The organism is Bacillus sp. ISO11, from assembly GCF_003458115.1.
GTDB classification, from domain to species: Bacteria; Bacillota; Bacilli; order Bacillales; family Bacillaceae_G; genus Bacillus_A; species Bacillus_A cereus.
Genome location: NZ_QXCO01000033.1, coordinates 1 through 53,315, shown reverse-complemented (window position 1 = coordinate 53,315; position 53,315 = coordinate 1). Strand labels below are relative to the sequence as shown.

Genomic DNA, 53,315 nt, shown 5'->3' with positions numbered 1-53,315 from the left:
CTTTGTTTAAGAGCATTTAATTTCTCCAAGTAAGAAATTAATCTAAGATCGAACATAAGTATTTATAATTAGGCATAAGGAGCGCTCTACAAGGCGCTCTTTAACTTTAAAATAAGTTTTTGTTTAGTTTCCATTAACCATTTTGATTCATTTGCATACAGTATTATCACAAGGAATTTCACAGGTTGCTCTGGTCCAGTTACCTTGAATTTCTTGCAGACCTTGTGGGAAGAATCCGTTTGTAACGAACGGATTCTTTTATTTGGAGTTATAAAGTAACTATTTTATTAAAAATTTTCACCTTTTAACTGGACAAGCATATATTGGTGTATGGAGGCATCCACTTATAGAAATCTACCTTTCTTGTCAAAGAGCATGCTTATATGCGTGCTCTTTTACCGTTGTTATGAAATATAGAGACTTCACATACATTAGAAACGTACATACAATAACCATGATCATCTCATTATGAATCATTTTCGATAAACTCCTTAGTCGTAGAAGGCCTTCTTCCAAGGCGTTCTTTAATTTTCAAATAAGGATTTTGTTAAAGAGCTGAATAAAATTCAATATTCTGCTAATACTAATCACAATACAATCTGCTTCTTACCCAGATTGTATCGAATGGAGCAGCTAATGCAATTAACCGCTCCATTTTAATTTTCATTACATAAACCTAATATTTTTGTCCATACTATACAAAACTCACGAAATATTTATACTCCTTAAATTCGTGGATGTAATGTTCTTATAGCAGTTGGCCTTTGCTAGCTGCTTTTTTATATTGCATTAATATTAAGATTAGGTTCTTATTTCTTTTCTACATCATATAATTTCAACCTAAACATCCAGCTCAAAGTGTTACCTCCTATCTTAAAGAGCACTTATGCATGGTGCTCTTTTTTATTTTTTTTCATTTCTGAATAACATTTTTAACCCTGTTCATACTATTTTTGTAACTTAAAGTTACAAACTATTTCTGTAAGCGCAGCGTTTCTTTTGTACAACAAGCAGTTAGTTTTATTAACTAGCTGCTTTGTTGTGCAAAAGAAAGATTTTTTAAACTGCACATTTATTAAGAACACACATAAAATATCATGTGGTATTCTTTTTTCAATTTTAGTTTGGTCATGGAGCGCCTTAAAACGCGCTCTTTATATTTGTAAATAAAAATTTTCCTCAAACATACTCACGGTTTATATTAGTTAAGCATATATTTACATAGACAAGACATAGCTTTTTATTATACATGCGCAATTTTTGTGCATGTTTTTTCTTTAGTCAAATAACTATTTTATTAAAAATCTTTAATGAGCTAATCCTTACAGTTTTGTAATACTAATGTCACTAAAATCAATTTTTTCACTATAAACTCTCTACTATAATTTTCCTTATACACAAACAAGAATTGTTAAGAATTAATTAAGAGACTGTTAAGCCTCAGTTTAAAAATTTTTCACATAATAAAGTTATAGACACACAATAAGGAGCGATTTAAAAATGTCTTTTTCTCAATTAAATATTGATGCTTTTCGAGCTATCAATGATTTAGGGAAGCAATATTCATCCCTAAACTCAACTATGGTATTTTTGGCGGAATATATGGTGTATTTTTTAGGTTTAATTATTATGGCTTATTGGTTTACTCAATCTAGAAAAAATAAAATGATGATTATTCAAGCAATGGCTGCTTTCTTAACTGCTGAAATTATTGGAAAGTTAGCAGGAAAATTGCACTTGAATTATCAGCCATTTGCAGTTTTACCTAATGTTAATAAACTTGTCGATCATGCAGTAGATAATTCATTTCCTAGCGACCATACGATTCTATTTTTTTCAATTTGTTTTTCATTCTGGCTTGTTCGTAAAAAGGCTAGATGGTTATGGCTTGTGCTTGCATTCTGCGTAGCTATTTCTCGTATTTGGGTAGGAGTTCATTATCCTTTCGATGTCATAACAGGAGCTTTAATAGGAATTATTTCAGCACTATTTTCATATTGGTTAACACCGAAAATTACATTCATCAAACAATTACTTAATCTTTATGAAAAAATAGAACAAAATGTAATACCATCCAAAAACAAGTCGAAAAACTTTTGATTAATCTCACAAAGCTAAAAAGATTACATATATTACCGAGTATTTTTCAATATTGTCTTGATCGAAGAGCGCTCCCTTGGGCGCTCTTTAATTTTAAAATAACGCTTTTGTTCAGTTTTCAATAGTTAGGTTAATAGCTCCAGCTTGATCCAAATTTATTAATAAATTTTCTGTAACCACTTTTCCAATCTCGTCAGATACATTCCCAATAACAGTTCCATCTACAAAAATACGTAAACTTCCACAAATGATTTCTATCTTTACATCTTTCACTTTGATTCCCCATTTCTTAATAAAATTCAAATTTGGTCTTACTTTACACCTACACGTGTTTGACTTGCTTCTCGACTAAAACCATCAGGATATCTTTTAGCTAATTTTGCAATATTCATTTCAGCAATATCTTGTAACGTATATCCCAGTTCGTGCGCCATAATTGATAAATAATACAGAATATCTCCAAGCTCTAAGGCTAATTTATAAGTGTTTCCGTCCTCTTCTCCTGGACAATGCGATGGTTGGAAACCATGTCCATGATAAATTGCTTTTTTTACAATATCGGCAACTTCACCAGCTTCGCCTGTAAGTCCTAAAGCTGCATTCGAAACTCGTCCTCCAAAATCAGTTTTGTTATTCCAAGTTCGTAAAGTTGCTTCCTGATAATCATTTAATTCATCAATCGATAAGATACTTGCAATCTGTAAAACTGTAGCTTCATTTATAACTTGTTCCTCATTTTTTGCTTCACTCATTAATTTAGTTGCTTCTAATACACCATTTTCCATAATGTTCATTTTGATTTCCCCTTCCTATTTAGCAAATCCCTAATCCTATCGGACGATTTTCAATTAAATACTTATCAGCTTGATCTATTACAAGAAGCGCAACTTCCGCTTGGTGTCTCCTTAACGTTTTTGCCATCTTCGGCAAGCTCATACCTTGACTCCACATTTCACGAAAACGTACTACATCTCTTTCATCCCAAATGAAGTTAGCTTCTTCTAAAGCGATGTATATTTTTAACCGTGATTCCTTCATCGCTTCATGATTTCTTGCTACACTCATAAGCGAACCTACTTTCTAAAAACGATTATTTTATCTTTTCAGTAAACTTAGTATCCACACGATCAACCTTACCGTTTATCCAAACCGCCACTTGCTCACCAAACCCACTTCCCGGTGGATTGAATGCTGTAACATTTCCATCCTTAACTATTAAAAGTTTGTTGCTGCTAACATCAATTTCTATTTTTCTCATATGTTCCTCTCCCTTTTACTACCGCATGTATTCGACAACATCAGGCTTAAATCCACTTCCTAAGTAAATCCGTACCGGAATTATTTCTTTTTTATCCCTTGCTGCCTTACACAATTCTTCAGCTGTATCCCAATTAAAAAATTTATCTAAAGCTCGTTGGAATCTCCATATTGCTATTACATATTGTTCAAAGATGTCATAGCGATCATCTTGTTTAGTTGTGCGTGGTAATTCATCCGTACCCTTTGCATTTCTTGGAACTTGGACACGTACATCTGCATATGTAACGCGTCCCATTCCTCTTTTTACATTTGCCTTCATTACATCGAACTCACAAATTGCTGGCTCTACATCGAAAATGTTTAGTTGCTTAGGCATGTGCCATCCCACTCTTCTGAATAAGATCCAGTAATTCAATTACCCCTTCCTTGCTTAAAAACATTCTGCCACCTAGCAACTCTATGTTGGTTTCAGAAACTTCCCCCGTGACAAAGCATGACTTTTCATGTTTTCTTAAAACAATGTTTTTACCATCGACATGAAAATCTAGTGCGATTCCTTCGGTAATACCTAAAGTTCTGCGTAACTCTACTGGAATTACTACACGACCTAGCTCGTCCACTTTTCTTGCAACACCTGTGTATTTCATATCTTACTCCCCTTTAGTATTTTTATATTTATTTAGAATCTCATCCAAACGTTTCTTATTATCCTCGAGATCCTCAATTGAAGCTTGCTGTGGTTGTTGTTGCACTGGTTTAAGTTCTTTCTGTTGATGTAACCAATCTGGTACAACTTCAGTTCGATTAGCATAACCTTTACCAGTACGTTTTTTGCTTTGTTGTTGTCTTCGAAATGATGCTTGTGCTACTTCTACATCTTGAATTGTTTTAAAGCCTTGTTGATGCCAATCTTTTAGAATTCCTTTTGTATAAGACCAATTACGTTTATTGTTTTCTAAAGTGATTTTCATTGCTTCAACTACTAACGATTGATTAAGCTCATCTATCCATTGATTAATTTCTTCTCCCATGAATGGAGAGATATGTCCGAAATTTTTCATATAAAAATCGATTGCGAGATTTTCTACTACTAAAGGTCCTTCTTTTTCTTCTTTTTCTTCTTTTTCTTTTTTTTCTTCTTTTTCTATTTCTATTTCTTTTTCTTTTTCTTGTTCTTGTTCTTCTTCTTGTCCCCAAATCGTGCCACGATTCGTTAACGTATCGTTATACGAGTCGTGAATAAATGTTTCAATTAGCTTTTTTATGGACTTTTGCTCTATATGTTTGCAGATTGGAATCAACAAAGATATATTTTTCACTTCTTTTAATTCTTTCTTTATTAAATCTTCAACTGGTTTTCCAGCTTTTTTTAGGTTATATTTCCCCCAATTAAAAATGACTAATTCTCTGGTTTCATTATCATATTTTATTATCTTGTGATAGTCTTCGAAACGTTGCATCAAAGCCTTTATAGTTTCATGTGAATAACCTGTTTCAAAAGCCATTTGTTTTTTTGTTATTTGATACACACCAATTTGTTTAGTTTGTGGGTTAGTTAATAAATATAAGAAAAAGTACTTATCTTCTGGTGTGAAATCTTCTTGCACTTTCACATCATTCCAAAATGAAGTGTGTACTTGTCTAAATATCGCCATCTTTTTCCCTCCTAGTACAAATTGCAATATATGCTTGTCCGCTTTTGATAATTCGTTGAATTCTATAATGCGGATAACAAATACTGAAATATTGCTGTATCATCTGTTTTAATTCATCTTTGCTTTTTGCTAAGTCCCAAAACTTATTAGGTAATAGCACTTGATATTCGATTAAATCCATGTACTATTTCCCTACTTTCCGTGGTATACTTAGAACAACTTATTTTTTAGAAAAGGACCCATTGCCGTGGGTCTTTTTATTTTGTTCTACGTCACTCCAAGCCCATTGTTTTATTGGTTCGTAAGTAATGTAAAGCAACCATGTACTACATGCGATAAACATTGCAAATATAACTAATGATGTTGTATCTTCCACTAAATCACCTCCTTTTGTGCCTCAAGCCAAGCTTCTAAATCCTTTTGCAGAAAAAGTAGTTTACGCCCTTCTCTTATTACTGGAAACCTCGGGTGATTTGCTAATTCATACACTCTGCAAACCGCAATGTTGAGATAAGCTGCGGCTTCTTTCACTCGCATAACCTTATTTGGTTGTGATTGTTGTTGTAAGTCAGCTATTGCTGATCTGATTTCCTCTCTTACAATTTCACGAATAGATTCTTTAATAAATTGTTCTAAGCCCATTTTCTTTCACTCCTTTTAAATTAGTTTCATACAGTGAAACTTATTGTTTAAAATTTTTTTCTTGTTCCTTAAATAATATAGTTGTTTCCTTTCCCAATACTTTAGATATATTAACTGCTACATCATAGTAAACCCTTAAATTCCAATTGATTATTTTATAACAGTATGACTTCGATATCCCTACCCTTTTAGCTAGTTCATGATATTTAAGTCCAGATTCTTCAAATGCTTTTTGAAGTTCTGTTTTAGGTGTATCGGTTTGCATCTGATCACTCCCTTCTGATGCTTACAAGTCCATTATATGTTTCATTGTATGAAACTTCAAGTGTTTTTTATAAAAAATTTCAGAATAGGAAACTTTTTTATTCTTTACGTTTCTTGTCAGGAAACTTTATAATAAACTTAATAGGATTTAGGATTACCGAAAAGTCTTAATAAGGGGAGTTTTTTTATGGATATGAAAGATAGAATAAAACAAATTCGTTTAGAACATAAAATGAACCAAGAACAATTTGGTAAAGAAGTAGACCTTACTAAGGGTACCGTTTCAAAATTCGAAAATGGAAAAGCCTTCCCGAGCCGTGAGACAATAGAAAAAATAGCGAAAAGATTTTCCGTTCCTGTGAACTACTTATATGGGGAAAATAACGAAGCAAACCAGGATGATAATAAATACGAGAAATTTAAAGAAATTATGGCATGGCTAGAACCTCTTCCAAAAGATAAAGAAGATATGGCATTAGACCAGATGTTAGCTATCGCTCAAGCCCTGAATAAACATCATAAGAAAATGGAAAAATAGCCCCTCGAATTAGGATAGGCTATTTTTTTTAATCTCTGCAATATATTCCTCTAATTTTTCAGGAGCGAATTCCTTTACTGTATCTAAGAATAGCATTACAATTTCTTCTTTTGTCACTACTAGTTCCCCCTTGCATCCTGTTATTTATACGTGGACTTTCTAAAAGTGGAAAGTTTTTGTCGTTCCAGTTAAAATGTTTCCATTCCCTTTAAAGCAGAAATGACACTATCTAATAGATAGTGTCATTTCTTGTATTTATATAATTATCCGCCTCCGGGACCTGGATCAATCATGTATAAAATTGTTTTTTGTTCTTTAGCGCTTTGTACTTTATCTTTTTCTGTCACTTGAAAAGCTGTGATAGAAAGACAAGTTACAACTACAATAGATAACACTACTTTTACAAACTTATTTTTCAAGTGCCTCACCACCTTTTATGTATAGTTTAATTATAACATTTCAATGCTTCTTTTGGTAGAAACATATAGAAGAAATCACCTGATTTAGAAAAACTTTCAAGGGATAGTTCTAAGTATCTCTTCCCTTCTTTGCCTCCAACCGCGAGCCCCATATAATACAATTGAAAACTACTAAGATACCCGTTGTTACTTTTTAAGGTCTGTAAAATTCTAATTGCTTTTTCATTCTCACCTAACCTTACATATAAAAAAGCTCTCTCGGCTTCATCTAAATCATCAAAGTTAATAGTATGTAAGTCTCTCTTATGGTATATCCTTAAAAACAAAAGTGTATTAAATACTTTTTCTCTCCTTAATTCTAGTTTCTTATTAGGTGGATCACCAATAACTTTTAGTGACTTTTCCATGTACTCTTTAGCTTTCTGATAATCGGAGAAAACATAACTTTCTCCAATTTTACAATACGCTACCGCCTTAGTACTGACATAACAATTTGTCTCGTCGTTTATTATATCAAAACATTGTTGACGAGATTCTCTTAACTTATTTTCATGAAGATTCACAAAAATCTCCATTTCTTTTATTCTTAACAAAAATGAATCTCTTAAAGAGCGACATTTAATTTTTATAATATCAGGTAATAATTGTTGAATATATTCATTCACCATCTTGTAATTACCTAAATCAAAAAAAGAATATATTGTGTTTAGAATCAACATTATTACAAGTTCATTATCAATATATTTTTGATTTTTTCTCATTTTATCAACTTTCTCAAAGAACACCTTAGATGTAATTGTATTTTCACTTCTTTCTCGCAATGTTTGGTATAAAGGAACCAAGTTTAAGTTTATTCGTACTGTTTTCGAAATACCTTTTTTCATTTCTTTTTTGGTCTCTGTTTCGTTGCTCTTAAATTTATTTATCCGTTGCATAATCATATCTTGAAGTTCATATTCTCCAAACATATCTAACACTTCTAATGCCAATTTTAAATTTTTGTGTGAAAGCGTTGGTATGCACTCTTTAATGCAGTTTCTTCTAAACTTAATATCTTTAGGCTTATATAACCTAAGTGCATCCACAAAGTGCATAAAATCAAATTTACCCTTTTTATTAAAATAACTATTTACAGTTGTGTGTGTTACTTTAAAACGCATCGCTAACTTCCTATTTGTATAACCGGTTGATTTTAGACTTTCTTGCATATCGTTAAAATCTAATAAAACTTGCACAATCTTTGTCCTCCTTATGGACAAAAGACACGTCATCCCTAGTTTTTACATTTACAGAGAAACGTGTCATTATATCTAAGTTGTGTGTTATACTAATGTACGAAGACTTATGACAGTTGTTTTCCCTACTGTGGTTAGGGAGACGGTGTAGGGGTGTTGCAGCACCACTTACACAGTCATGGGTCTTTTTTTATGTCCATTTTTTAGTTATTTTCATAATATCACAAAAATTAGGAATTTTATTTATTTGCTAATCTGAAAATTATTGAGAAAGTTTAATAATTAATATAACAAAGTATTCTTTTATATTGGATAATAATACCTCTTCCACTCATTAAACTTAATATATATATTATGGTTAGTTAGTGTTTTAACAACCACACCACATGTACTATTGCAGCTATTTATCAAACAATTTTAATTTTATTTCCATGTATACAGTAAAAAAAGAGGCCCTATGGCTCTTTTTTTATTCCTTAATAACAATCTAAATATGGTAAAATATACCCATCGCTGATATGTCCAAACATGTAATTTTCATAGCAGCAAAATTACAACTAGACTTATACAACATGATTCAAAACAAATGAAGGAGTGTTTTAAGTGAAAGGACATATTCGAAAAAGAGGAAATAAGTATTGTATTGTTATTGATATCGGGCCTGATCCAGAGACAGGAAAAAGAAGACAGAAGTGGTTTTCTGGGTATAAGACAAAAAAAGAAGCACAGGCTGATGTGGCGAAGAAAATTACAGAGTTGAATGAAGGAACTTTTATAGAGCCATCTAAAGTTACGCTAAAAGATTACCTAAATCATTGGCTAGAAATTAAAAGTATGAGTATACAAAAGAGTACCTTTGCTGGCTATAGGGCATTTATCAACCAACATGTTATACCTAGTATAGGAATGGTCGCACTCCATAAATTAAATGTTATGCACATTCAAAAATGCTATAAGACTGCGATAGATAAAGGTATTACAAATAATTCCATTCTGCTTATGCATAGAATTTTAAAGAGTGCTTTAAACCTAGCTGTAAAACAAAATATTATTTCTCGAAATCCAGCAGATTTTGCTGAGATACCTAAAAAAGAAAAAACCCCTATCCAGACTTGGACAGAGGAAGAAGTAAAAAAGTTTTTAGCTCATTCACAAGAATCACGATATCACATTGGGTATCTACTTGCAATAACTACAGGTATGCGTCTGGGAGAAGTTCTAGGATTACGATGGCAGGACATTGATTTTGAAAAACATACCGTTACAATAAATCAAACATCTGGTCATGACAATAAAATCAAAAAAACTGCAAAAACAAATTCGTCAAAACGCACCATTCCTGTACCTAATGAAACAATAGCAGCCTTAAAAAAACATAAAATTTTAATCAATAAAGAGAAATTAAAGTTTGGTTCTGCTTATCTAGATCAAGATTTAATAAATTGTAATGAGTTTGGAAGAATAATAAAAAGAGCACATTTCAGAAAAAGTTTTATTAGGACAACACACAAAGTAGGTATAAAAGAAATTAAATTCCATGATTTAAGACATACACACGCAACTCTACTATTAAAACAAGGAGTTAACCCTAAAATCATCAGTGAGCGATTAGGTCATACAGATATTTCAATGACATTAAGTGTCTATTCTCATGTTTTACCGAATATGCAGGAAGAAGCAGTTAAAAACTTCGGTAAAAGTATCTTTGGATAACCTATGTTTGCAAAATGTTTGTATTTCATCAAAAAAAGTCAAACAAACGTTGTCATATCAAGGTTTGTTTGACCTATCATCTTATATTCTTGATAAAATCTCCGAATCCCTATTGAAATATTTAATAATGGAGCGTTCTCACCACCACGGGTTATGCATTGGAATCGATATACATAGGAGAAAAAATCTTGTGTTTTTTCATCTTTTATCGGCTCTGACATCGCCTCACAAATATTTTGTGATCTAAGAGGAGAAAAATAGATTTCTTCTTCATTTGTATTTTCTAAATATATAGGACGCTCACAAAAAATATGTGAGATTAAAGCGGGTACCCACTTAGAATACGTTTCATTATCTTGTAGTACTGGCAAATTAGAAATCAAATCGGATTGCCATTCATATTTTGGTGGTTCTACTAATCTATTTGGCTTCCAATCATGAATAATCTCATACCAACTTTGAAAAATATAATCGAGTTGCTCTTGTTTAATAGGTTCTTTTGATACAATCCATGGTATATTTTCATTTAATACATACGGATTATGCTGAATAAACAATATATCCGAAAACATATCATATAATCTTTCATTCAAACGTTTCAACTTACTCGTTAATAAAAACGTCTTATAATGTATCTCTACGATGTCCAGCCATTCAATAGGAAAGTATATAAATGATACCTCTTCATTTAAAAGGGGTTCTACTATATTTTCAAATGTTAGCAGCCTTAATTTTTTCATAAAATGATTCCTTTCTTCGATTGTCTTGATTATCAAAAAGCTAGAACAATAGTTACTTAATCTAATCCATTTAAACGAAGTATTTAAAAGAAAAGTAAAAACTATTTATCTAAACAAAATATTATCAAAATGACTCTTTTAAAAATTAAAAGTAATTATCATATACAGCACCCCCCTTACATTTATATTTCAATACATTTGAATTATACAATTTACTTGGTATATTGTACTTATAATTTACAATAAATTTACAAAAAACTAAAAAAACACCTTAAATCGGTGCTCTCTTTACAAATATTAAGCGTTATGTGACTGAACATATAGATAACAGTAATCCTCCAAATGAAATTGCTCCTAGTAAACCTACTACAAATCCTGTTAAACAAATACAATCAGCGAGACAAATAGAGGACTGCGATAATGGAACGAATGACCTACTTGTACCCGACCCATATTGTTTTATTTTTTCATAATTCATATCTAACATTAAATGTAGACATGTTACACCATCCTCAATAGTATGTACAGATTCTTTTTCTAATCGCTCCAATAATTTACTATCAAAAGAAACTGATAGAGGATACTGCTTATCTAATTTCATATTTTCATAAATTAGTTGCAAACGAGATAACATATTGTTTTTCTTCTTTTCAGATGTTACTGTACATTTCATATTATTAAATTCATTTAATAACAGTGATAATTCATCTCTTTTTCCGTATAAATCTTTAGCTATTTTTCTCTTTAGTTTATACGAATGGAAAATAGATTTTAGTTCAACCATATTCATACACTTCCTAATTACATATTATTTACCCAATTATTTTATAGATAAACAGTACTTTTTAATCTTATTTAAAATACACTCAAGCAACTTATTTTACTATCGATTAACATTACATTAACCTTACACGGTTGTAATAAAATCATTAGCTAGAAGGAAGCAATGCCCAAACTAGACAGATATTTAATGATAAAACCATAAGAAAAAAACAATGATTAGATTTTAAATCTAGTCATTGCTTTATCCATCACATCTTGATTACATCTATATATCTTATTGTTACTCTTTTACTTGAATGATTGAATATATCCATGAATAATGGCTATATTCTTTGTCGGCACGTACATATATAACTAATGTTTTTTAATTGATAAAGTGAAAATTTAATCAGCTCTCACCAATCGGGATTTTATGGGCAGTCCGCCACCTAACTTCTCTTTGCTCTCGCTGAATTTTTTTTGGGATGTTACTACCCGCAACTAGCAAGATAGATGTTATCAATATTCATACGTTACAATAGTACCGGTAGTATCAGTAAAACCATCAAAACAGTTAGAGCAACCACCACAGCCGGCACAACCTCCGCAACCTCCACAACCTCCACAACCAAAACAACCGAAGCAACCAATACAACGGAAGCCACCACAACGGAAGCCGCCACAACGACCTCCACCACAACCGCCACAACGACCACAACCGCCACAGCGACGAGCAGCATCTTCAATATAGTAATACGGATATTGGTTTTGCTGGTCCCAATAGACAATATTTCCAGACCGGTAATCATTAAGGCTTAACGCTTGTAGTTCTTGTTGAAACTGATTCATTTTCATAACCTCCGTTTATAAAATACAACCTCATCAATACTTCCCTATATTCCTGTTCGTTACATCTAAGTAGAAATAGCGCTATAAACTAAGTTCAATACGTACACCAACAAAGTATGACTTATCACTAGATGATGCACCTTGTTCATATACCTATTTTTACTATGGGCTCATTTTTATAAAGTGAAAATTTAATCAGTAGGGTTTTGTTCATCCCCTACCTAACTTCTTTGCTTCCGCTGAATTTTGAGGTGAGGGGCTTACTGTCCGGCAAATAGCGAGATAAATAAAAATTAAAAAATATGAATTCTAGCGTCATATCTTCATACTTACTAAGTTCAATTAATTTCTCAATAATTATGATCCATATCCTATATATTTCCGTCTGCTGCTTAGATTTTTCTGTACTGTAAATGGCTTTCGCTATAACACCTCCAAGTGACCAGTTTTTATGACGGTTAAGAAATTCCAACAAAAAAAGCCCTTATTAGGGCTTTTCATTCTATTTCTCCAGCAAATCTCTATATGAAATTGCTAATTGAAAAAAGACACATTTAGATTGATGCGTCTTTTTTGGATGCCTCTTTTGTGAAATCATATAAAGCAATTGCGCCTAAAAGAACAAGTATCCCTTGAGGAACATCTAGCAAAATAGTTTTCCAAATTTCTGGAATTACCCATTTAATATCTGCTGCTGTTTCAAGATATGTTTGGAAATAGCTGATTGTAAAATTAATTATCCCTAAAAATACAAACAACGATAAACCAAATCGAATTAATTTCTTATTTGTAAACATATAACACCTCTCAAAATTCATTGGCTATTCCTGCTTTTGGTTCTTTATATTTCCATATCCCTATATTTGATTTTAACACATAAAGAACTCAAAAAGATACAATATGCATATTTGTATATTGTATGAACAGCATTCCATGATGATTTAGAAATTCCCGTAAAGAAAAAGCAAATCCGTTACAATTAACAGAGCCGGTTTCTTTTCTTATTTAACTTCATACCACCAATCTTTACGTTCTTTGATTGTAAAATAAATGTGACAGAAATTTATCCAGTTAATTCGTAGACAAGTAAATTAGCTAACTTATCGATATTCTATTTCGCCATATCAGTAGCACTAATGACTTTACGCAAATTTGACAAGAAAAAACATATAGCTAGGTATGATCCATACCTAGCTATAACATTACTTCTATTCTTTATCCAATTACGTCTTTTACGTCTGTATCCACTGGCCACTTTTCTAATGTATAAGCCATTTCCCAAAATGAATATTCATATTGACTGCTAATAATAAAATACTGTTTCATACGCTTGCGGTCTGTCTCTGTTACTTTTTCAGCGATAGTATCTAAACGTGTAATTTGCTCTTCAACTAGCGTACGGAACCAATTAGATCCATAAGCAGAAATCCATTCGTTATAAATTTGCTCTTCCGGCTGGCACTCTTTTAAGCGTTCGCCAATTTCATAATACAACCAATAGCAAGGTAAAATTGCTGCAATGATATCGCCTAAATGTCCTTCGTACGCAGCACGATACATATGTGAAGTATATGCGTATGCAGTTGGAGCAGGGATAAAATTATCTTTTTCTTCTTTTGTTATCCCTAATTTCTTCGCAAAATTCTCATGTAATGATAATTCCGCCTCATATGTATTTTGGGCATGGTGTGCCATACGAGCTGTCGTTTCTAATTCAAGAGCTTTTGCAGCTCCTAATGTTTGTACTCTAGCAAAATGACTCAAATAATATGAATCTTGAAGAACATAATAGCGAAAACTAGCTAAATCTAACGTTCCTTCACCAAGTTTTTTTACAAAAGGATGGTTAAAACTCGCTTCCCAAATTGAATCTACTTCTTTACGTAATGATTGTGAAAAAGTCATTTAAATCCCTCCAATAATGTATAAAATATAAGTATTTATCCACAATTATTAAAGCTGTAAAATAAAAAAACTTTCTTTACAGGCGTAAAGAAAGTGAAATCGACAGTATTTATTTACTCATTAAATAGCAACGTCTTTCCCACTTCCCTACGCTGGCATTAACCAGATCAGGTACTAAGAGTCTCAAAATCACATTTGATCTCAGCCTATAAAAGGCCCCCCTAGTGGATAAATATTTTGTTTTTATAATGTATTCATCATAGCATACTTCGTGAAACTGTCAAAAAATTAGTTATATAATTCCCTTAAAACCCTTCTTCTTTTCTAACTTTTAATGATGTTTCAATAATCATATCTAATAGTTCGCTATAACTAATTCCCGCCGCTTCTGCACTTTTTGGCAATAAACTTGATTGTGTCATCCCTGGTAATGTATTAATTTCCATTACATATGGAATTCCGTCCTTCACCATCATATCAACTCTTGCATAAACACTACATTTTAATGCTTTATAACAAGCAAGTGACGCTTTATTTACACGTTCATTAATTTCTGCTGGAAGTTCGATAACTTCCTCAACTGTACTAGTATCATCATATTTTGCATTGTAGTCAAAGAACTCGGCTGCATGTCGAATTGAAACTATAGGTAACTGTTTTCCATCCAGAATTGAACATGTAATTTCATCACCTTTTATATACTTCTCAATTACTACTTCAGAATCCCATTCGAATACAGTTTCTAGCATTGAGATCAATTCATTTTTATTATAAACGATTTTCACTCCGACACTCGATCCGCCAGAGTTTGGTTTTACTACTAATGGAAATCCTAACTTATCTAACTCATCAAGATTTAGATCCTCCATTTTTGTAAGTTCAATCCAATCTGGTGTTTCTACACCTTCATAACGTAAAATCTTTTTCGAAATATTTTTATCCATACATATACTGCTAGATAACATATTACTTCCGCTATAAGGAATCCCTAAACTCTCCAGTGTTCCTTGAACTGTCCCATCTTCTCCGTATTTTCCGTGTAACGCGAGCAACGCAAAGTCAATGTCTTTCGCTTTTTCAATTAAATCCACTTTTTCATTTAATGTAATTGGAACTATTTCATACTTATTTTTATCTAAATGAGCAATCATTTCATTCCCCGTCATAATTGAAACTTGTTTTTCAGACGATACCCCGCCCATAATAACACCGATTTTCATTTTCTCAACTCCAAATTTCATTTTTTAATGTATCACCAATTATTTTAATTCCCCGAACTATTTCTTCTTCTTTCAAGCGCGAAAACCCTAATCGGAAAGTGTTCGCTCCTTCTCCATCAGAGTAAAAAACATCTCCAGGTGAAAACGTAACGCCTTTCTCATAACACTTTTGTAAAAGTGTGCGGGCATTCATATGCTCTTCTAGTTCTATAAATAAATGAAGTCCACCATCTCCAGTCATTCTTTTGAAATGAATGTACTGGTTACATGCCCCGACAGCTAACTCATATTTTTTCTTATAAACAGATCTTGCCTTTTTTAAATATTTCTCAAAATATCCCTCATGTAAATATTGAAACAGAACAGCTTGATCTAGCGTAGATGTGTGAATCGTTCTTGCTCTTTTTACGCTTTCTAAATAATGAATCAGCTCTTTATCTGCAATAATCCAGCCTACACGTAAACCAGGGAAAAGTACCTTTGAAAAGCTACTAATATAAATCACATTATTGCCAGCTCCCGCAAAAGTTAATAATGGAGCTAAATGTGAACCTGAATAACGTAATTCTTCATTAAATCCGTCCTCTATAATAGGAACGTTGTATTTTGAGAATAACCTCATCAATTCCGTTCTTTTCTCTGAACTCGTAACAATACCGGTTGGATTATGATAAGAAGGAATTAAATAAGCAAAATCAAAATCTTTTTCACGCAAACTTTTTTCAACTTCATTCGTATCAATACCATCCTCATGCATATCAATCCCATGAACTTCAAGTCCATGTAAACGGAAAAGCTTAAGTGCAGCGTGGTGAGTTGGATTTTCACAAATGACACGACCGGATTTTTTTGATAAAGAAGAGAGTACAATATCCAATCCTTCTGTAAATCCATTTGTAATTAGAATATCTTTATTCGAAATGTCTACACCTTTCATTTCCATGTAATGAAGTAAATAATTCATTAACGGTCTATATCCCTTTGCATATCCGTAGTTCAATACGATGTCTCCTTCAATGGACATACGAGTAAGAAAAGCTCTTTTGAAATTTTCAACATCAAATAGCTTCTCATCTGGGGCTATACTATTAAAAACAATCATTCCCTTTTCCCAACGAACACCATGTTTCATTAAATCTAATTCATCCGCTAATGCGGTCACTGTATTAAGTTTATTTTTCCAATCTATTTCAACAGATGAAGTGTTAGATATATCCACCTTCGCAACAAAGTTCCCTTTTCCTTTAACTGCATAAATGAGTCCTTCTTGCTCTAAATCTGCATAAGCAGCGAGTACAGTGTTTCTACTCACACTTAGTAATTCACTTAGTTCCCTTGTTGATGGGATTTTTTGATCCCCGAGCAAATGCCCTTTCATAATCATCTTCTTCAAATAATCTTTCAATTGAATATAAACAGGACGATCTTTAACAACTTTAAAATCCTTAAACAATTCCTTACCCCCTGCAATCATTTTTGCATATTTATTTCATTCTCAAAAGGTCCACGACATATGTATTTTTTATAAAGGGCGGTACGGTCTTACAAATCTTTTCGATATAAGTTAATTACATCTTTTAAAGCTGCAGCTGCAGCGCCTCGTGGATTAGAAGCCCCACCAATTGTAGTAACTTGTCCCATCGTATCTGTAAAGAACGTAATTCCTTTTTCGGTCCCATTTACTTTTGCTAACGGATGATCTTTCTCTATTTCGCACGGTTCAACATTTAAATTGACATTGCCACCCTCATCCTTATATGTTGATGCTATTAATTTAATAATTTTATGTTGTTCCTTAGCATTTCTAATTTGCTGTTTTGTAACGTGCTCGATTCCTTTTATATGTATATCAGTAAGTGTTTTCTCTGTTTCCATTAAGCTGTTTGTCAAAAGTAACAATTTACACGCACTATCTGAACCACTTATATCTAATATAGGGTTTGTCTCAGCAATTCCTTTATCTTGTGCTTCTTTCAGTACTTCTTCAAATGTCATATCTTCCTCATACATTTTCGTAAGAATATAATTAGTTGTTCCATTTAATATTCCTTCTATTTTTTCAATACTGCAACCGGCTAAACTAAATTGTCCGATATCTAGGGTCGGTAGTGCAGCGGCTGTTGCACCGCTATATCGAATTCGTACATTTGCGCCTCTTGCTGCTTCATTTATTTCTCTCCAGTTTGTAACGAGCGCCCCTTTAGAAATTGCTACTATATCCATCTGTTTCTCCATCGCTTGTTTCATATATTGTTTCCCTGGATTTCCATCTTTAAGATTTGTAACTGTTGATTCTACCAATACAGTACCACTTATGCTAGTTGTTGCACGTTCCTCCGGATGATACTCTAAATATTTTTCAATTGCAGCGGTACCGCCACCATACATCAATAAATGATGAAGTGATAAGCCGTCTTCATTATGTATTGCAATATTTCTCCCTAATACGCCACTTACAACTAATTGAATCCCATATGTTTCATATATATATGAATATTTTTCATTTATTAATTTTATAAACTCTCTGCCTACTGTTCCGTATCCTGATAATACAACTTGAATTTTCATAATATCCCCCCATATTTTTCTACCAAATCCCTCTTTCAATATAATATAAAGCGCTCTCGAATTCCATCGAGAGCGCTTTATTATTACCTATTTCGGTAAACGTAATAGCTTTTCAGCAATTGTTCTATAAAACTCTTGAATGCTAGAAAAACCTAACGAGTCTGAAACACTTAACCCTACCATGTCCAGATGGTCCCAATTCGCTTTCGTTTCGATATGATTCCATTTTCCAATCTGTAATGACTCATTATTATTTACAGCAACATTAGAAGTTGGTGCAATCATAGAATTCGTATTTACTACACCATCATTTTGCCACCAAGAAGTATCGATTAATGGACGGTTTTCTTCGTATCTCGCATAGGAACCTAAGAAAAATGCATTCCCCATCAACACTTTATTCATCGTTATATGCGGCAAATGTAAACCTGTTATAGGTGCTGCTTGTGATGCATGTCCACTATACGATAAGTAATACACATCCGGTTGCGTCTTTACCCAATTATTTAACTCCTTTGCACCATCTGTACTTAAATCCCATTGACTTATATCTTTTGTATTTTTCCAAAGTGAACTATTTAGAATACGATTACTATATTGGAAAAAGGACTCTCCAGCATTCTTCTTTATCCCCCATTGATCCAATTTGAAATCATATAACGATAAATTATTGTTTTCTCCAAAGCTCGCAGCTGTAATGAGTAAATCTTTAACGAACGGTAGCAGAAGACTACCATCCGCCAGTGTTGTACCGTTGTGAGGGGTTGCTAATGTTGTAACACTATGAACATACGATTTTCCGCCTTCAAATAGTGGTGATATTTTGGTGTTTGGGTGATTTTTCACATAATTCTTTTCTTCAAAACTACCTTCTTTTAATAGCTGTACTAATGTTCTAATCGTTTGTCCACCCATGCTATGTCCAACTAAATGAACTTTATTTGTTTCACTCCAATTCGGCGCAAAACCACTATAAGTTCTGCCAAAACGATTATGTCCATGTTTCTCAGCATGTACGGCACCATAGTCTACTGTCCCACCGCTAATTTGTGCATACAATTCACATGCACGATCCCAGTTACTAGAAACAGGTCCAACAGCTGCGGTATGTACCGTATAACCATTGCGTTTCAAATCTTCCTGTATATCATGAACACCACCCCAATATTTTACGCCAAGCATTTCTTCTCTACCCCATCCAGCAAATCCATTCACCAATATGATTGGATAATTATTTTGTTGCCTCTCTTCAGCGTATGATATTTTCGCTGCGAATGAACATACGGTCACTAATGCGAAAAAACATATTTTTAAAAATAACTTCCCCATACTTTCTCCCCCTAATAAAGCGTTTACATTTTTCTTTTTTTAAAAAAATTAACAGAATAATTTAATAACTTAAACATAATGTAAAGTATTTTATATACGTTGTATATATAGGAAACATATACAAATGTTGATAAATATTAATTCAAGTAAATATTTACTTTTTACAATACAACTTGTAAATCAGTTTATTTGAATTTATAATTAGATATAGTTTCCTCATGTTAAAAAGATTTAAAAACCATAAGAAAACTAATCTCATTGCTTGAAAAGGAGGAAAAAGCATGCAAATCGGATCAAATATTCATACATTATCTCAACCTACTAAAATAACTCCATCTACTCTTGAGCATAATACTATCTCTTCTACTAAACTTGAAAGTACGAAAGTAAATGATCCTATCAAGTTTGATATTCGTTCATCTGAAAAAGAAATGAAACAGCCTGAGCATAAATTTAATGAATTAGATTTATGGAAGATGTTAAAGGATAAAGGTGTTCCCTTATGGATCATCCTTGAAATGCTACAAAAGGCTCGTAAAGAAAAAGAAGCCCAAAATAATTCAGTTCAAAATTCAAATGGGATTGAGGAAACAAGCGAGACTCGATTAAATGAAGTAATGTAAAGCATAATAATTGATTTGTCTATAAACTAAAAAGAGTTCGAAGCTGATGAAATTTTTATCAACTTCGAACTCTTTTTTAAGGTTTTTCGCCAATCGTTACAAAGTGAAAAGATACTTCTCCTTCCAAACCTTTAATTAACTTTTTTACTTTGACATTTTCATTAACCAATGTATTATCTGTCGACATTTTAGGTTTTTCGTCACCTAGTGATTTTTTCAAATGAAGAAGATGCATTTTCATTTCATTTGCCTTTATTTCATTATAAACACTATTTTTTGCTACAATCATATACCATTCCGTTGAATATTTACGATTGTTACCTATCCAAGCATCACTATCGTATGTAACAGGAATCTCTACCTCTCCTATTTTAATACTTTTCATAGTCTTATTGTCTTCACTTGTAAATAATAGCGCCCCTTCTTTTGGGAATTTCGGTAACGTATCTATAATATAATTGGAGCCATTATCTTGTTTTCGAAAAAGTTTTTCTTTAATCAATGCTTGTGCTGTAGATTCATTTAAAATTAAGACATTTCCATTTCCAACTTCCCCTTTTTTCACAGAAAACACTTCATTTTCTTCCGTAATTTCCTGATAACGATTAATAATTGGTGAAATATTATTTTCATCTCCAATAATTAATACACCGTTTGCAGGAAATGGATTTTCCTTTTTAGAACATGCACTAAAACTTATTAATAGTAGTATCGTTAACATAAAAATAGTTAAAGTTCTTTTCATCTCGTTTCCTTTCATCATACAGTTCATTTTTCTACATACTTTATTGTAGTCTTACAAGCTAATAAATTCTATTGCTCCATAACCTTATAAAGCTTTTGCAGATAACGCCAACGGGTTATAAAGAAATATAAAACTTGTATACATATAAATGAAATTAAAATAACGATAGAGCTATTTATGATAGAAAAATCGACTAATTGCTGTAATGCTATATAAGCGACTACAGTATGAATCACTGCAACGACAATTGGTAAAAAGAACATTAATAATAACTGTCTCGTTACAACTTTTTTTAACTCACCTTTACTTAATCCCATTTTCGAAATCATTTTATATTGCTGCTGATCGCGATCCAAATCTGTATATAATCGGAAATAAATAAAACTAGCAGCGAATGTAAAGAAGACGATTCCGACTAAAATACTTACCATAAGTAATAAACCATTCTTTTGCTTTGCTTCCAACAAGTTTAATGTTAAAGCTTCAAAGTAGAAATCTCTGTCCCTAAGATCTTTATCGAATATACTCTTTAATTGATTGGAAATCTCTTTCGTTTTTATCCAATCATCTACAACAAATCCGTAAGTACGATATGGAATTTCTTTATTAACTGGGTCACTAGTAAGAGGCATTCCATCATATACCTGATCTTGAACAGCGATATAAATAGTTCTAGAATCGTGTGGTAAAACTAAATTTTCTACAGCTTTTTTCACATGAAATGTCTTTGTCCAGTCACCTTGAATGACTTCTATATTCTTTTTATACTCGCCATTTTTAAATTCTTGTTTTTGTGATACGACTCCAGGAATTAATAAAATTTCATCTTCTTTTTCAATTGTTTCTTGTTGATAGCCTAGTGCTTTAGCAAGATCGTTGTATTCACTTAACTTCATTACATTTACGCCATTTTCTGTGTATATATATGAAGATGAAGCCATTCGATACGGAATATTAGCATCAGAAAGGTGCTTTTTTATAATAGAAAGATTTTTATTCAATACTTTGTCATTTTCAAGACTTCCATACAAAAATGTATACGGATTTGTCATCCTTACCAAATCCCTATTTCCAATTGCGGCTGTTGTACCAATTGCTGTAAATGCAACTGCTGAAACAATAGATACTATAAAAAACATCGTTGCATTATCTTTCATACGGTAAATTAATTCAGAAAATGTTAATATATTTGTTCTCTTTAAAAAGAAAGAGTCCCTCCTTTTAGCAAGGCGCAATATATACACGCTACACTGTGTATATAAAAAGTACGTTCCTATAATTACTAGGAGCACACCTATTCCAAGCGTAATAAAATTGGTACTTGGTATGAAGCGAAATACTGAAAAATATCCATACCCTATACTAATTAAAGAAAGTAGCGATAATAAAACTGAAGATTTCGGTTCAGGTTTTGGCTTTTCCTCTGCTCGAATAAGTTCCACAAGTTCCGTTACTTTTATCATTTTAAATGTAAATAATGAAACAATTAAAAACAAGAAAAGAAATGTGATAACAGTTAATAATACAGCCCGCACTGGTATATAAAAAGGTAAACCATTATTAATCATTAATACACTTGCACTTATCAATAAGACTAGTTTAGAAAATATGAGTCCAATGAAAATCCCTATACAAATTGAACCAAGTCCAATCAACATATTTTCAATTAATAATAATTTCTTAAGCTGTCTCATTGACATACCTTGCATCATTAAAATGCCAAATTCTTTCTTACGCGTTTTTAAAAACGAACTAACTGAATATAAAATGAAGAAAAATGAAAATACAAAAATCAATCCTTGCGAAACTGAAAATCCCAATGTACCAAATGCACTTATTGTTGCACTTGTCGATTTCAACTCACCTTGTAAATCAGGATGAAATAATAAAAGAGCATACGTAAAGAAAATCATAATAGAAAATGCACTACTTAAAAAATGGGCAGCATATGTACGCTTATTGCGAAAAATATTATTAAATGCGAACTGACGAAAAGTCATGCCTTTTCCCTCCTAACAAAGAAAGGACATCCATAATCTTTTGATAAAAAGTTTGCCTACTTTCACCACAATAAATTTCGTTATATAGTTGACCATCTTTAATAAAGATTACTCGGCTGCAAAAGCTCGCTGCATACGGATCATGTGTAACTAACATCATCGTTGCTTTTTCTTCTTTATTTAGAGTATCCAGCATCTCCATTACATCATTTGAAGATTTAGAGTCCAAGTTCCCTGTTGGTTCATCTGCAAGTAATAATTGCGGCTTATGAACAATTGCACGAGCGATTGCTGTTCTTTGAGCTTGTCCCCCTGATATTTCAAACGTTCTTTTATTCAATATATCTGTAATATTTAACTTCTCTGCAATCTCTTCCAATCGCTTGTTCATTTCTTGCACGGAAACACCATCTAAAGTCATCGGCAATACGATGTTTTCTTTTACAGTAAGTGTGCTAAGAAGATTAAATGATTGAAAAACAAATCCTAATTGTTTTCTGCGGAATAACGCTAATTCTTCTGATGATAATTGAAAAGGATTTGTGCCATTAATAAATATTTCTCCCGATGATGGAGAATCAATAGTAGATACCATATTTAATAACGTTGTTTTTCCGCTACCTGATGGACCCATAATTCCTACAAATTCACCTTCTTGAATTGATAAATCAATATCTACTAATGCTTTATAAGGTACTTTCCCTTTATATACTTTACTAATACTTTTTGCATGTAAAATTTCCATGTATATTCTCCCTTCATTTCCACTGCTCACTATAGAGTGTAAATGAATTATCTTACAGCTCATATTGATTCATCTTTCATTTACCTTACACGCTTGTAAGATTTCTAAAAAAACTGACAACATAATTATTTCAAACTAAAATTAACGCATAACTATCTTATAATAATTGTATAGTAGTAGGAAATATAATGTATAATAAATCTTTATTATATAAATGAGAAAAGACCGATTGCTATCGGTCTTTTACTACCAAACGTTATATTTTTATCCACTCAGATTTTCTCAATATATAATGATTATATATTTGATTTTCTATCCTCTGTTGGCTCTTATAAATAAACCCGCATTTTTCAATAACTTTATTTGATGCTACATTGTTAATTAAAGCAATTGCGTTAAGGACATTTAAATTTGTTTCTTTAAACAAATAGTCAATTAAACCTTTAGTCGCTTTTGTAGCATAGCCATGATTTTGATATTCATTTGAGATAGCATACATTATCTCTCTGTTTGGTGAAGGGAGTTCTTCTTTCATACCTGTGCAGCACCATCCAATGAGTTCATTTGTAGCTTTCTTAAATATTCCTAGCTTTAACGTATGATTATCTATGTTATTCGTAGTTTTCACTGCATCAAGAAATGCTTTGTTTGCTGGTATTTCATAATCTGCAATCCAATCCACCCTTTGTTCTTTCGTTGATTTCCAGTCTGGTAAAAATTTTGCTATTTCCGGTTGATTTGCTATTTTATAAATACTCTCTGCATCTTTGACCGTAAATTCTTGCAAGTATATATCTCCACAATCTATTTTAAATAACTTAGTGAATCTCTCTTCTCCCATGTTAATCCCCCTTACTTACGTTATAGCTCTTTAATCTGCTTCGTAAGTTCCATAAACCGTTCATCCAGTGCTTTATATTCTTTGTCTTTAGAAGTTAAAAAGCTTAATTTCCCTAATACTTCTTGTCTCTCTGTTTCTAACGTTAAACGTAGCTCTTCAATATCATCTCTTGTTTTAGTAGGTTCTTCTAGCTGCTTTTGTATCGTATTGTTTGAAAACACGAGTTTTGTGTTAGTTGTTTTCTCCAGAAAATATCGATCGTGAGATACAATTACTAATGTTCCGTTATACTCAGCTAATGTATTTTCAAGTTGTTCACGTGAAGGTAGATCCAAGTGATTCGTCGGTTCGTCTAAAATGAGTACATCTTTTTCATCTAAAATATAAGCCATTAGCTTACATTTTACTCTTTCTCCCATACTCATATGCTCAATCGGCTCTTTCCATTGAAAAGCTTGGAACCCTAAATGTTTCATTAAATTTTGGACTTTTCCTCTTTCTTCAAACGTCTTTTTAAAAAATAAATTTTCTGGTGTTTTATCAAGCGGTAAATCAAAAACTTCTTGTGTTAAATAGCCGATGTTTGCAGATGGTGAAATCCATATTTCTCCTTCAGCAGTTTCCGTTCCCATAATCATCTTCAGTAATGTTGTTTTCCCACTACCGTTTGGTCCAACAATCGCAACTTTCTCACCGTGCTGAATTGTAAAATTAACGTTTTCAAATAATACTTTCCCATGAAAGTCTTTTTTTAATTGCTTCACTTCTAAAAAACGTTTTCCTACTTTTTTGTTCGCTTGAATAGAAAACTCAACTGAATACTCTTCTTTCACACGTTCTACTTTCACTTTCTCCAGCTCTTTTTCAAGTCGTTTTCGTTTTGACTTCACTTGTGCATCCATTCGCTTCGCTTTTACACGATAGAATTCTTTCACACCTTCTTGTTTTGTAGACTGCGCGTGTGCCTTTTGTGACCATGAACTCAATTCTTTTATATGTGTTTCTACTTGTTCTATCTTTTTTTGCTGCTTTTCATATTCACGCTGCTGCGACTTTCTTTTTTGCTCACGTGCTTTCATGTAGCTCGTATAATTACCACTATGCTCAATTAATTTTTTGTCCTCAATTGACCATATTTTTGTTGCGACAACATCTAAAAAATATCGATCATGTGATACAACGATAACTGTACCTTTCATGTTTTTTATTTGTTTAATGAGAAATCCCGTACTGATCTCATCTAAATGATTTGTCGGTTCGTCTAATATTAAGACATTAGGATTTTCAGCAAATCCTTTTGCTAATCGAATTTTCAGCTTTTCACCACCACTTAAAGTATTAAAATCGTTCGTTGGCACGCCCCATTTCGCAAGAAGTTCTGCTTCTTTTGCAATTACATCATTACTAATAAAAGATTCTATTTCTTGCTCAACATATGCGGTTGTCATATTCATTTGCTGCCATTCAACAATCCCTTTTGAAGGCTCAATCTTTCCATTTATTAATTGAAGTAACGTTGATTTACCAGCACCGTTTTTACCAATTAATCCGATAACATCCCCTTGTTTTACTGTCACATTCATTTTCTCTAACAACATATTTTCTTTTATTTCAACATAAACATCATTTAATTTTAATAGTTCTTTCATAATACCGATCCCTTTCATTAAGGGAGAATAAAAAATCCTCCCAAATAAATTTGGCAGGATTAGTCGTTAAAATATTTACACCCAAATAAGCTATTACGTAACATAAATAGCAATACCGTTCTATGGAAATTGGGCAGACTAATCCTATTTTTTAGAAATTGAAATTTATTGAATTTCAACATTTAAAAATAAGATTAGTTAATCATCGTCCACCCATCATTCCTTTCTGTCATTAATAACCATATTGTACCATGATAATACTGTATGCGTAAATATTATTATTTGTACTTCAAAAGCAATTATTTTTCTTCAAGTTTATTTTTACAATTTCATGTGCTCATATCTTTAATTTTTACTAATTTGTATCATTTATTCATATGAAAACTTTTTAAAAAATACAAAACAAGGCTAAAAAACTTATCTCCAACGTTCTTTAGCCTTGATCACTTTTTACACATTAAAAAATATTACTCGTACTACCGTACCTTTATCAACTTCTGAATGGATTTCTACACTATGTCCTAATTGCTTCGTAATTTCATATACGAGATATAGCCCCATTCCTGTTGATTCTTTAAAATCTCTACCGTTTTCTCCTGTAAAGAAAGGTTTGAAGACTCTTGGTAAATCTTGCTTCGGTATACCTACGCCATTATCAGCAATTTCAAGTATAACGGTATTACCTTCCTTACAAGCTTTCACTTTAATCTTTTCTCTACTACCTGATGAATATTTAATCGCATTCGATAGTATTTGCCCAATTAAAAATTGTAACCATTTCGCATCACTTTCTACAGTAATGTCCTTATCAATTTCAAGCTCTGGATATACAAAATTCCGGATAAAGAACCGTTTATGCTCATGTACCGAATCATTCACTATTTTATGTAGTTGTACTCTTTCTACATAAAAATCTTGTGTAAATGCTTCTAAACGTGCGACATACAGAGCCATTTCTAATCCCTTTTTTAATCGATCAGTTTCCTCATTTATACTTTCAAAACGTGAATCTACTTCATCCTGTGTAATTAATTCTATTACAGATAAAGGTGTTTTCATTTGATGAATCCACTGATTCATAAAGGTTAAATGGTCATTATTTTTTCTCTCTTGCATTTGCAGCTGATTTTGATAATGTCGATATTGCACCTCAAGTAGTTCTTGAAGAGCAGCCGATACAGCTGCAAAATCAGATTTTTGAACAGATTCATCCAAAGATTGCATCGGGTTTGCTAAGCGCTCATAAAAAGAACGATGTGTAAAATAACGAAACACTAAATAACTTCCCATAAAGAAAGCCCCTAGAAACATTGCATATAACGCCGTTGTAATATGATTATGCCCATCAAACCAATATACGAGAAATATAGCTAGTAGTTGAATTATAGTAAAGCAAATAAGTGGTATATGATCACGTATAAACAACCTTATCATTTTTCTATACCAGTATCCCAAGTAATATGCAATCTATATCCAACACTACGAATCGTTTCAATCGCACCTTCTATATGTAACGTTTGTAACTTTTTACGCACACGTGTTGTATTTACACTTAATGTATTATCATCAACATAAGATTCGCTATCCCATAATTTATTTAACAACACTTCTCTACTCACAACACGCGGATAATTTTTCATTAATGTCTCTAATAAAATAGCTTCGTTTCTCGTTATATCAATCTCTTCGTTTCTAAGTTTCAATACAAGTCTTTCAGGATATAAACAAAGGCCTTGTTGCTCAATCATTCGCTCTTCTAGTTTCGGTGCATAATCTCCATATGCACGTCTTAAATGACTACGAATTTTCGCCACTACAACTTCATAATGAAAAGGCTTCGGAATAAAATCATCGCCACCATTTTCTAACGCCATAACTTGATCCATCGTGCCTTCACGGGCCGAAATGAATAGTATCGGACATGTAGAAACTCCGCGAATTTGACGACACCAAAAGTACCCATCAAAACTCGGTAAATTAATATCTAATAAAACTAACTCTGGTTGTTCTTCTAAAAAAATGTTTAATACATTTTGAAAGTCCGATACAATAACTCCTTGATAACCATATTTCCCAACATGTGTCGATAATAGTTCTGCAATTTTCATATCGTCTTCTACAATCATAATTTTGACCATTATTGAACTCCTTTTTAATCCACAATCTCAAATATACTTATATAAAATAAATACTACCTCTTTTCACAAAATCCGTAAATTAAAAAAAGATGCTTTTATACAAAAGTATCCTTTTTCGTCCCTTATCTATTTAATATGAAATTTACTAAAAGTAAATCCTAGTTTCTCCACATAATCCATTCCTAGTTCCATACGCGCTGTTTTCAGCGGATCCACAACTTGGCAAACTTTTAAATTACCTGCTGCCGATAATAAAAGCGTTGCATCAGCTTTAGACATTGCTAATTCTTCATGTAAAAATGTCACCATATTACGTACAGCACGACTTGCTGCATCATCTAACAATTTCTCTGAAGCAATCGTCATCATTTTTTCTTTTTGAATAGCCATTGGTAACGGCCATTTCTTTTCTTTTATAATTTGAACTGTTACCGTTACCTCACCAGCAACCTCTACACCACTAACACCAATTTCACCATCACCCATTGCTGCGTGTAAATCACCTAACGCTAATAGTGCTCCTGGGACATTAACTGGTAGTAGTAATGTTGTTCCTTCTTTAATTTCTTTACAGTCCATATTCCCGCCGTGATCATGCGGTGTGCCACATGAAATGCTCTCTTCTTTCGGTGCAGTACCAATTACCCCAATCATTGGATTAATCGGGATTTGTAGTTCACTTGAAAACAAAACATGTTCATTATGTATTGGGACAATTTTCACTGTATTTTCATTTAACTCATTCCCTATTACACCAAGGTTTGCACCTGTAGTTAAAACGCCCTGCTCTGCAATTTTAATCTTTTCAATCGTTACGGCTAATATATCGCCAGGTTCTGCTCCTTTAACATATACAGGTCCAGTCGCTGGATTAATTCGGTTCCAATCTAATTCTTGAAACACAACATCTTCAGAATCGATTTGATTTTCAAAGCAATCATATGTTTCAAATACAAGACTGCTCCCAATTTCCACTTCCATACAAGGCTTATTTTCTGGTGACATTGAGTAAATGATATGGTCTTTATGAATTCGATACATAATACCTCTCCCTTTTATATTTATCTACTATTACTAATTAGCTCTTTTTATACAAGCTCCTCTTAAAATTAAATGTTATTTTTATGTAAAAAAGCACGCAGATTGTTTTATAACATACACTCTTTACTATAACAGAAAGGTGGTATCACTATGCCCCTTATTCCATACAACGAAAGTGATGTTGATTTACTAGCTCGTTTAATTCGTGCTGAAGCTGAAGGTGAAGGTCGCCAAGGTGAGGAGTTAGTTGGATGCGTTGTAGTAAACCGTGTATTTTGTGATTGCTTAGATTTTAAACAACTCCGTACCGTACGCGACGCTGTATATCAAAGCCCCGGCGGATTTGAAGCAGTACAATATGGATATTTTTATCAACGCGCTCGTGAATCAGAAAAAGAAATTGCACGAAAAGTTTTACAAGGTGAATGGCGCTGGCCTGCACGATGGGCTCTTTGGTATTTCCGTCCAGTTGGAGCTTGTCCACCTGAATGGTATAATCAGCCATTTGTAGGACAGTTTAAAAGCCATTGTTTTTATGAACCAAGTGGTGATGAATGTCCAAAAATGTATTCACGCTAGCAAAATTTGAAACGCAAGTACTTAGATGTCTAAGTACTTGCGTTTCTTTTAGCTTTATTTTAGAAATCTAGTAATGAGATGAATTTTTCGATGCCCACCACATGTATTAATAACGATATACGTGGGCCACTAGACTGATTCATAATGAGCTTATAAATAATAATAAATAATTGTTTTTGATTTTCTTTCATTATTTTTTTATTGTCATGATGGCAAATCGAATACAATTGCTCCATTAAGTTAGAGTAATCTTTGTTAGAACGAAGTATATTGCAAACTTTTACTAACCATTCTTTCTGTCTTTCATCTAATGTGTTGTAAAACTCTGTATTTCTCTCTCGATTTACCGCAATTAATTTTTCAGATTGAAAGTTTTTTATCCAATACTCTGCGCGGTTACATATCGCTATCATAGCATCTAATGTATAACTTCTATCTATTTTTTCTAATGTATCTTGTAAAATAGATGAATCAAAATTTAATAGCGGTAACGTTCCTGCTACTTGATTAAATCTCGGATATTCTTTAAACTGCCTATCAACTTTAGAGAGTTTAATTGCATCAAATAAATCTTCATTTTTGAGCGTTTTATTTTCATAGCTATCTTTCAATCGTTCATACTCTGTATAATTACGAATCACATCTTCATCCAACCCAATATGAAAAGCAGCGCCTGGTTTGTATTTGGCAAACATAAAGAGAATTACTTCTGGTATATACACTTTCAATAAATCGCTTGGTGTAATGCTATTCCCTGAAGAACTAGACATTTTTTCATGATTCCCTTTAATACCAATGAAATCGTAAGCAACGTAATGAGGCGCTTCACGATTGAATATTTTCCTTGCAATTTCTTTTGATACATTATAACTACCCGTTTCTGATGAATGATCTCTTCCACCCGGTTCAAAAATAACATCCTCTATCATCCATCTCATCGGCCAATCGATTTTCCAGTTTAGTTTCATTTTATTTGTATTTAATACGGATAATTCTTTTTCATTTCCGCATTCACATTCATACCGGACTGTTTTTAATACTTCATCAAAATGTGTAATAGTTGTTGTATCTTTTCCACACCTCTCACAATATAATGTAGCTGGATAAAAATTGTTTCGCTCTTCTTCACTACACTCTCCAGTTTTAAAATCCATTAAAATATCATATATTTCTTTTCGTTTATACAAAGCCTCTAAAATATTTTTGTTATACCTTCCACTTCTATATTCATCATGTTGATAAATAAATTCTACTTCAATTCCAAATGCTTGAAGCGATGTTTCAAACTCTTTTTCAAAATGCTCCGCATACGAGTTATGACATCCATACGGATCTGGAATATCACAGTATGGCATACCAATATACTTTGCAAAAGATGGATCAATATTTTTTGGAACTTTTCTAAATCGATCATAATCATCCCACGAAAATATAAAACGAGTCTTTTTCCCTAAACCTTGAAGTGCTCTTACTACGAAATAAGTCGTTACGATTTCACGAAAGTTCCCAATATGAACAGAACCTGAAGGACTAATTCCAGATGCACAAACAAACGTTTCTTTATTTGGATGTTTCCTAATTAATTCATGTGCTACTTCATACGCCCAATGCATTTATTGCTCACCTCAATTATTTTTTGTTTTCGTATTCTCAGTTTTATGCAATAAAAAAACTCCCACCCCCAAGATTATTCATCTTGAGGACGAGAGTTGTTAGCTTCGCGGTACCACCTCAGTTTGTTAATATGTCACCATATTAACCTCTTCAGGTACGGCAAAATATGCTTATACCCAATCTCTATAACGGGAGAACCCGTCGCACCATCCCTAAATAAATTAGTTCCTTGCGCAGCTCCAAGTCTTTTTTCGTTAAGATGTATACCGCTCTTTCTCAGCTACCAGAGCTCTCTGTACGTATTCTTTCTTAACTACTCTTCTCTTCCATGCCATTTTAAATATTAGTTTTTTAATATGATAATTTATAACACTTTTATTGTCAAACTTTTCCGAATCAAAAACATATAATTACCTAAAAAAATTCTTTATCGCTTCTAATTGAATTTTATGACTACACTCATCACAACAATATGCCCCGTTTGGTTTTTCTTTAAATCGCTTATATTCTTCACTGCCTTCGTAAACACGAAATATATTCTTACAAGAAAAGCAAACAATCTCATAAAACATCATATGCATTTTCCTCTCCTTGTTTATACACTTTTTTAATCACTTGTGAGAAGGTCATTTTTCTACAGCATAAATTTTAATATCCTTTGACTAAAAGGTTTACCTCTATTCTTATCGAATTATATTAATATCTTATAACGCGAGGTGAACATCTTGTTCAGTAATATAGAATTAGTTTTAGATGCTAAAGCAAGTTTAGCTGAAGGACCATGTTGGAATGAAAAAAAGCAACTTTTATATTGGGTTGATATTATGGAGAGAAAATTATGCATATACAATCCTACTGCTAATACGAACCGAGTAATTGCACTCAATCAACAAATCGGCTGTGTTGTTCCATATTTAGAGGATGTACTACTCTTAGCTATGGAAAAAGGCTTTTATTCTATTAATATAAATACCGAAAAACTGACACATATTTTTGACCCTGAACCACATTTAATAGAAAATCGTTTCAATGATGGAAAATGTGATCCAGCTGGTCGTTTCTGGGCAGGTTCTACAGATACATACGGTATGAATGCTGCAGGTTCCTTGTATTGTTTACATCATAATTTAAGTGTAGAGAAAAAAGTTTCACATGTAAATACATCAAATGGAATTGCTTGGTCACCTGATCATACATACTTTTACTTTATAGATACACCTACTAAAAAAGTGGTTCGCTATCAATATAATATACGTACTGGAGACATTCATAATCCAATTGATGTAATCATTTTCTCTGAAAATGATGGTCTACCTGATGGTATGACAATTGACGAAGACGGCTGTTTATGGATTGCACATTGGGGAGGTTCAAAAATAACTAGATGGAATCCATCTACTGGAGAACAAATATTAAATATTCCAATTCCAGCTTTATATGTAACATCATGTACATTTGGAGGACCTAATTTAACAGATTTATATGTTACAACAGCCAGAACAAGAATGACTGATGACGAATTAAAAGAGTATCCACATGCTGGTGGTATTTTTCGAATTCAAACAAATGTTAAAGGCTGTCCCACCTATTCATTTTGCAATAAAAATATTGGAGCTGAAACAATGTGAACCGTATCGATTACATAAGACAAGAAGAAAAGAAATATCACGGCCTTTGCTATGAACAATATAAACTATTTGAAATTGGCTCTTGGCTGTACAAACCGGTTAAAACAGTTATGGACTTGATGGATCACTTTGAACTTGCAAGGACTTGATCTTGGCTCTGGCATCGGTAGAAATAGCATTCCAATTGCACAAATAATAAAAAATTATAATGGCACTGTTACATGTGTTGATTTACTTGATTCCGCTTTAACAAAGCTAAAAATTTATAGTAAAGAACATGATGTATTCGAGGTTATAAAAACAGAACAAGCAGAAATTGAAAACTATCATATTGACTCTAACGCTTATGATTATATCGTTGCAGTATCAAGTTTAGAGCATGTTAAATCAAAAGAAGATTTTAAAAAAGTGCTCCATTCTATGAAACAAGGGACAAAAAACGGCGGTATTAATTGTTTAATTATTAACTCTAACATACAAGAAATTGTTTTAAAAACGAATGAAGAATTAGAAGCTTTAATTGAAATTAATCTCCCAACTGATGAAATGATACATCTATTAAAAAGTATTTATAAAGGATGGAAAGAAGTAAAAGTTGAAATAAAAGAATTAGCTTATAATATAGTTCGTAATGAAAGACACATTCAATTAAAAACAAATGCTATTACTTTTGCCTTTCAGAAATAATACTATAAAAGGTAAGGATATTTTCTCATATATTCATAGGAACACCCTTACCTTTTATCTTCATAATATTATTTCGTTATTAGTTTTCGTATCATCTAAAATATAATTTTCATTCGAAATACTAATCAGCTATTAATTGAATTCATTAACTGGAAGAAATATTCCGCTTCATGAGTCTCATTCAATTTATACCATGAATGAAGTGTATCCGGCGCAAATACATCTAATTTTCTCAATACCTCCATGGCAAATTCTAGAGGAGCTACACCCGATGCGGTAATAAAGTTTTCACTGGATGATACAGGTCCCTCTTTATAAAAATTTTCTCCTTTATAAGTAGGACAAACCATTTTCATATACTCTAAACTATTACTTGTGTGATTTATAGAATCCAAGTAACCGTAATTTGCAAGACCTATAGTTGCACCGCAAATGGCAGCCACAATTGTACCAAGTTTTAAAGCCTCATCAACTTTTTGCAAAATAGGTTTATGTATTTCTTCACTCCAAGTATTCCCTCCAGGTAAAATTAATAGATCGTTACTCTCAAGGATACATTCATCTAGGGAAATATCCGGCTTTATATTCAAGCCCCCCATTGAAATAACCATTTCTTTATTTATTCCAACTGTGACTACTTTAAAAGGCGCTACATCTTTTTTAAAATATCTCCCTGTATTAAGTTCAGCAATTAAATGTCCGTACTCCCAATCCGACATCGTGTCAAATACATATAGATAGGCTTTTCTTGTTTGCATTCAATAACACTCCATTCATATACTACAGTTTTAATTACAAAAATTGCTCTTTTCAGTTTAACATTTTATTCAATATTTATGGTTTAAAATTCCAAATAAAAGAGCACTTGTTTCCGCAAGTGCTCTTTTGGGGATTTTGAGATACCCTATTAACGAAAGTTAAGGTTACTTAAAGTTAATAGGTACTTCTATTATATGCTTGTCCTTTTTATTTGTGCATAATCAATATATAAACATCTTTAATAATTCTTAATAACTTTTAATTATAGTTCTCTCTTACATTTTATCGTTAAAAAATTTGCTTTTTCTCACGAGAAATTATCTTTTTATATTGTACCGATCTAATACTTTTTCTAACATTTCTAAAGTTATTGGTTCTGCTTCTTTTATTAATCGATAACCAATACGCCCATTCGGTTCCGCTGTAACTTGCTGTAAACTCGTTACATCATGGATCCCTTTTTCTCTTAATTGCATATATAGTTGTTGCTCCGACATTTTTGCCTGAATCAAATTCTCTTTTACAATCTCTCCGTTTTCAACAATTATAATGCTACTTCCATTTAGAAATTGTTCCACCTTCCTTGATTTCAATTCAAAGAAATGAATGATAAGTAGTATGCTTGCAAATATGATGGCCGCGAATATAGATGGGACTACTTTTCTACTTAATACAGGTTCTACAATAATACGGCCAATTGATACAACTATAATGATTTCAGCTCTTGTCATTTGGCTGACAGATGCACTACCTGTCATTTTCAAAACAATTATTCCAGTAAAAGTTAATATAATACTTTCCCAAATTATATTCATAATAATCCAATCCTTTAATGGTGTATTTTACTATCATTCCCATTAAAGTTGTGTTTTACTTACCTATTAAGTTGTTAAATCCTTCAGACCATGCTGGAAATAAAGGTATCCAACTATACTCTTTACGTGCCTTATTATTGGAAGCTCCTCTTTCCCAACTATTTTTCCCATCTTGAACTTTAGGCTTAGGTGCTCCTATCGCTGCTGCATATATTGGTAACCATTCTTTACTAGTTGCTGGATAACTATCTACAATATTTACGATTCCTGAAGGCCAATTAAGGGCTAGCATAGTAGCTCTTGCAGCATCTTCGACATGTATAAACGAGCTTGATTTGCTATTAATCCGTTTTCCGCATACCATGTTCCTGGTCCATATAATGTGCCATAACGAAGTATAACCGATTCAGGTAACTCAGTAACAGCTTCTTCTAATTTTAATATGCCATTAACAGTGACTTGCCGAGGCGCGGAAGCAGTAATATGTAGTGAATCTTTTTCAGTCGCAAATGTATCCCCTGGTTCATACGCCCATGAAATACTTTGAGCGATTATTTTCTGTACCCCTACATTTTTAGCTGCATCGACAAGGTTACGAGTGCCTTTTGTTCTAATTTTTGCATTATCCTCAAAATTCCATGATGACAATGACGTTAATTGATGAATAACTATATCGGGATTTGTTTCTTCTAATACAGAAAATACAGACTCTCTATTAAATACATCAGCTATTACTGGTATGGCACCAACCTTTTTCATTGCTTCTACTTGCGAAGTAGTACGGATCATCGCAAACACCGTGTGCCCATTTTTTATTAACAGTGGTAATAAAGAACGTCCTATTACACCAGTTGCACCTGCTACAAATATTTTCATATATGTTCCTCCTCATTTAGTAATCATAAATGTGACGAAACATTTGTAAGGTATGTGACAAATATTTACTCATTTTTTTCGTTATTCATATGAAACATATACTTTTAATGGTTTAATTATCCCTAAACTCAATTCATCAAAGCATTCTATGAGTGAAGTATAATGTATTTCATGTTGAAAGATCTCTTCTATAAATGGTGTTTTTCCTATTTCTTCAAAAAACCAATCTGCATGCTTTTGATAATCGGATCCATCACTTGATCCAATGATTTGCAATTCTTTCTGATAAAAGTTAGCAGTTAATGTTAGTTCTTCTATATTACCATCAGACAGTATACATATTTCACCATTAGTTTTAAGAGTTTTTTGCAAAGTATGGAACCCACTATTTGTAGCAGAACATTCAAAACCATAATTATATGTTTCTATTATTTTCTCTTCTGAATCATATATGTTTTTCGCACCAAACTTCTTTGCAAAATCTCTTCTATTTTTATTAGGCTCAACAACATCCACGTGCTCAATGCCTACATAGTATTTTAAGAAATTACAAGCGAGTAAACCAATAACTCCCATTCCAGTTATAAGTACTTTTTCATCCTGTCGCGGGTTTAGTTTCAATACTCCTTTAGCGGCATCACATGAAAGAATAGATAATAAAGCAACTTTAGGTTGTATAGAACTAGGCACTCGGATTACTTTATGCCCCTTAACTATCCCTATCGTTTCATGTCCATAAAAAGAAACTACTTTATCACCTACGTTTACATGTGTTACTTTATTACCAACTTCAATCACTTCACCATAACTTTCATATCCAGTTTTTTTAGATAAAAAGGATTCGTTTCCGTAACATCGGATCCATTATACTGTGGTAACTCGGCCCCAATGCTTATCGCTCCTGCAATTGTTTTAACGATAATTTCATCGTCCTGTATGTCCTTAATTTCATTTATTTCCCACTTGAGTTGTTTAGGCCCTTTTAAAATTAATTTATATTGTTCCATTTATATCCTCTCTTTTTATAAAGATGTTATAAGTAATATTGTTATCCATCTAGTTATCGACTATATTTATTTACCCACTAGAGAAATTACCCTTGCCCACGTTTATACCGTTACTGCTCCTGTACATTACTGTTCAGCATCTAACACTTTAAGATTACTATTCTGATAACATTTTAAGAAAAGTTGTTGCCGCCCAAATGAAATACGCAAGTTGCGTAACGATATACATCGTAATTTCAAAACCTGTAAGCTTTCTTTCCTTTTTTATTTTCTTTAAATATCTATAAAAACAAAATGAACATAAAATCAGTAAAACAATAGACATTTGATATAGATTTTCCACTAAAAGAACTGCCATTTATTTCATCACCTTTCCAATAAAGTGAAACTTTAATCAGTGGGGGGTTTGTTCATCCTCCACTGATTATCAGCCCTCACCAGTCGGGATTTAACGGGATAAAAAATATATAGTTCAAGCATATCATTTTAACGGAACTAATTACCGCAATTTTCAAATTAAATGAACTTCCTAAGTAAAAGAAGTAACTTTTTGGAAATGTTTCAATACAATATTATGTAATTCAATACGCTCTATATAATATTAGATTAGGTTTTCTTTTACTGTACATGCTTAGGAGGAAGTTTTACATGCAAATTGATTCATAACATACAAAAAACGTTTAATAACCTATGTAACTACGATACGGTCAATTTAATACACGCTATTCAATCATTAAATATTTCACTTCATAAAATATCTCCTTTTATTACTTCACCAGTTAATCTTGAATACGGACGGAACGTTATCTATCAGTCTGAATTTGTAGAGATTTTAGTATTAAATTTCCCCAGCAAAGCAAAGACTTTTGTGCACGATCACGGAATATCTGTAGGATGTATACTAATAGTCAATGGTACGCTACAAAATATAACGTACGAAAATAATAGCGAGCGGATTGAAGAGTTTACAGAGGGAAATATTTTCACAGTAAAAAAAGATACTGTGCATAAAATGTATAATGCTACAGATTCGGCAGTAATAACTTTCCACGTATATTCCCCCCCATTAAAAGATGTCCAAATATATGAATAGTCTTTAGAAGGAGGAAATATGCAAAATTTGAAAGATTACTATATAAAGAGCTTACAAGATGGTCGTAACGTTTGGCTCTATGGACAAAAAGTAGATGTAACTACAGACAAACATTTTGCAGGAACATTAAGTACCATTTCTAATTTATTTTCATTGTTTGATGATCCAATACGAAGAGATTCTATTGGATATGTTAGCCCAAAAACGAAAGAATTTGTCCATACAGCCTTTTTAATTCCGAATTCCTATAACGAATTATTAATGAGGAGAACCGCTTTTGAAACGTGGAGTTATGCTACAGACGGTGTAATGAGTAGACTATCTGATTACGCAAGATCGAGACTTACCGGCTGGTACGTATCAAAATATTTTTATAAAAAATTCGATGTACAGTTTCCAGATAAAATTACATCTTATTATGAAGAAGCGAGAGATAATCACTTGTTCTTAAGCGTAGTTCAACGTGATCCACAAATAAATCGATCTACAGAATCAATGTTGAATACAAATGACTTAGGATTACTAAGAGTTACGAAGAAAACTTCTGACGGAATTTATTTAAGTGGTGCTAAAATGATCGGTACTGCTTCTCCTTATTCAAATGATTTATTAATCTATCCATTAGCAAAACTGACTGATACTCAAAAAGATTTAGCTCACTTTCTCATTGTGGCAGCCAATTCTCCTGGATTACATATGGTTTGTAGAGAACCATTTGCGAATACACATTCAATTACAGTTGATTCCCCTCTTAGCTCACAGTACGATGAAACGGATGCACTATTAATCTTTGATAATGTATTTGTACCATGGGAACGTGTCTTACTATATAACAACCCTGAAGCGTTATGGGCAATAAAGTCAGATATAGCTTCTAGTAGTTTAGCTTATCACCAAGCAATTGTACGATTAGTAGTAAAGCTAGAATTTATAACTGCAATTGCTTGTGAAATTGCTGAAGCAATCGGTGCTACTACTTATTTGCATGTTCAAGAGAAGCTTGGGGAATTAATTATGCAAATCGAAACAATTCGCGCACTTTTAATTGCTGCAGAAGTTGAAGGTACTACAAATGAAACAAAAACTTATTTGCCGAAATTTAAATATATCGAAACTGCAAGGAATCTTGGTTCCAAATATTATCCCCGTGCAATAGAAATTTTACAATTAATTGGAGCAGGTGGTTTCATTCAACTTCCTTCGAGCTCGAATGACTTCCAGAGTCCAATAGATGATTTATTGAAAAAGCACTTTAAAGGAACAAATATAGATGCCGAACAACGCACAAAATTATTTAAGTTAGCCTGGGATATTATTGGAAGCCCATTAGGATCAAGACACGAATTATACGAAAGATTTTACGCGGGAGATTCAATACGAAATACAGCTACGCAATATGTAAATTATGATAAAAATCATTTTAAAAAGATGCTAAGTAAATATTTACATTAATGAAAAAGAGCACTTTTTGCTAAGAGTGCTCTTAAAAAACATATAGTTATTCAGTTACATATATAGTTGCTCCGGCCACAACTGCTACTTTTCTCCGTAATCGTTTCATTTTATTCAGCTTTATAACCTCTGGTATATGCTTCCTATCATATTTCCTCATATAGGCTTCTCCATCTGGAGTAACTAATTGTAAAACAATCTCACAACAAACCTCCTAATTCAAATTATTCCTTTCTAAACTGAAAATCCAACTGTCTTGATTGCTTGATTTCCTCAATTACTTTACGAATACCTTCTTCAATCTTATCTTCTTTTACATTCGAAACATTTAATTTTAATAGTTTTTCTTTAGGAAAATCCCTCATATAATTCTTATCAATAGTATCGACACTTATTTGAATGTCACCTAATTTTTGTATAAGTGTTTCTGTAACTATGTTTTTCTGCATTTCTAAACAAGTGTGTATTCCAAGTGTGTTTTGTCTATTATATGTAAATAATGATGAATTTTCATTTTGCACTTTTTCTAATGTTTCTGCTAGTTTTATTGATCTATTGTAGTAGGAAGAATTAATTTTACTTTTATGACGTTCAAACATACCACTCTTTATATAAATTTCTAAAGCCGCTTGAGAAATCATCGGACTATCAATATCTAGTATTTTTTTGTATGTATAGAAAGCATTTGCAATGGATCGTGGGATGACCGCAACTCCAACCCGTAAACCTGGAAAAATAATCTTCGAATAACTTTTCAAATATATGACATGACTACAATTATCCAAGCTATATAACGGATCTGCTTTTGAATCAGTTTCTAAATCTGCTAAATAATCATCTTCCACTATAAATACATTGTATTTCTTAGCCAATAGTGTGATTTTTTCTTTCTCATCTTTAGAATAAGACGTTCCAAGCGGATGATGATATCTCGGTATCGTATAGAAGAATTTTATTTTTCCGGTTTGAAATATTTGCTCCAATTCATTCAAATCGATACCTTCATTCGTACGTTTAATACCGATTACAGGAACTTTATTTATTTCTAGATAATCAATATATAGATGATATGTTGGCTGTTCAATTAATACAGTTTCATTTCCATTCGGAAATGGTATGGAAGTTAATATAGCAAGTGCCTGCTGAACACCTGACGTTATAAAAATATTTTCTTCTTTTGTAAAGACTTGATAATTTGCTAGTTGTTTTTGAATAACTGGTATTAAAGATGGTAACCCTTTCGGCGTTCCATATACAAACAAATCATTTTTATACGTATCAATAGCCTTATTAATACAATGTTGAAAATCTAAATATGGGAAAACATCTGGATCTGGTGCTGAAGAAGCGAAATCAATTATCACGTTATTTTCTATGGTATTTCCAGATTTTTTAACAACGTAGTACCCACTTTGAGGCACGGAATAAATAATATGACGCTTTTCTAATTCGTGAAGTGCTCGTATAACTGTTGCTTTATTACATTCATATTGTGTAACGAGTGACCGTATAGACGGTAATTTCTTTCCTTCTTTTATCACTCCATGTTGAATCATGTTTTCTATATCATTTAAAACATGTAAATACTTATACATTATGACACCTCTTACGTTTATTTTGTACCGGTACAGTTTGTATTTGTTCACATTGTAGCACTAGATCAAAAAGATTACTATGTACGTATACTGGCCAGTAAGAAATTAACTACTATGAGGTGAAATTATGAAAAATACAACAAAAGCATATATATCAGCATTACTCTATTCATTTATTATTGGATTTTCCTTTTTATTCGTGAAACTAACACTAACCATTACAAGCCCTCTTGATACTCTGGCTCATCGTTTTACAGTTGCTTTCATAGCAGCAAATATTCCGGTTATTTTTGGATTCGTAAAGTTAAATATATCATTAAAAAACATACTTTCCCTTTTACCAATTGCGATATTTTATCCAGCACTTTTTTTTGCTTTTCAAGCTTTTGGCTTAGTGTATACAAGTTCATCTGAGGCGGGAATTATACAAGCGGCGATCCCTTAGCTTCCTATTTTTTGAAAGAGTATACGAATACATCACAAAAAATCTCTGTACTCATCTCCGTCATCGGTGTCATTTATATATTTATAATGAATGGTCTAGGGGCTTATGAAACTAGCGTCATCGGCGTTATTCTTATTTTGTTATCGGCATTATCATCTGCTTTCTATAATGTATTAGCACGAAAAATGGCGAATAATTTCAAGCTAATGGATTTAACCTACACAATGACAGCGATTGGCTTTATTAGTTTTAATTTAATTGCTATCGTCAGCCATATAAACAAAGGGACATTAACTATATACTTTAAACCATTTATGAACGGAACATTTCTTATTTCCATTTTATATTTAGGTTTGCTATCTTCTTTACTAACCGCATTGTTATTAAACTATTCGTTATCTTATATTGAAGCAGCTAAAATAAGTGTTTTCAGCAACTTATCTACACTTATTACAATTATCGCGGGTGTTGTATTCTTACATGAACAAATCGCATACTATCACATCATCGGAACAATCTTGATTGTTCTTGGAGTAGTGGGCACAAACTTCTTAGGAAAAAAAGGGATTGTAGTAAAGAAGAAGAATACTTCCTTAAGTAAATAAAAAGTGAGGGATATATATTGCAACGTGTAAATACGATTGATATTAGTAATGTACTAGAATTAGAAAATACTCTTTCTACTTTATTAAATGAAGTGATTTCTTCCAAGCTAGAACTTGAAAACTGGTTAAAAAAACAATCTACTTTCATTTGGGAAATTGAAGAACAATTAAAATCGCACTATATCGCTTTCCAATGTAATACAGATAATAAAAAAATTAAAGATACTTACGAATATGATCAACAATATGTACGACCTCTTTTGAAACGTTATCAAAATTCATTTGATAATAAATATTTAGAGTCACCTTTTCGAATGGAACTTGATCTAAATACGAATAGCTTACTAAATAAAAAAATAAAGAATGCGCAAACATTATTTTGTGAAAAGAACATTGATTTAGAGATAACTGAAGACAAACTAGTAACAGAGTACTTCGAAATTACAGGTGGTTTAACTGCACTATGGGACGGTGAAGAAAAAACAATTACTGAACTACAGTCTTACTTACAAGATTCAGATCGTGATATACGAAAAAAAGCAAAAACGCTTATTTCCGAAAAGTTCTTATCTGTTGAAGATAAATTACAACATATATTAAATGAATTAATCGTAATTCGTCACCAAAAAGCAAAAAACATTCAGTTAGATAATTATCGTGATTATATGTTTAAAAAACATGAACGTTTTGATTATACGCCTGATGACTGCTATGAGCTTGCTGAATCTATTCGTAAATACGTAGTACCACTTATTGATAAAATATTTAATGAGAAAAAATGTGAACTTCAAGTAGATACCCTTCGTCCATGGGATTTAAAAGCAACCGCACCAAATCAAAAAGCATTAAAACCTATCGAAGACGCGAGTGATTTAATCGAAAAAAGTTCTCTTATTTTACACAAAGTAGATCCTGAATTTTCTACATTACTGGACCGTATGCATAAAAATAATTGCTTAGATTTAGAAAGTCGTAAAGGAAAAGGACCAGGAGGATTTTGCGAATATTTGCCTGCTTCTCAATTATCTTTTATTTTTATGAATCTCAATCATACACATGATGATGTTACTACTTTCCTCCATGAAATGGGTCATAGTATTCATAATGATTGTATGAAGCAGTTAGAGCTTCATAAATATTTAGAAATCCCTTCAGAATCAGCAGAACTTGCTAGCATGACAATGGAATTGTTTTCGATGGAGTATTGGGATATTTTTTATGAAAATAAAGAAGAATTTATAGAAGCAAAATTAGATTTCTTTAAAGATATTGTTAAGTATTTACCACAAATGCTTATCGTTGATCAATTTCAGCATTGGATGTATGAAAACCCTAATCATACCGCTAAAGAAAGAAATGAAAAATATTTAGAATTACATAACGCTTACCAATCGAACATCGTAAATATTGAGGGTTATGAAAATTGGATCGCAACTGGCTGGTTACCTGTACTACACATATTCGAGATACCATTCTATTACATTGAATATGCAATTGCACAACTTGGTGCGCTACAAATGTATAAGCAATATAAAGAAAATCCTAAACAAGCACTAGAAAATTATAAAAAAGCCTTATCATTAGGTAGCTCTAAATCTTTACCGGAAGTATATGAAGCAGCTGGAATTCGTTTTGATTTTTCTGGCGAAACAATTAAAGAACTAATGTTATTTGTAGAGGGCGAATTAGCGTTACTTGAACAATTGTAAGAAGGTAGCTGTTCCTATATTTTAGGTTCAGCTTTCTTCTTTATTTTATTTATTAATTCTATGTACTGAGAATCACCATATCCGATTTTTGGAAAAAGTTGAAACAACTTTATTAATAATTCTTGATTTGATAAACCTTGATTTTTAGAGATAAATTTCATTACGATATTATCTTCTTTTAGCATTTCTAAAAATAAGTCTATAGCCTGATACATTACAGGTGGTACCTTATGAGAAGTCTTTTTATGGTTTACTAATACTTCATTGTATATAGTAGAATAATTACCCAATTCAAGTTCAATTTGATTTACTTTAAATTCATCCTCCCTGAAACTATTTAAGTATACTTTCCCTTCATAACAAGACTGTTCAAGGTATGAAAGTAAAGCAAGTAGATTCATTTGGCAAAACATATCTTCACCAAACCATAAAACAATACATTTATACTTTTTCGCAAAAAGTTTTTCTAACGGATCTATAACCTTTTTTTTATAACTTTCTACTGAACTGTTATGACCTTCTGCTCTTGTTTTAATAAACTCTTCATTAAAAACATGTTTAGTAGCGGGATTCACACACATCGCTTCGTTAAATGGAGCATAATAAGACTCACCCATTAGCTTCTCAGTTTTAAATTCTTCATACATCATTTGGCCACTCAATATGTTAAGTACATCTTTATCAAACAACTCACTATTTTCATTTCGTAACTGTTCAACTTCTATTTTTCTAGAAATATTCATTTTAAACTCTCCTTCTATTTTTAGTTTAATAAATGATTGAATAGGCATTTTGTTAAGCTGGAATTCTCTTGGATTCATTCCAAAAACATTCTTAAAAGCTCTACTGTAAGCCTCTTGCGAAGAATAATCGTAATCCAATGCAATATCTATAATCTTTCTATCATTCGTCAAATCCTCCGTAGATAAATACAATCTGCTCAAAAGAATATAGCGTCTAATACTAATGCCTGTTACTTGGTGAAATTTAAAAGAACAGTAATACGGAGAATACCCCATATAACGGGATAAATTATCTAATGAAAATCCCTTTTTCAAATTGCCCTCAATCCAATCGATCATCTGCTGTATATGTTCATTCATTTCCTTCACTCCCTATTTAAAAGTATAGGAGAAATTCGTTTCCTTCTTTTGATATTTCTTGTGTATTATAACGTGAGCCATTCACTAAAACCTTTAGACTCTATATGTAAGTGTTAATTTTATATTTTTTCAGCTATCTTATTTTGTCATCCTTCTATTAAATTTTCAATTTCCGTAAACTAATATTTGGGCAAAACCTTACTAATTATTAACAAATAAATTACATGATATTTCATTTTAAAGGATTTCAAAAGTTAAACACGAATTTTGTAAATTATGATTCTTTAATCCTCTCGTTAAAAAATTCAAATTTGGAAAGGACGTTACAATGAACAAGCTAGAAACAGAAATACTTCACTTTATAAATGAACAATATCCGTTACATTTTATTACCATTAAACCCATAACAAATGAAATGTATCAATGTCTTACAGAACAAGGTACTTACTTCATTAGAATTACAAACTATAAAACATATGAAAAACAATTAGAAGAAGTTACATATACGAATTTTTTATACCAAAACGGCTTAGATGTTCCACCAATACTCCCTTCTTTACAAGGGAATCTTGTAGAAAAATTAACATTAGACAAGGAGCTTTTTACAGTATTATATAAATCTGCTCCTGGTATACATTTACCAAGGTGCGAATGGAATTCTACTATATTTAAAAAGCTTGGTCAACAAATCGGAAAATTACACCGTATTTCTAAAAGCTTTGAAAAGACTACACAGGTTAAACATATAAACGATTGGTATGAAAATGAAGAATATAATTTTCTTAAGTATATCCCTAAAGAAGAAACTATTATTAGGGATATTGCATCTGACGTTTTAAATTCTATAAAAGAGCTACAAAAATCCACTTCAAATTATGGATTAATTCACGGGGATCTATGGTTAGAAAACATTTTAGTTGAAAACAATACAAACTTAACAATGATTGATTTTCAAGACTGTGAAAAACATTTTTACATATTCGATTTAGCAGTTCCAATCTATAGCGCGATAGAATACTCATTTGTTGGAAATGGGAATATTGTTGACTATAAAAATTCTATTACAAAAGCGATACTTGATGGATATCAAGAAGAAAATGAAATATCTACAGAAATGATAAAAAAACTTCCTTTGTTTATAAAATTAAAGGAGATTTTTGAATATAGTTTAATGCATATGTATTGGGATAAAGAGGAATTAACTGAGGAACAAATACGGATAATGAACCTTTATAGGATGAAGATTGAAAATAATCGTTCTCTCATTAATATTTAACATAAGTGTTGTTCAACTACATGGTAATGATAGTTGAACAACATCCTATAATTACTAATTTATTTTAAATGGTATTCTACATTTCATCTTTTATAAATTGATGTTCCTTCTTATGTTTTTTCTTAATTACAATTGCTTTATACAAAGATACTATACCTAATATAGCAAATAAGATGATTATAGGAATACGAACAATATGTGGAACATAGCGCGGTAGAAAGAAAAGACGAACTTTATCATCTACACTAAATATCTCAAAAATTAACGGGACTACACTTTGATGAATCAAAAAAAAGATACCCATAAATACTAAAAGAACAACAATAGCTAGTTTTTTCTTAGGTAATTCAACTGCTTTTCCGTTATCTTTCTTTTTGTTATCATCACGCAATATTTTCATGCCATTCTTCATTTCAAATAGCAATTCAGATCCACTTTTTTCAAGTTTTAAGTAAGCAATTCGCCCAAACCACCAAGCAAAAAACATTCCTGTACAAATGCCAGTCAACACACCTAGCCATTGTAAGAGCTGTACATGTAGTAATGTCCCAAGCCATACAACTAACAAAGCGGGTATAGTTGTTGCTAGTACCATCACCATCATTAACCACGTTGTTATAAACATTTTACTCGCATTCATATCATCACCTGAGATAACACTCCCTCTCCCGCGGCGATGAGGATCAGTTATTGGTACTAAGTTAAATACAGAAAATAACATAATAAGACCTGCAGCTCCACCAAGTAATGCTGGTATTACTGTAAATACCCAAGGATAAATGAAAGTAAGTCCGCTAGAAATCGTGAAAATAATTGTTGTTAAAATTGTAATTGGACCAACTGCTAGCAACCATGCAAATTGACGGCCACGCACATCAATTCGTTCTGCGTCAGGTGTCGTCAAAGTTAACCATAATGCACTCCCCTCGAAACCATATATATTACAGGAAAACATACTTGTGAATACAATCATAATTATCCCTGCCCAAGGCATTAAGTACGATATATTAGCGCTTGTAACTAAAATACCATAAAATACCCCTATCCAAATACCCATCCGGAGGAAACGGCCTCGTTGTGGATCTCTTCCCCAACTTTTTAATTCTTTCGTAATTGTTGCTCCCATTTTCGTTTCTGAAAAGAAACGTAAAGATTTTCTATGTTTATTAGTAATAATCCTTCCTTTGATTTTCTTAGTCACTGTACTTTTCATCAATAATGTTGTCCATATAAAAAAGAGAAATCCACATAATATTGTTAAAAGCATTAAAAAAACAAAAGCTAATAGCCAATTGGATTGAATCGCATACTCTACAGCGAGTATCGCCCAACTAGACGGAAACATGTAATGTAAAGTTGAATCACTAAGTGTCATCTTATTAATAGCAGGAAGTACATACCATCCCACATTTAGAAACGCTATAATGAAACCAAAGAGCATTGCTCCCACTTCCATGCCAATCCTTGATTTCAACGTCTCACCAATAATACTAACTACTACTTTTGATAACAATACTACAAATATTAATTGTAAAATAATTGCTGGAACTGCAACTATAGTTGCATATATGCTAACCCTAGCTGCGTAAATGAATAGTCCTATGAAGGCTATTAAACTAACGATTGGTCCTAATCCTATAAAAGCTACAACAAGTAACGCCCTAGCAAATTTATAAGGAGTAAATGGAAGCAACACGAAATATTCAGGACGTAATATTCCATCTCCCCCAGCGATAATTGGACCCAAAACCCACCCTACTGTCCACAGAGCAAATGCAATGTAAAGAATACTATGTGAAACGTTATGTTCCGTAGGATAAAAAGAAAAAAGTAGCATGGTTCCAATTGCAATCAATAAACCAACTATTCCTGTAATAATGAAAAGAACTGCTTTACCACTATTCATTGAATTTTTAAGGATAGACAACTTCATTCGAATCAAAACACTAACCAAGACAGTTCCTCTCCTTTAACTGCAGGAATCCCTATTAACTGAACGAAAATGTCTTCGAGAGTTTCTTCACCGCAAACATCTCCCATTGTTCCTGAAGAAACCACTCTTCCTTTTGATATAATTGCAACGTGATCACAAAGTTGTTGAACTAACGCCATGACGTGACTTGAAAATACTACTGAACCACCCGAACTAACAAATTTCTGTAAAATCTTTTTGATAGTAGCTGCAGAAATAGGGTCAACCGCCTCAAACGGTTCATCGAGAACAAGTAATTTCGGCGCATGAAGAAGTGCAAGTGCAAGACCGATTTTCTTACGCATACCAGTAGAGTAATTAATAACTAGAGTCCCTTCAGTATTATTTAACTCTAAAATTGTAAGTAATTCTTCTGTTCGCTGAGCAACTTCCTTGGCATTCATTCCTCTTAACAATCCCATATATGTTAATAATTCGCGACCAGTAAGTCTTTCCGGTAAAGATAACCCATCTGGTAATACTCCAATCAGCGTTTTAGCTTGTTTTGGATTACTCCAAACATCAATTCCAAAAACTTTTGCGCTCCCACTATCTGGTCGTAACAAACCAACGGTCATTGATAAAGATGTAGTTTTCCCTGCTCCATTAGGCCCAACAACTCCGTAAAAAGATCCTCTTGGCACAATTAAATCAATATGATTAACTGCAATAAATTCTCCGAAACGCTTATGTAGTTTCGAAAGCTGTAGTGCCGGAGCAACTTGCTCAAATTCAGTATGCATTGAAATTGCTTCACCAGTTTTCATAAAATGGACTCCTTCTTTACAAATGTAATATCCGATTACAAATCTCAATAACCTTACTCATCCAATTGCATTGTTAGAACGGATATAATAAAAAATGAATTTAGGAAGAGCTTTTCTTTACTTACAATGCTGCGCTACCAAATCATTTAAATATTCAATGTTTGTAGCCGTTACATTTTCAGATATTCTAGCCGCAATAATAATAGGTGCCCATTGAAAAATTTCATCTCTCGTTAATCCAGTATTTCTGCAATAAATATGTAAATACATTTCAGCTAATTCTACCGAAGATTGTGAGTACAACAAGTATGTTCGAAACACATCTGCGCGAATGTCACCTGAACTAGCATCAACCCAATCTATAATATTTACGCTCTTATTACTCAAAATTAGATTAAACGGATGGAAATCCCCATGACATAATCTAGGTCCAAATTTGATTGAATGTAACTTATTCAATATATTTCTCTTTTGTTTTTCATCCAATTTATAAACAGATTTAATTTGTCGCTCTAACCTTTCTCTCATTGATTCTATTTCATCTGTGTTCACACGAATAGAATGAATCTTCTTTTGTTCATTCACACAAATATTTATGTAATGCTCTGCCTCATTTAAATTATTTAGCAGGAGATTACCAATACTATCTCCTTTTACGTATTCCATAATAATTGCCTGTCTATTTTTTATCTTTGTCACTTCAAATACGTTTGGAACTGGTAGCCCGCATGAATAAGCATATTTTTGTTTTTTTGCTTCATTTATAGACTCTGTATCTGGAAGATATTCTTTAAATAATTTTACAACCTTACTATCATAGAGATAGATTTCTGCTGTATTCCCATTAGCTATCGGATTTCCTAAATTCAATTCATTTCCCTCCTTACTATAAATTAAGCTGACACCTTATACTCCTATATAAATTCAGTGTAATTATGCGGAAACCCTTCTCTACGAAAATATAAAAACTTACCACTTTCTATCCTTAAATAGAAAGTGGTAAGTTTAATTTACTAGGAATATCGGAAGGAAAATGTGGTGTATGCACAATTGAAAATGTATATCCTTGCTCAATAAATGATACTTCATTACGTTTACATTCAAATGATACACTATTTTTCTTAAAGTTATTTTGGATTCGCTGTAAAAATGCGCCGTCTGGTGTTCCGAAAGAAACGTGTACTTTCGGTGGCAAAGCTTTCATCGCAATCGGAATCCATGGTCGCTGCCACCACGTTGCAACAATGTATGCAGTGCCGCCTATTACAAAGCTAAAAATATCCCCATCTTCCATCGTTTTCATATTTAGATTTGATTTCAGCCATTCCCTAAAAATAGGTACACTTTTAACAGGAAGACCAATTTCCCTTACATATAAAATATTTAAAGGTGACTGCGGTACTAATACATCTTCTTTAACATATCTATGTGCGATAATTTCGAGTAGATTTCCATCTCCGTCTTTAAAGTATAAATTGAATCGACCATCCTCTTCATCAATTATATGACCATCTTTCCATTTCGCAATGAGTAATCCAGACTCCTCAAGCCATCTTGCTGTTTCATGAAATTTTGAATATGAGATTTCAAAAGCAAAATGTGCAGGTGCAATTGGTTCATACACTTCTTGAAAACTAATTGTTGTATAAGGTGTTACTTCAAATTGAATAAATGATGCTGTTTCTATTTTTATTGGAAAAGATAATATGTCCTTATAAACTTGTTTTACCCCTTCTATGGAAACCGTTTGTAGTTTTATATCAGAAATATGTGTAATCATTTTACATCCCCCTATTTCATACTATCTATTTGTATTGTATTACACTTATAAATAGATAAAATCAAACGGAAGGATGGATTTTTCATATAGAAACTACAACTTTAGTATGAATATGTTAGCCCCAATTATTTTTTATTTCTGCTATAACAATTTCTGGTTTATCCCAGTGCAACATGTGGGTAGTATCAGGAATTACTTTTACTATACTGTCAGTTTTCTCTTTGAAAACATTTACTGTCTTATCTCTATAATCCGCCCAAACTTGTGGAACTGTAGCTCGAAGTAATACAATATTAGCCGGCAGCTTCTCATATATATCTATCGTTTCATCTTTATGCATACCTCTTATTATATTACTAGCTGTATTCCCCCTGGCATGCCACCATACTTTATTATCCATTTCGACCCCTAGGTCCTTTACAGCAACTTCTAACAATGAAGACCACCTAGTATAAGCTTCTTTTTCACTTTTGAAAAATTCGTCCCAATTATTAAAAACGTATTCATCAAAGTCCTTTTTATAATAAGCAATTTCTTCTTCCAATGTTTCTTCTTGAAGCCTTTTTGTTTGATATCCACCATCAATAAGAATACTTCCTTGTACTTTTTCTGGATGATTTAACAAATAAAATAACGCTACAAAACTTCCCCATGAATGTGATAGAAAATAAAAGTGTTCGATTCTCAATCCATTTATTAATTCATTTAACCAATTTGCTAAATTGTGCATCTCATAATCTTCCGTTCTTTCAAAGGGCGGTGTTTTACCATGTCCAGGTGCATCAACGGAGATAAATCTATACTCTTCTTTTAATTCCTCAGCAATTTCTATAAAACTTAAACTCGTACTTCCTAATCCATGTAAACAAAAAATAACAGGTTTATCCTTATTCCCCCATTCAGTAATATGTACGTTTAATTTTTCATTGTTAATATAGTAACGTTTCAAAACACTCATCCTCTATATTTCGATTTTTCAATTTACACTTTATTTATTTCTATTATTTTCAAGTATTTCCTGCATTCTTTTCCACACAAAAAGCTGCTTTTCTTTAAATGAAAAGCAGCTTTTACACTAAAATATATTATAATTTAACAGCGATAATCATAAATCTTTTTGAATTCGTACGAATCCCTTTTTCAGAACTATTCGTTTCAATGAACTTTTGTAAAATAGTAAAATCCTCTTCCTCTTCTCCAAATCTAGGAATAATAGGCGTATGTTTTAATACGAAAATGAGATCTTCAGGCGTACTGTAATAATCAGTAACATCATATTCACGTACTTGCACGAAATCAAATCCTGCACTAATAAGTTCATCCATATACTTTTCTTTTAATGTGCCATCTCGTTCACCTAAGCATTGTCCTCTGCCAAATGCTTCTTTCAGGTTTAATTTATCATTCTCACTTACTTGTTGTGTTAAGAAAAAGGCACCCTTTTTCATTACTTTTGCTAACTCAGATGCTAGAAACGGAGCATGACAACTTGAAGCAATATCAAAATGGGCATTCGGAAATGTTAAAGCTTCAGAACCCATTTGAAGAAACTCAACATTTTGTACACCTGATTTTTTCAAGTTAGAATGTGCCGTTTCAATCATGCCGTTAGAATTATCAATTCCAATTAACAATTTAGCTGATGATGCTATGTTAAGTACATTTTCTCCTCCGCCTGTACCAACATCAAGTAAAATATGTGATGGTTTACACCTTTCTTTTACCTCACTATAAAAGTCCCATGTATCTCCTACAGTTTCACATTTTATTTTGCTAAAATCCCATCCATTTAATCTTCCTACTTTATCATAGAAGCTTTTATACTCTAATTCGTTCATCTTATTACTTCCCCTTTGTAAAAATAAATTAAATATGTATAATAACCTACGACACTCCTTAATTATATATTATAAAATACAAATTATTAAAACAATATTTCCCTTCACACTACAATAAGTTTACATAACATTTTTATGGTTTATCTTTATCTATATATTCTAAATGCCCTCTTCCCCAACTACACATACTATCCAAAACAGTACTGACTGTTTTTCCATGTTCAGTTAAGCTATATTCTACTTTAGGTGGTATTTCTTGATAATGCTTATGAATCTTATAAATCTCTTTCTCTTGTAAAAAGGCCTGGCCATAATAATGAAATTGCACATACTGTTCTATATTTAATGCAAAATAGTTTTACTACGGGTAATGTATTATTTCCAGATGGAGGGTACACATATCATTAAATTATTAGCAACAAAAGCCCCTTATTACAGTGGCTTTTGTTGCTAATTTAAACATCGCTGAAGTAATATAGGATTCTCTTTTATTAGTTCTGCTAACAACACTAATTGCGGAAAAGGTCATAAGATTAACTCTTTATCCAGCAACCCCTTTTGTTCTCGAATCATTCCGCCTCATCCAATAAAAGCCGCCCTAATTTCTTGAAGTGCACCCCAATTGTTAGACACAGTCTAACAATTGGAGGTGCATTTTTTATGGCTAAATTTTCTTCAAAAGAAAAAATCCAAGCGGTGAAACGATATTTAGATGGTACAGAAAGTGGAAAAAC

The 53,315-nt window shown here is 32.3% G+C and carries 55 protein-coding genes, 6 pseudogenes, 1 riboswitch and 1 other annotated feature; of the genes and pseudogenes, 14 read left to right on the top strand and 47 right to left on the bottom strand.

The features are described 5' to 3' along the window. Positions 1-1,500 precede the first annotated feature (1,500 nt). Positions 1,501-2,100: an undecaprenyl-diphosphatase gene (locus tag D1166_RS25665; RefSeq protein WP_098318742.1), complete on the top strand. Its 600-nt coding sequence runs from the start codon at positions 1,501-1,503 to the stop codon at positions 2,098-2,100. Between the two features lie 111 nt (positions 2,101-2,211). Here the strand turns inward: D1166_RS25665 and D1166_RS31390 are convergent, their stop codons facing one another. The 11 genes from D1166_RS31390 to D1166_RS25620 are packed head-to-tail and all read right to left on the bottom strand — an operon-like array spanning position 2,212 to position 5,922. Beyond that, positions 2,212-2,373 carry a hypothetical protein gene (locus D1166_RS31390; RefSeq protein WP_165851676.1) on the bottom strand — a complete coding sequence of 54 codons (162 nt, stop codon included), beginning with the start codon at positions 2,371-2,373 and terminating at the stop codon, positions 2,212-2,214. Positions 2,374-2,411: 38 nt separating this feature from the next. Beyond that, a complete protein-coding gene (locus tag D1166_RS25660; protein ID WP_097861958.1) occupies positions 2,412-2,894 on the bottom strand; it encodes a nucleoside triphosphate pyrophosphohydrolase family protein in 483 nt (160 codons plus the stop codon). Positions 2,895-2,913: 19 nt separating this feature from the next. Continuing rightward, the gene (locus D1166_RS25655) at positions 2,914-3,165 is read right to left on the bottom strand and encodes a hypothetical protein (protein ID WP_061113076.1); all 252 of its coding nucleotides are present in this window, start codon (positions 3,163-3,165) and stop codon (positions 2,914-2,916) included. Positions 3,166-3,190: 25 nt separating this feature from the next. Then, positions 3,191-3,358 carry a DUF3954 domain-containing protein gene (locus tag D1166_RS25650; protein ID WP_064774789.1) on the bottom strand — a complete coding sequence of 56 codons (168 nt, stop codon included), beginning with the start codon at positions 3,356-3,358 and terminating at the stop codon, positions 3,191-3,193. A gap of 18 nt (positions 3,359-3,376) precedes the next feature. Continuing rightward, complete coding sequence (locus tag D1166_RS25645) at positions 3,377-3,736, bottom strand: cell division protein SepF (protein ID WP_098318741.1); 360 nt, start codon at positions 3,734-3,736, stop codon at positions 3,377-3,379. After that, on the bottom strand, positions 3,729-4,007 hold the full coding sequence (locus D1166_RS25640) for an AbrB/MazE/SpoVT family DNA-binding domain-containing protein (RefSeq protein WP_061113074.1): 279 nt from the start codon (positions 4,005-4,007) through the stop codon (positions 3,729-3,731). The genes D1166_RS25645 and D1166_RS25640 overlap by 8 nt, the downstream gene beginning before the upstream one ends. A 3-nt stretch (positions 4,008-4,010) precedes the next feature. Then, positions 4,011-5,015: a DnaD domain-containing protein gene (locus D1166_RS25635; RefSeq protein ID WP_098318740.1), complete on the bottom strand. Its 1,005-nt coding sequence runs from the start codon at positions 5,013-5,015 to the stop codon at positions 4,011-4,013. Further along, positions 5,002-5,196, bottom strand: a complete 195-nt coding sequence (locus D1166_RS25630) for a hypothetical protein (protein WP_098673271.1) — start codon at positions 5,194-5,196, stop codon at positions 5,002-5,004. Before D1166_RS25630 ends, D1166_RS25635 begins: the two co-directional genes overlap by 14 nt. Before the next feature lie 39 nt (positions 5,197-5,235). Continuing rightward, the gene (locus tag D1166_RS31385; RefSeq protein WP_097952064.1) at positions 5,236-5,391 is read right to left on the bottom strand and encodes a hypothetical protein; all 156 of its coding nucleotides are present in this window, start codon (positions 5,389-5,391) and stop codon (positions 5,236-5,238) included. Next, positions 5,391-5,657, bottom strand: coding sequence for a helix-turn-helix domain-containing protein (locus D1166_RS25625; RefSeq protein WP_097952063.1), 267 nt, complete (start codon positions 5,655-5,657; stop codon positions 5,391-5,393). The genes D1166_RS31385 and D1166_RS25625 overlap by 1 nt, the downstream gene beginning before the upstream one ends. Before the next feature lie 40 nt (positions 5,658-5,697). Then, on the bottom strand, positions 5,698-5,922 hold the full coding sequence (locus D1166_RS25620; protein ID WP_001192731.1) for a helix-turn-helix domain-containing protein: 225 nt from the start codon (positions 5,920-5,922) through the stop codon (positions 5,698-5,700). A gap of 186 nt (positions 5,923-6,108) precedes the next feature. On the opposite strand from D1166_RS25620, the gene D1166_RS25615 reads away from it, so the two are divergent. Next, a complete protein-coding gene (locus D1166_RS25615; protein WP_086396617.1) occupies positions 6,109-6,459 on the top strand; it encodes a helix-turn-helix domain-containing protein in 351 nt (116 codons plus the stop codon). Between the two features lie 263 nt (positions 6,460-6,722). On the opposite strand, the gene D1166_RS31380 is transcribed toward D1166_RS25615, so the two are convergent. Both D1166_RS31380 and D1166_RS25610 read right to left on the bottom strand, forming a co-directional pair. Then, positions 6,723-6,878, bottom strand: coding sequence for a hypothetical protein (locus tag D1166_RS31380; protein ID WP_165851675.1), 156 nt, complete (start codon positions 6,876-6,878; stop codon positions 6,723-6,725). A gap of 26 nt (positions 6,879-6,904) precedes the next feature. After that, positions 6,905-8,113 carry an AimR family lysis-lysogeny pheromone receptor gene (locus D1166_RS25610; protein WP_098318738.1) on the bottom strand — a complete coding sequence of 403 codons (1,209 nt, stop codon included), beginning with the start codon at positions 8,111-8,113 and terminating at the stop codon, positions 6,905-6,907. 603 nt (positions 8,114-8,716) lie between these two features. Here D1166_RS25610 and D1166_RS25605 point away from each other — a divergent pair. Further along, positions 8,717-9,826, top strand: coding sequence for a site-specific integrase (locus D1166_RS25605; RefSeq protein ID WP_098318737.1), 1,110 nt, complete (start codon positions 8,717-8,719; stop codon positions 9,824-9,826). A gap of 38 nt (positions 9,827-9,864) precedes the next feature. Here the strand turns inward: D1166_RS25605 and D1166_RS25600 are convergent, their stop codons facing one another. The 9 genes from D1166_RS25600 to D1166_RS25550 form a co-directional block, all read right to left on the bottom strand. Then, on the bottom strand, positions 9,865-10,566 hold the full coding sequence (locus D1166_RS25600) for a pPIWI_RE module domain-containing protein (RefSeq protein ID WP_098318736.1): 702 nt from the start codon (positions 10,564-10,566) through the stop codon (positions 9,865-9,867). 304 nt (positions 10,567-10,870) lie between these two features. Further along, positions 10,871-11,356 (bottom strand): homoserine dehydrogenase, encoded by a 486-nt coding sequence (locus D1166_RS25595; RefSeq protein ID WP_098318735.1) that lies wholly within the window; start codon positions 11,354-11,356, stop codon positions 10,871-10,873. A gap of 491 nt (positions 11,357-11,847) precedes the next feature. Continuing rightward, entirely contained in the window at positions 11,848-12,177 is a 330-nt protein-coding gene (locus D1166_RS25590) for a heterocycloanthracin/sonorensin family bacteriocin (RefSeq protein WP_118043479.1), read from the bottom strand. 554 nt (positions 12,178-12,731) lie between these two features. Beyond that, entirely contained in the window at positions 12,732-12,995 is a 264-nt protein-coding gene (locus tag D1166_RS25580; RefSeq protein ID WP_002101034.1) for a DUF3937 family protein, read from the bottom strand. A 397-nt stretch (positions 12,996-13,392) separates the two neighbouring features. Continuing rightward, positions 13,393-14,082 (bottom strand): thiaminase II, encoded by a 690-nt coding sequence (gene tenA, locus D1166_RS25570; protein WP_098318732.1) that lies wholly within the window; start codon positions 14,080-14,082, stop codon positions 13,393-13,395. 127 nt (positions 14,083-14,209) lie between these two features. After that, positions 14,210-14,315, bottom strand: a riboswitch (TPP riboswitch). 72 nt (positions 14,316-14,387) lie between these two features. After that, positions 14,388-15,302 carry a D-alanine--D-alanine ligase gene (locus D1166_RS25565; protein ID WP_002063153.1) on the bottom strand — a complete coding sequence of 305 codons (915 nt, stop codon included), beginning with the start codon at positions 15,300-15,302 and terminating at the stop codon, positions 14,388-14,390. A gap of 4 nt (positions 15,303-15,306) precedes the next feature. Then, a complete protein-coding gene (gene pdxR / locus D1166_RS25560) occupies positions 15,307-16,755 on the bottom strand; it encodes a MocR-like pyridoxine biosynthesis transcription factor PdxR (RefSeq protein WP_000471610.1) in 1,449 nt (482 codons plus the stop codon). 89 nt (positions 16,756-16,844) lie between these two features. Further along, on the bottom strand, positions 16,845-17,870 hold the full coding sequence (locus tag D1166_RS25555) for a homoserine dehydrogenase (protein WP_098318731.1): 1,026 nt from the start codon (positions 17,868-17,870) through the stop codon (positions 16,845-16,847). Positions 17,871-17,957: 87 nt separating this feature from the next. Continuing rightward, positions 17,958-19,199, bottom strand: coding sequence for an esterase/lipase family protein (locus D1166_RS25550; RefSeq protein ID WP_097856481.1), 1,242 nt, complete (start codon positions 19,197-19,199; stop codon positions 17,958-17,960). Between the two features lie 281 nt (positions 19,200-19,480). On the opposite strand from D1166_RS25550, the gene D1166_RS25545 reads away from it, so the two are divergent. Continuing rightward, positions 19,481-19,822, top strand: a complete 342-nt coding sequence (locus D1166_RS25545) for a DUF3914 domain-containing protein (RefSeq protein ID WP_097856480.1) — start codon at positions 19,481-19,483, stop codon at positions 19,820-19,822. Positions 19,823-19,898: 76 nt separating this feature from the next. Here D1166_RS25545 and D1166_RS25540 read toward each other — a convergent pair whose 3' ends face one another. The 8 genes from D1166_RS25540 to D1166_RS25505 form a co-directional block, all read right to left on the bottom strand. After that, complete coding sequence (locus D1166_RS25540; protein ID WP_118043478.1) at positions 19,899-20,585, bottom strand: lipoprotein BA_5634 family protein; 687 nt, start codon at positions 20,583-20,585, stop codon at positions 19,899-19,901. Positions 20,586-20,635: 50 nt separating this feature from the next. Next, the gene (locus D1166_RS25535) at positions 20,636-22,567 is read right to left on the bottom strand and encodes an ABC transporter permease (RefSeq protein WP_098318730.1); all 1,932 of its coding nucleotides are present in this window, start codon (positions 22,565-22,567) and stop codon (positions 20,636-20,638) included. Further along, the gene (locus D1166_RS25530) at positions 22,542-23,312 is read right to left on the bottom strand and encodes an ABC transporter ATP-binding protein (protein WP_000404276.1); all 771 of its coding nucleotides are present in this window, start codon (positions 23,310-23,312) and stop codon (positions 22,542-22,544) included. Before D1166_RS25530 ends, D1166_RS25535 begins: the two co-directional genes overlap by 26 nt. A 256-nt stretch (positions 23,313-23,568) precedes the next feature. Next, positions 23,569-24,153, bottom strand: coding sequence for a GNAT family N-acetyltransferase (locus tag D1166_RS25525; protein WP_000503529.1), 585 nt, complete (start codon positions 24,151-24,153; stop codon positions 23,569-23,571). 20 nt (positions 24,154-24,173) lie between these two features. Next, positions 24,174-25,802, bottom strand: a complete 1,629-nt coding sequence (gene abc-f / locus D1166_RS25520) for a ribosomal protection-like ABC-F family protein (RefSeq protein WP_098318743.1) — start codon at positions 25,800-25,802, stop codon at positions 24,174-24,176. A gap of 450 nt (positions 25,803-26,252) precedes the next feature. Continuing rightward, positions 26,253-27,236 (bottom strand): sensor histidine kinase, encoded by a 984-nt coding sequence (locus D1166_RS25515; protein WP_002103134.1) that lies wholly within the window; start codon positions 27,234-27,236, stop codon positions 26,253-26,255. Further along, positions 27,233-27,940 (bottom strand): response regulator transcription factor, encoded by a 708-nt coding sequence (locus D1166_RS25510; RefSeq protein ID WP_000239000.1) that lies wholly within the window; start codon positions 27,938-27,940, stop codon positions 27,233-27,235. Before D1166_RS25510 ends, D1166_RS25515 begins: the two co-directional genes overlap by 4 nt. A gap of 126 nt (positions 27,941-28,066) precedes the next feature. Next, positions 28,067-28,981 (bottom strand): acetamidase/formamidase family protein, encoded by a 915-nt coding sequence (locus D1166_RS25505; protein WP_098318729.1) that lies wholly within the window; start codon positions 28,979-28,981, stop codon positions 28,067-28,069. A 150-nt stretch (positions 28,982-29,131) separates the two neighbouring features. On the opposite strand from D1166_RS25505, the gene D1166_RS25500 reads away from it, so the two are divergent. Beyond that, positions 29,132-29,560 (top strand): cell wall hydrolase, encoded by a 429-nt coding sequence (locus D1166_RS25500; protein ID WP_001128398.1) that lies wholly within the window; start codon positions 29,132-29,134, stop codon positions 29,558-29,560. Between the two features lie 59 nt (positions 29,561-29,619). Here D1166_RS25500 and lysS read toward each other — a convergent pair whose 3' ends face one another. Together lysS and D1166_RS25490 are read right to left on the bottom strand one after the other, a co-directional pair. Beyond that, complete coding sequence (gene lysS / locus D1166_RS25495; protein WP_000558626.1) at positions 29,620-31,173, bottom strand: lysine--tRNA ligase; 1,554 nt, start codon at positions 31,171-31,173, stop codon at positions 29,620-29,622. Positions 31,174-31,255: 82 nt separating this feature from the next. After that, positions 31,256-31,512, bottom strand: a binding site (T-box leader). Between the two features lie 72 nt (positions 31,513-31,584). After that, positions 31,585-31,755 carry a DUF2197 domain-containing protein gene (locus D1166_RS25490; RefSeq protein WP_098318728.1) on the bottom strand — a complete coding sequence of 57 codons (171 nt, stop codon included), beginning with the start codon at positions 31,753-31,755 and terminating at the stop codon, positions 31,585-31,587. 144 nt (positions 31,756-31,899) lie between these two features. On the opposite strand from D1166_RS25490, the gene D1166_RS25485 reads away from it, so the two are divergent. Genes D1166_RS25485 through D1166_RS25480 form a run of 3 tightly spaced genes read left to right on the top strand, consistent with a single transcriptional unit; the run spans position 31,900 to position 33,489 of the window. Then, entirely contained in the window at positions 31,900-32,802 is a 903-nt protein-coding gene (locus D1166_RS25485) for an SMP-30/gluconolactonase/LRE family protein (protein ID WP_000492419.1), read from the top strand. Next, on the top strand, positions 32,799-32,951 hold the full coding sequence (locus tag D1166_RS32430; RefSeq protein WP_423748266.1) for a hypothetical protein: 153 nt from the start codon (positions 32,799-32,801) through the stop codon (positions 32,949-32,951). Before D1166_RS25485 ends, D1166_RS32430 begins: the two co-directional genes overlap by 4 nt. Beyond that, positions 32,932-33,489: a class I SAM-dependent methyltransferase gene (locus D1166_RS25480; protein WP_423748265.1), complete on the top strand. Its 558-nt coding sequence runs from the start codon at positions 32,932-32,934 to the stop codon at positions 33,487-33,489. The genes D1166_RS32430 and D1166_RS25480 overlap by 20 nt, the downstream gene beginning before the upstream one ends. A 125-nt stretch (positions 33,490-33,614) precedes the next feature. Here D1166_RS25480 and D1166_RS25475 read toward each other — a convergent pair whose 3' ends face one another. From D1166_RS25475 to D1166_RS25455, 5 genes and pseudogenes are all read right to left on the bottom strand, one after another. Next, entirely contained in the window at positions 33,615-34,247 is a 633-nt protein-coding gene (locus D1166_RS25475; protein WP_001194773.1) for a type 1 glutamine amidotransferase family protein, read from the bottom strand. A 318-nt stretch (positions 34,248-34,565) separates the two neighbouring features. After that, entirely contained in the window at positions 34,566-35,063 is a 498-nt protein-coding gene (locus D1166_RS25470) for a DUF421 domain-containing protein (RefSeq protein WP_001021698.1), read from the bottom strand. Positions 35,064-35,118: 55 nt separating this feature from the next. Continuing rightward, a pseudogene (locus tag D1166_RS25465) lies at positions 35,119-35,939 on the bottom strand (NAD-dependent epimerase/dehydratase family protein). Between the two features lie 81 nt (positions 35,940-36,020). Then, positions 36,021-36,946, bottom strand: a pseudogene (locus tag D1166_RS25460) (zinc-binding dehydrogenase). Positions 36,947-37,103: 157 nt separating this feature from the next. Beyond that, entirely contained in the window at positions 37,104-37,304 is a 201-nt protein-coding gene (locus tag D1166_RS25455) for a hypothetical protein (protein WP_000279694.1), read from the bottom strand. Positions 37,305-37,601: 297 nt separating this feature from the next. Between D1166_RS25455 and D1166_RS25450 the strand changes: the two genes are divergently transcribed. After that, positions 37,602-38,039, top strand: coding sequence for a cysteine dioxygenase (locus D1166_RS25450; RefSeq protein WP_098318727.1), 438 nt, complete (start codon positions 37,602-37,604; stop codon positions 38,037-38,039). An 18-nt stretch (positions 38,040-38,057) separates the two neighbouring features. Further along, on the top strand, positions 38,058-39,491 hold the full coding sequence (locus D1166_RS25445) for a 4-hydroxyphenylacetate 3-hydroxylase family protein (RefSeq protein ID WP_098318726.1): 1,434 nt from the start codon (positions 38,058-38,060) through the stop codon (positions 39,489-39,491). Positions 39,492-39,715: 224 nt separating this feature from the next. Here the strand turns inward: D1166_RS25445 and D1166_RS25440 are convergent, their stop codons facing one another. Further along, positions 39,716-41,086, bottom strand: a complete 1,371-nt coding sequence (locus D1166_RS25440) for an aminotransferase-like domain-containing protein (protein WP_048568108.1) — start codon at positions 41,084-41,086, stop codon at positions 39,716-39,718. 127 nt (positions 41,087-41,213) lie between these two features. Here D1166_RS25440 and D1166_RS25435 point away from each other — a divergent pair. Continuing rightward, positions 41,214-42,136: pseudogene (locus D1166_RS25435) on the top strand (DMT family transporter). Between the two features lie 17 nt (positions 42,137-42,153). Continuing rightward, the gene (locus tag D1166_RS25430) at positions 42,154-43,845 is read left to right on the top strand and encodes a M3 family oligoendopeptidase (RefSeq protein ID WP_098318725.1); all 1,692 of its coding nucleotides are present in this window, start codon (positions 42,154-42,156) and stop codon (positions 43,843-43,845) included. Between the two features lie 14 nt (positions 43,846-43,859). Here D1166_RS25430 and D1166_RS25425 read toward each other — a convergent pair whose 3' ends face one another. Then, complete coding sequence (locus tag D1166_RS25425; protein ID WP_118043477.1) at positions 43,860-44,948, bottom strand: helix-turn-helix domain-containing protein; 1,089 nt, start codon at positions 44,946-44,948, stop codon at positions 43,860-43,862. A 328-nt stretch (positions 44,949-45,276) separates the two neighbouring features. Between D1166_RS25425 and D1166_RS25420 the strand changes: the two genes are divergently transcribed. Continuing rightward, positions 45,277-46,224 carry a phosphotransferase enzyme family protein gene (locus D1166_RS25420; protein WP_118043476.1) on the top strand — a complete coding sequence of 316 codons (948 nt, stop codon included), beginning with the start codon at positions 45,277-45,279 and terminating at the stop codon, positions 46,222-46,224. A 76-nt stretch (positions 46,225-46,300) separates the two neighbouring features. Here D1166_RS25420 and D1166_RS25415 read toward each other — a convergent pair whose 3' ends face one another. The 7 genes and pseudogenes from D1166_RS25415 to D1166_RS25385 form a co-directional block, all read right to left on the bottom strand. After that, complete coding sequence (locus D1166_RS25415; protein WP_098318723.1) at positions 46,301-48,178, bottom strand: hypothetical protein; 1,878 nt, start codon at positions 48,176-48,178, stop codon at positions 46,301-46,303. Further along, complete coding sequence (locus D1166_RS25410; protein WP_098318722.1) at positions 48,163-48,963, bottom strand: ABC transporter ATP-binding protein; 801 nt, start codon at positions 48,961-48,963, stop codon at positions 48,163-48,165. Before D1166_RS25410 ends, D1166_RS25415 begins: the two co-directional genes overlap by 16 nt. 117 nt (positions 48,964-49,080) lie before the next feature. Further along, positions 49,081-49,833 carry a phosphotransferase family protein gene (locus D1166_RS25405; protein WP_098318721.1) on the bottom strand — a complete coding sequence of 251 codons (753 nt, stop codon included), beginning with the start codon at positions 49,831-49,833 and terminating at the stop codon, positions 49,081-49,083. 115 nt (positions 49,834-49,948) lie between these two features. Next, the gene (locus D1166_RS25400) at positions 49,949-50,743 is read right to left on the bottom strand and encodes a VOC family protein (protein ID WP_098318720.1); all 795 of its coding nucleotides are present in this window, start codon (positions 50,741-50,743) and stop codon (positions 49,949-49,951) included. A gap of 115 nt (positions 50,744-50,858) precedes the next feature. Continuing rightward, positions 50,859-51,692, bottom strand: a complete 834-nt coding sequence (locus tag D1166_RS25395; protein WP_000833438.1) for an alpha/beta fold hydrolase — start codon at positions 51,690-51,692, stop codon at positions 50,859-50,861. A 136-nt stretch (positions 51,693-51,828) separates the two neighbouring features. After that, on the bottom strand, positions 51,829-52,581 hold the full coding sequence (locus D1166_RS25390) for a class I SAM-dependent methyltransferase (protein WP_098318719.1): 753 nt from the start codon (positions 52,579-52,581) through the stop codon (positions 51,829-51,831). Between the two features lie 133 nt (positions 52,582-52,714). Continuing rightward, positions 52,715-52,849, bottom strand: a pseudogene (locus tag D1166_RS25385) (winged helix-turn-helix transcriptional regulator); the annotation flags it as partial. On the opposite strand from D1166_RS25385, the pseudogene D1166_RS25380 reads away from it, so the two are divergent. Then, a pseudogene (locus tag D1166_RS25380) lies at positions 52,846-52,989 on the top strand (SDR family oxidoreductase); the annotation flags it as partial. The pseudogenes D1166_RS25385 and D1166_RS25380 sit on opposite strands and share 4 nt — an antisense overlap. A 42-nt stretch (positions 52,990-53,031) precedes the next feature. Here D1166_RS25380 and D1166_RS32205 read toward each other — a convergent pair. Then, positions 53,032-53,139 (bottom strand): annotated as a pseudogene (locus D1166_RS32205) (NUDIX hydrolase); the annotation flags it as partial. Positions 53,140-53,315: the final 176 nt, after the last annotated feature.

Bases quoted from the DNA above. Each gene is read 5' to 3' on its own strand.
- lysS (WP_000558626.1), bottom strand. From the start codon at position 31,173: ATGCATTGGGCGTATGAAGTAGCACATGAATTAATTAGGAAACATCCA.
- D1166_RS25505 (WP_098318729.1), bottom strand. From the start codon at position 28,981: ATGTATCGAATTCATAAAGACCATATCATTTACTCAATGTCACCAGAA.
- D1166_RS25630 (WP_098673271.1), bottom strand. From the start codon at position 5,196: ATGGATTTAATCGAATATCAAGTGCTATTACCTAATAAGTTTTGGGAC.
- D1166_RS25615 (WP_086396617.1), top strand. From the start codon at position 6,109: ATGGATATGAAAGATAGAATAAAACAAATTCGTTTAGAACATAAAATG.
- D1166_RS25545 (WP_097856480.1), top strand. From the start codon at position 19,481: ATGCAAATCGGATCAAATATTCATACATTATCTCAACCTACTAAAATA.
- D1166_RS25600 (WP_098318736.1), bottom strand. From the start codon at position 10,566: ATGAAAAAATTAAGGCTGCTAACATTTGAAAATATAGTAGAACCCCTT.
- D1166_RS25580 (WP_002101034.1), bottom strand. From the start codon at position 12,995: ATGAATTTTGAGAGGTGTTATATGTTTACAAATAAGAAATTAATTCGA.
- D1166_RS25640 (WP_061113074.1), bottom strand. From the start codon at position 4,007: ATGAAATACACAGGTGTTGCAAGAAAAGTGGACGAGCTAGGTCGTGTA.
- D1166_RS25390 (WP_098318719.1), bottom strand. From the start codon at position 52,581: ATGAACGAATTAGAGTATAAAAGCTTCTATGATAAAGTAGGAAGATTA.
- D1166_RS25535 (WP_098318730.1), bottom strand. From the start codon at position 22,567: ATGACTTTTCGTCAGTTCGCATTTAATAATATTTTTCGCAATAAGCGT.
- D1166_RS25445 (WP_098318726.1), top strand. From the start codon at position 38,058: ATGCAAAATTTGAAAGATTACTATATAAAGAGCTTACAAGATGGTCGT.
- D1166_RS25650 (WP_064774789.1), bottom strand. From the start codon at position 3,358: ATGAGAAAAATAGAAATTGATGTTAGCAGCAACAAACTTTTAATAGTT.
- D1166_RS25590 (WP_118043479.1), bottom strand. From the start codon at position 12,177: ATGAATCAGTTTCAACAAGAACTACAAGCGTTAAGCCTTAATGATTAC.
- D1166_RS25540 (WP_118043478.1), bottom strand. From the start codon at position 20,585: ATGATGAAAGGAAACGAGATGAAAAGAACTTTAACTATTTTTATGTTA.
- D1166_RS25530 (WP_000404276.1), bottom strand. From the start codon at position 23,312: ATGGAAATTTTACATGCAAAAAGTATTAGTAAAGTATATAAAGGGAAA.
- D1166_RS25455 (WP_000279694.1), bottom strand. From the start codon at position 37,304: ATGGCAGTTCTTTTAGTGGAAAATCTATATCAAATGTCTATTGTTTTA.
- D1166_RS25625 (WP_097952063.1), bottom strand. From the start codon at position 5,657: ATGGGCTTAGAACAATTTATTAAAGAATCTATTCGTGAAATTGTAAGA.
- D1166_RS25410 (WP_098318722.1), bottom strand. From the start codon at position 48,963: ATGAAAACTGGTGAAGCAATTTCAATGCATACTGAATTTGAGCAAGTT.
- D1166_RS25425 (WP_118043477.1), bottom strand. From the start codon at position 44,948: ATGAATGAACATATACAGCAGATGATCGATTGGATTGAGGGCAATTTG.
- D1166_RS25420 (WP_118043476.1), top strand. From the start codon at position 45,277: ATGAACAAGCTAGAAACAGAAATACTTCACTTTATAAATGAACAATAT.
- D1166_RS25500 (WP_001128398.1), top strand. From the start codon at position 29,132: ATGCCCCTTATTCCATACAACGAAAGTGATGTTGATTTACTAGCTCGT.
- D1166_RS25440 (WP_048568108.1), bottom strand. From the start codon at position 41,086: ATGTATAAGTATTTACATGTTTTAAATGATATAGAAAACATGATTCAA.
- D1166_RS25490 (WP_098318728.1), bottom strand. From the start codon at position 31,755: ATGCATATGATGTTTTATGAGATTGTTTGCTTTTCTTGTAAGAATATA.
- D1166_RS25525 (WP_000503529.1), bottom strand. From the start codon at position 24,153: ATGGGAGAAGAGAGATTCACTAAGTTATTTAAAATAGATTGTGGAGAT.
- tenA (WP_098318732.1), bottom strand. From the start codon at position 14,082: ATGACTTTTTCACAATCATTACGTAAAGAAGTAGATTCAATTTGGGAA.
- D1166_RS25510 (WP_000239000.1), bottom strand. From the start codon at position 27,940: ATGGTCAAAATTATGATTGTAGAAGACGATATGAAAATTGCAGAACTA.
- D1166_RS25665 (WP_098318742.1), top strand. From the start codon at position 1,501: ATGTCTTTTTCTCAATTAAATATTGATGCTTTTCGAGCTATCAATGAT.
- D1166_RS25475 (WP_001194773.1), bottom strand. From the start codon at position 34,247: ATGCAAACAAGAAAAGCCTATCTATATGTATTTGACACGATGTCGGAT.
- D1166_RS25400 (WP_098318720.1), bottom strand. From the start codon at position 50,743: ATGATTACACATATTTCTGATATAAAACTACAAACGGTTTCCATAGAA.
- D1166_RS25515 (WP_002103134.1), bottom strand. From the start codon at position 27,236: ATGATAAGGTTGTTTATACGTGATCATATACCACTTATTTGCTTTACT.
- abc-f (WP_098318743.1), bottom strand. From the start codon at position 25,802: ATGAAAGAACTATTAAAATTAAATGATGTTTATGTTGAAATAAAAGAA.
- D1166_RS25635 (WP_098318740.1), bottom strand. From the start codon at position 5,015: ATGGCGATATTTAGACAAGTACACACTTCATTTTGGAATGATGTGAAA.
- D1166_RS25550 (WP_097856481.1), bottom strand. From the start codon at position 19,199: ATGGGGAAGTTATTTTTAAAAATATGTTTTTTCGCATTAGTGACCGTA.
- D1166_RS25660 (WP_097861958.1), bottom strand. From the start codon at position 2,894: ATGAACATTATGGAAAATGGTGTATTAGAAGCAACTAAATTAATGAGT.
- D1166_RS25655 (WP_061113076.1), bottom strand. From the start codon at position 3,165: ATGAGTGTAGCAAGAAATCATGAAGCGATGAAGGAATCACGGTTAAAA.
- D1166_RS25595 (WP_098318735.1), bottom strand. From the start codon at position 11,356: ATGAATATGGTTGAACTAAAATCTATTTTCCATTCGTATAAACTAAAG.
- D1166_RS25565 (WP_002063153.1), bottom strand. From the start codon at position 15,302: ATGAAAATCGGTGTTATTATGGGCGGGGTATCGTCTGAAAAACAAGTT.
- D1166_RS25645 (WP_098318741.1), bottom strand. From the start codon at position 3,736: ATGCCTAAGCAACTAAACATTTTCGATGTAGAGCCAGCAATTTGTGAG.
- D1166_RS25620 (WP_001192731.1), bottom strand. From the start codon at position 5,922: ATGCAAACCGATACACCTAAAACAGAACTTCAAAAAGCATTTGAAGAA.
- D1166_RS25470 (WP_001021698.1), bottom strand. From the start codon at position 35,063: ATGAATATAATTTGGGAAAGTATTATATTAACTTTTACTGGAATAATT.
- D1166_RS25555 (WP_098318731.1), bottom strand. From the start codon at position 17,870: ATGAAAATTCAAGTTGTATTATCAGGATACGGAACAGTAGGCAGAGAG.